This is a genomic window from Duganella callida, from assembly GCF_004614165.1.
Lineage (GTDB): Bacteria > Pseudomonadota > Gammaproteobacteria > Burkholderiales > Burkholderiaceae_D > Rugamonas > Rugamonas callida.
Genome location: NZ_SPVG01000174.1, coordinates 1 through 57,671 on the forward strand (window position 1 = coordinate 1; position 57,671 = coordinate 57,671).

The window sequence follows — 57,671 nt, forward strand, 5'->3', positions numbered from 1 at the left end:
GCGCGGGCGTCTCGCCAGCGGCGTCCGCCCTGGTCTTGCGCTTGGGCTTGGCGGCCGCTTCGGCGGCAGGCGCGTCGCCGGCAGCGGCGGCATCGGCCGCGATCTGGGCCTTGGTACGGCGTTTGGGCTTGGCGACAACATCGGCCGCGGCTGCGTCGTTGACAGTGTCTGGGGTGTTAGGCTTGTTCATTATTCGTTTCGTGGTTGTGCTCAGCGTCAACCGTTAAATCTGGCGCAGGGCCGTGAGTCGTTAGTGCTTCCTGGTCGGGTTCCGGGCTTGCCCCGGCCGCTGCTGCGGCCACTGGCGACTCGCCGTCCGTCCCTTCTTCCGTTTGCTGCTCGGCGCCGGGCGCCGCTTTTTCAAAGTTCTCCTGCAGCGCGGCCTCCAGCGCTTCGATGCTGCGGTCGCCGTTCTGCATGTCGCTGATTTGCTGCAACGGCGGCAGCTGGGACAGCGCGTTCAGGCCCAGATCGTCGAGAAACTGCTTGGTGGTGCCCAGCAAGGCCGGGCGGCCGACGACGTCGCGGTAACCGATCACATCCACCCAGCCGCGGTCTTCCAGCATCTTGATGGTTTGCGAATTCACGGCCACGCCGCGGATTTCCTCGATATCCCCCCGCGTCACCGGCTGCCGGTAAGCAATGATGGCCAGGGTTTCCAGCGTCGCCCGCGAATAGCGCGGCGGTTTTTCGGGATGCAGCCGTTCGAGATAGATCTTCATCTCGGGGCGGCTCTGAAAGCGCCAGCCGGACGACAGGCTGATCACCTCCACACCCTTGCCGGCCCAGTCGGACCGCAATTCTTCCAGCAATTCCTTGATCGTGTCGGCGCCCACGCCGGGGCCGCGCGGCCGGTCCTGCTCATCCAGTTCGACAAACAGCTTCTTCAGACTGTGGATCGACAATGGTTCACGTGCGCATAGCAAGGCGGTTTCGAGGACTCGTTTAGCCTCAACTGTATCCATAAGCAAAATCGAAAGAAATCAATCATTTCAGCGAGGCTGGCGGGAGGTCTCGCTGAAGCTGCTTTTCCGACGCCAAGGCCTATGCGCACCCGGCGGGAGAGAGGGACATGCCTGCAATGGCCGCAGCCATCGCCTTCTACGTGAAACGTGGGCAGGAAGCCAGACGTTTCATCCAACAACGCGAATTGTACCTGATAAAACCGTAAAAAGCGCAACCGCTGTCACTGAAATGTAATTCGGCTTACTCGACGGCAAGTCTTTCGGACAAAATTGCGGAAACGCCAACAAACGCCGGATATTCCGCCGTGATCACCCAGGTCGGCACCGCCGCCAGGTATTTGTTGAAGCGGCCCTTGGCTTCGAAGCGCGCGCGGAAGCCGGAACGGTCGAAGCGCTCGCCGAGCTTCGGCACGATGCCGCCACCGATATAGATCCCGCCCTGCGCGCCCAGGGTCACGGCGATATTGCCGGCGATGGTGCCCAGCATGCAGCAGAAGGTTTCGATCGCCTCGTCACACAGCGGACACTCGCCGGCCAGCGCGCGACGCGAAATATCGGCGGCGCTGAGCTTTTCGGCGGTCTGGCCCTGGTGATCGGCCAGGGCGCGGTAAATCAGCTCGATGCCGGCGCCGGACATCAGGCGTTCGGCCGACACGTGCTCGAATTCCTTCCAGGCGAACTGCAGAATCGCCACTTCGGTGGCATTGGCCGGCGAGAAGGTCACGTGACCGCCTTCGCTGAGCAGCGCGGTCCAGCCATCCTTGCCCGGAATCAGGCCCGAAACGCCGAGACCGGTGCCGGCGCCGATCAGGCCCAGCGGCGTGCCCGGCACGCCGACGCCGCCGCCGACCTGATGTTTTTGCATTGCCGACAATTGCGGCAGCGAGCTGGCCAGCGCGGTGAAGTCATTCACCACCACCAGGGTATCGAAATTGACTTCGCGGCGCAGCGCCTCGATCGAGAATGCCCAGTGGTGGTTGGTCATACGCACCATGTCGCCGGTGACCGGATTGGCGATCGCAATCGCGCCGTTGCGGATGCCGGTGACGCCCGCCTGGGCGACGGTCGGCGAGGCCAGATACGCGACCAGGGCGGCGGCCAGGGTCGGGTAAGCGGCGCACGCCAGCACCTCGATCGCCTCAATCCGGCCCGGGGCGGTTTCCAGTGCAAAGCGCGCATTGGTGCCGCCGATATCCGCCAGCAAACGAGGGCCACCAGGGAAAACGGTGGTCAGGGAGGGAGGCGTTTGTACGGACTGAGCTGTCATGATGGATCGAAATGAGTTGAGGCTTAAAGCTTAAGGTATTTATACCATTGCAGGCAAGGGCGAATTTGTAGTTTTAGTACAGCTACGACGAGTTTGCCACAGAACACTGCATTACGGAATAATCCTTGCGTAGTATGACTACTCCGGGGTCAGGTCTTTCATTGCGTCACGGGCTCTGCCGTCGCGGCCAACGGCAGAGCCCGTGACGCAATGAAAGACCTGACCCCGGATTTGGAAGCGCTTCCATTTTCGTCGGAAAAATACGCCGCACGGTGGCGGCGCAGGCGCATCACGCGGACGCGGCGTTGTCTTCCGGCACTGTCTCGCGCTGGTTGCCGAAGGCGGCGTTCCAGGCGTCCAGGCCGCCGTGCAGCGGACGGGCACGGTGATAGCCGTGACTGATCAGACCTTTCGCCACGTGCGCGGCGGTGACGTCGTTGGGACAGCTGCAGTACACGATGATGTGCCGCCCCTTGTCCAGCGCGATGATGTCCGGCGTCGGCTCGCCACCATTGAACAGCAGCGCCCCCGGCACCGCCGGGTCCAGCATCTGCGCGGTCACGCTGCGCGCGTCGATCAAGACCGGTTCGTTGCCCTGCTCCATCAGATCCTTGAAATCGTCGATGGTGATGCGCTCGATTTCCACCGATTGGTGAAAGCGCTTGCGCTCGACATATTTGAACGTCACGAACAGCGCCAGCAGCACCAGCAGCACGATCAGCGCGGTGGTGCCCATGGTGCTCAGGATGTCCAGCACCTGGTCGACGCTGGTGTGGAAAAAGGCGCCGATGGCGATGCCGGTGCCGGCCCACAGGCAACTGCCCATCATGGCAAAGCCGACAAAGGTGCGGCCGCGCGTGCCCATGGCGCCCGCCAGCGGCGGCGCGATGATGTTGAAGCCGGGGATGAACTTGGCGACGATCAGCACTTTCGCGCCCCAGCGCGTGAAGTTGTCCTCGGTCTGGCTGACGCAGTAGTCGGGCGACAGCGAAATCTTGCACAGCAGTTTGAGGATGCGCTTGCCGTAGTAGCGCCCGGCGCGGAACCAGAAGGTGTCGCTGATCAGGCAGGCCAGCATGGCCACCGCCAGGATGGCGTACCACGGCGTGTCACCATCGACCGACATGGCGCCGGCCACGATCAGCACCGGAAAGGCAGGAATAGGCATGCCGATCTGCTCGATCAGCACGATCGCAAACACGATCAGGACGCCATATTCTTGAAGCAGGAGGATTAAATTCGCCATGCGGCTATCTTAACTTAAAAACCGCTTAACCGTGGCGCGGCATCACGCCAGCAACCGGCGACACCACCCGGTCCGCCACCTGAAAATACCAATAGTCAAGCACAATATTATGTTGCAATGCAGCAAAATATTGCTTTACAGCACAGTCTCCGCCTCTCCCTCCCGCCTACATGCGTTACGCAACGCAACAAAACTTTACAACGATGCGTGATTTTTTTACAAAATTTGTTGTTTTTCCACGTCAAAACCCTTGATTTTGTTTGACAAGCAATGTCACGCGGTGGTTTCATGCGCCCCTTCCGAAAAAGCTTTATTTATGGATATTTCGGAAAAATAAAGACTGACCGGCGGTTCCCCCATTTCCGCGTGGCCAGCCTGATTCTGTTTTTCTTTGGAGTTTTTTGTAATGATGATGGAAACAGTTTTATCCCGCTCCGTACGCCTGATGTTCGCAGGCTCGGTAGCAGCAGCCCTGGCCCAGCCAGCCTTCGCGCAGAACGCCGACACCTCGGCCGCGATCCAGCGCGTGGAAATCACCGGTTCGAGCATCAAGCGCGCTTCCGCTGAAACCGCCTCCCCGGTCCAGATCATCACCGCCGACGAGCTGAACAAGTCCGGCAAGACCACCGTGGCCGAGTTCCTGCAATCGCTGACCGTGGACGGCGCCGGCTCGCTGCCGACCGGCTTCGGCAGCGGCTTCGCTGCCGGCTCGACCGCGATCTCGCTGCGCGGCCTGGGCGCGACCTCGACCCTGGTGCTGCTGAACGGCCGCCGCATGGCGCCGTTCGCGCGCGCCGACGACGGCCAGAAGAGCTTCACCGACCTGTCGACCATCCCGATGAACATCGTCGAACGCATCGAAGTGCTGAAGGATGGCGCCTCGTCGACCTACGGCGCCGACGCGATCGCCGGCGTGGTCAACATCATCCTGCGCAAGGACTTCGAAGGTCTGTCGATCAAGGCCGACACCGGCGCCTCGCGTTACAGCGACGCCAAACAGAACAACATCGCCGTCACCTACGGCAAGGGCAACCTGGACGACGACAAGTACAACGTGGTGTTCAACGTCGAGTACAAGAAGTCGGACGAACTGGCCGCCTCGGACCGCAAGGACCGCGGCTGGATCGGCCACGGCGACATCCGTCCATGGGGCTACAACCAGAACACCCAGTACGTCGGCGGCTACATCACCAGCAACCCGTCGGCCAGCCCGACCGGCACCCTGCGCGATCCGAAGACCGGCAACTGGGTCTCGCTGCCAGGCTGCGCGCAGTTCTCGCCGATCGTCAAGCAGGACGCCAACGGCGGCTGCCTGTGGTCGCAGGACCAGTTCCGCGATCTGCAGCCGAACGTGGAAGCGCTGAACCTGTACACCCGCGGCACCCTGCAGGTGAACTCCGACCTGCAGGTGTACACCGAACTGGGTTACTCGACCCGCAACACCTCGTTCATGCTGGCGCCGGTGTCGGCCACCCCGACCGTGACCTACCCTGGCCACATCAACGTCTGGGCCAACGACCTGCTGATGTCCGGCAAGCACCCGCAAAATCCGTTCGGCGCCGACACCCGTCTGCGTTACTCGGAATTCGACCTGGGCCCGAGCAACCACATCGCCAACAACGACTTCAGCCGCATCGTGCTGGGCGCCAAGGGCAGCCACTTCGGCTGGGACTGGGATGCCGGCTACACCCACTCCGAATCCAAGCTGTACCTGGAGTGGACCAACCAGCTGAACATGAAGGTGCTGAAGGCCGCCCTGGGCGACCCGACCAGCCAGTACTTCCCGTACTACATCGGTTCGCAGGCGTACAAGAACCCGGCCTCGCTGTACGCGGCGCTGCGCGTGAACGCCACCTCGGATTCGACCACCAAGCTGGACATCGTCGACTTCAAGGCCTCGCGTGAACTGTTCGCTCTGCCTGGCGGCAACCTGGGCCTGGCGATCGGCGGCGAACACCGTCGTGAAAAGCTGGACAACCCTTCGCTGACCGGTTCGGAAGACGGCAGCACCAACATCTCCTACGTGGCCGCCAAGGGCGAAACCCGCGTGTCGGCCGTGTACGCCGAGGTGCTGGCGCCCGTGACCAAGACCGTGGAAGTGACCGGCGCGCTGCGTTACGACCACTACGACAACTTCAATTCGACCACCCCGAAACTGGGCGTGAAGTGGACCCCGATCAAGAGCTTCGCGCTGCGCGGCACTTACACCGAGGGCTTCCGCGCACCGGGCGTGGCGGAATCGAACCTGTCGAGCCAGTCGACCGGCAACTCGTCGGTGCAGGATCCGGTCCGCTGCCCGGGCGGCAAGCCGGCCGCCGGTGGCGGCACCTCGACCGACTGCCAGATCACCATTGGCGCGATCAAGGTCGGCAATCCTAACCTGGCGCCGGAAAAGTCCAAGGGCTACACCCTGGGCATGGTCTGGGATCCGCTGAACGACACCAGCATGGCGCTGGACGCGTGGAAGATCCGCCGCACCAACGAGATCAACCCGCTGTCCTACGTCGAAGCGGCGACCCTGCCGACCGCGATCCGCCTGGACAACAACCTGATCGGTGCTGACGGCAAGCCGATTCCGAACACCGGCACCCTGCTGGTCACCACCGCGCCATACCAGAACTCCAGCTACACCGAAGTCAAGGGTATCGACCTGGACCTGAAACAGCGTCTGCGCCTGGGCAACTACGGCAAGGCCACCCTGAACCTGGTGTGGTCGCACGTGGCTTCGTGGGTCCGCGCCGACAAGAACCAGGTGTTCCAGTTCGCCGGCACCCACGGCAACTGCGATACCTCGGATTGCGCCGGTACGCCGAAGGACAAGATCAACCTGATCGGCAGCTGGGATCTGGGCAACTGGAACGTGGCCGGTACCGTCAACTACCGTTCGGACATGAAGAACATCCGTTACGAAGGCGCCATCTGCGCCGTGACCTTCGCCAACGGCCAACCGGCTCCGAACGGCGCCTGCCGTCTGCCATCGTTCACCACGCTGGATCTGTCGACCCGCTACAACTGGAGCAAGTCGCTGCAGCTGTACGCGTCGATGAACAACGTGCTGGACAAGATCGCGCCGCTCGACGCGCTGACCTACGGCGGCATGAGCTTCAACCCGATGGACGCTTCCGGCGCCACCGGCCGTTACGTGAAGCTGGGCCTGCAGTACAAGTTCAACTAAGCGCCTGACGCCTTGAACCAACCCGGACCCGCCGCCAGGCGGTCCGGGTTTTTTATTGCCTGTCGTATAAATGTAACGAAATATAACAACATGAACCAAGATTCATGAAAATTGGCCGTCACCGACTTGGTGCGGCGCGCCAGAGATACGCTTCTTTTTTGATAGCAAGCCAAATTTCCTGTCGTGCCAGCAGCAAACGCACCAAATTAGAGCGATTTTTGCCACAAAATCATGCTCTTTATTGACGCGCAGTAAAGGAAACCAGCTAAGGGTTTCCGCGATGACAGCAATTCGCCCTGAATGATTTGATGAATCACCGAAACGAACGCTCATGTTTTTTTCGGATAACAAAAAACTACACACCCGTTGTTCATCGTTTTCATTTGGGAGTTACACAATATGATGGTTGAAACCGTATTATCGCGGTCGGTCCGCCTGATCTGCGCCAGTGGCCTGGCGCTGGGCATGCAGTCCGCCGTGGCACAGAGCACGAACGAGGCGCCAGTACATCGCGTGGAAATCACCGGCTCCAGCATCAAGCGCATCAGCGCCGAGGGCGCGCTGCCGGTGCAGACCCTGTCCAAGCTGCAGATCGAGCAAAGCGGCGCCACCAATGTGGCCGACCTGATCGCCACCCTGCCCTCGATGCAAGGCTTCACCACCTCGTCGATGTCGGTCAACGGCGGCGGCGGCGGCCTGCAGACTGCGTCCATCCACGCCATCGGCGAGGGCTATACTCTGGTGCTGCTGAACGGCCGCCGCCTGGCGCCGTCCACCTCGGGGTCCACCGTCAACCTGGCCAGCATCCCGCTGGCCGCAGTCGAGCGCGTCGAGATCCTGACCGACGGCGCCAACACCCTGTACGGCTCGGATGCGATCGCCGGCGTCGTCAACTTCATCCTCAAGAAAAATCAGACTGACGCCATCGTCGAAGCCTCGTACAGCCAGCCGCGCAGCAGCGGCGGCACCACCTCGACCGCCGCGATTTCCAAAGGCTGGGGCGACCTCGACAAGGACGGCTACAACCTGCTGCTGTCGGCGTCGCACGACGAAAGCAAGGCGGCCTACGCACGCGACAGCGCATTCTCGCAAAGCGGCGTGATCCCGTTCTATGCCAACGGCAAGGCCTACAGCCTGTACCAGCTGAGCTCGAACTCGATCCCGGGCACCGCCACCGTCAAGTACACCAAGGCCGATGGCAGCACCAGCAGCGCCGCCTTCAGCCCCAACCTGTTCGCCACCGGCGCCTGCAACGGCGCCAACCTGTTCAAGGTCGGCAACCGCTGCCTGTACGACTACGCGGCCACGGTGGAAAACACCCCGGGCCTGAAGCGCGACAGCGGCTTCGCCTCGCTGAACGTCAAGCTCAACGAGAGCACCAACTTCTTCGCCGAAGGCTTGCTTTCGTCGTTCAGCAACACCGCGCAGTACGCGGCGCCGGCGCAACCGCTGGGCTTGCCGCTGAGCAGCCCGCTGTACGCCAAGTACATCCGTCCCTACCTGACACGGTTGGGCGTGCCGGCCGGCGCCACCGTCAACAGCGTGACCATGAATCTGCGCCTGGTCGATGCCGGCGGCCGCGCCGACGAGTACAAGACCATCGCCAGGCACCTGGCCTTCGGCTTCGAGGGCAGCTACCGCAATATCGACTGGCGCGGCGCTTACACCCACTCGGAAAACAAGCAGACCGACACCGCCGCCGGCGGCTACATGAGCCTGAACATGTTCGATGCGCTGGTCGCGGCCGGCAAGTTCGACCCGTTCGCGCCCCCCGGCAATTCGAAGGACGTGCTGGCCCCGGCCGTGCTGCACAACGAATTCAGCGTGACCAAGTCGAAGATCGACATGCTGCAGGCCGGCGCCTCGACCGAGGTGTTCAAGCTGCCGGCCGGCGTGGCCCAGCTGGCGGTCGGCGCCGACTTCACCCAGCAGAAATACGAGGAAGCACCGGACGCCTATTCGCAGGGCCAGAACAAGCAGCAGCCGACGTTTACCGACGCCATCGTCGGCGGCAGCGCCGGCGCGCTGCCGATCGACGCCAAGCGCAACAACTGGGGGGCCTACGGCGAGCTGCTGCTGCCGGTGCTGCGCAACATGGACCTGACCGTGTCCGGCCGTTATGACGACTTCAGCGCCGTCAGCAACAGCAAGAACTTCGACAGCGACGGCAACCTGATCGCGCCGGGCAAGCAGGGCGAGTCGGCCAGCAAGGCCACCTACAAGCTGGCGCTGCGCTGGAATCCGCTGGAGTCGGTACTGATCCGCGGCTCCTACGGCACCGGCTTCAAGGCGCCAACAATGAGCAACATCGTCAAGCCGCTGGTCAACGGTGGCTCGTCGCAGTTCCATGCCTGCCCGATCACCAGCGCCAGCGACCCGCGCTACAAGCTGTGCAACCCGGGCTCGTCGGAGTATGGCCTGCTGAAAGGCGGCAACGCCGCCATCGGCGCGGGCGCGCTGCGTCCCGAGCAGTCGAAACAGGCGACCCTGGGAGTGCGCTTCGAGCCGGTCAGCAGCGTCTCGCTGGGCTTCGACTGGTGGGACGTGAAGCTGCGCGACCAGATCCAGACCCTGTCGGAAGACCTGGTGTTCAACAATCCGGCCGTGTACGACAGCCTGCTGCGCACCTACTTCGACCCGATCCAGAAGCAGAATGTGCTGGTGGCGGCGCTGACCCCGTTCAACCTGGCCAGCTCGCATTACCAGGGCATCGACTGGGACCACAGCTACAAGAGCGGCACGCCGTGGGGCAAGTTCAACCTGCAGTGGACCGGCACCTTCATGACCAAGGCCGAACAGACCACGCCCGGCAGCGGCCTGGAGAAGAACATCGGCCGCTTCAACTCCTACTCGGAGGTGACCTTCCGCTGGATTTCCAAGCTGACCGCCTCGCTCAACACCGGCCGCTTCACGCACGCGCTGACCGCCAACTACCATTCGGGCTACACCGACCAGGTGTACAACGAGGATGACTCGGTGGTGCGAGAAGTGCTGGCCGACGGCTCGCTGGGCGACTACGTGCCGATCAAGCGCCAGGTGTCTTCGTACACCACGTTCGACTGGCAGACCAAGGCGCAGCTGAGCAAAAGCTTCACGCTCACGGCCGGCGTCAAGAACCTGGCCGACATCAACCCGCCGTTCACCATCCGCAACGCGGGCGGCGGCAACCAGTCGGGCTACGATGGCCGCTACACCGATCCGCTGGGCCGCCAGTTTTACCTGAATGGCGCGTTCAAATTCTGAGCGCGCAAAAAAAATTCCCGGCCGAGGCCGGGAATTTTTTGCACCGTCAGAACGTTCAGAACTTGTAGTTGCCGGTGATGTAGAACGAACGGCCGGCTGGATCGGCGTAACGGCCGTCGTAACCGATCTGGTTGCCGCCGCCGGCGTTCTGCAAGGTGAACGGCGGATTGCGGTCGAACAGGTTCTTGATGCCGGCAGTCAGGGCGAACTTGCCGAAGTCGTATTTGCCCTGCCAGTCGAAGGTGGTGTACGACGGCACCCACAGGCCGGCGAAGGCCACGGTGTCGCCCACGCTGCCATCCGGATTCACGGCGAACACGGCGGTATCCAGCGGGTACGACTGGTCATGGTAGCCCGACTTGTAGTGCGCGGTCAGCGTATTGCTCAGCTTGCCGGTGGTCAGGCTCAGGCTGATGTTGCTCTGGACGCGGAACACCACGTTGTTGTCCTGGCCGAACTGGCCCAGGTCCGAGTACACGGTGCCGCCGGCCGACACGGTGTAGTTCTGCTTGAGCATGTAGGTGCCGTTCCAGGTGGCGCGCACGTCGCCGACCGGGGTCTTGGTGCGGTAGCTGAAGTCCCAGTCGACGCCGCGGTAGTTGGCCACACCGCCGTTCACCGGCGCCAGCAGGTAGGCGATGGTGGTGTAACCGGCCGGATCAGGATACGGATTCACGAACAGGTTTTTGTACTGCTGTGGATTCTTGAAGCCTTCCTGTTCCGGCACACCGGCCGACAGCACCTGGTTGCGGATCTGCACGTTCCACAGGTCCAGGCCCAGCGACAGGCCGCGCAGCGGTTCAATCCGGCCGCCGAACAGCCATTGCTTGGATTTCTCCGGCTGCAGACCCTCCGCGCCGCTGCGGTTGTTAGGACCAATCAGCAGGTCGTACTGCGCCTGGCCGACCTGACAGCCTGGCGAGCCAGGGAATGGGCAAGCGTAGCTGCCGGCGGTGCTGCCGTTGAAGGTGTTGGCGCCGGCGACGTCGCTCAGGTTCGGCGCCTTGAAGCCGGTGGCATAGGACGCGCGCAGCAGCACGGTATCGACCGGGGTCCACTTGCCGCTGACCTTGTAGGTGCCGGCGCTGGAATCGTTGCCGATGTCGCCACTCGGCAGACGCGGGATCAGGCCGGAGGCATCCGGCAAGGTGGCGAAGTTATTATCGCTGTGCACTTTGTCATAGCTGTCATAACGGCCGGCCGCGGTCAGCTCCAGGGTCTTGGTGACCGGGAAGTTCATCTCGGTGAACACGCCCCAGTTGTCGCGCTTGGCGCTGAACGGCACCTGGCCGTAGCTGCCGCCGACCGGGTAGTCAGCCGACGCCGGCTGGGTGACGAAGCCCGAGTTGGACAGGATCAGCGGGCTGTAATCGGTCTGGTACTTGGTCTTCGAATAGTCCGCACCCAGCGCGATGATGGAGGTGCCGCCCGGCAGGTTGAACAGGTCGTGCTGCGCGCCGACGTGGGCCGTGTTCAAGGTCGACTTGGTGCGCGAGAACACGTAGTTGTTCAGCAGCGCGCCTTTCAGCAGGTCGGCGCCCTGGCCGGTGACCGGATCGTATTTGCCGGCCGCGACCAGCGCTTCCAGCTGGTCGTAGTCCGAATAGCCGCCGGCCGAGACGTCTTTCAGCTTGGTCTGCGACAGCACCAGCGAAGCATTGTACAGCCAGCCGAACGCCGCGCCGTCGATACCAGTCGAGAAGTGACGGGCATTGGTGTTGTACTCGTCGGCACGGCCGCCGATCAGCACCGAGCGGTATCCCAGGGTAGCGGTGCCGTCAGGATTTTCCAGGCCGTGCGCGGCCAGGTAAGGCACCACGTATTTGTTGTACAGCGAGGGGAAACGGGTGGTGGCGTTGACGCCCATCGGCTGGGCCGACGGCGCGTACTGCGCGGTCATCGCAAAGCTGGACAGTACCAGCTCGGCCCAGGCGGTGGTATCGTCATTGATCTTCAGCGTGCCTTTCAGCAGGCCGGAATCGCGGCGGTTGCCCGGTACGTCTTCCACCGTCGAGGCGTAGTTGAAGCGGCACTGGTCGCCCAGGGGGCCGGCCAGCGCGCTGCCGCAGTTGCCATTGGCGGCCAGGTAGGGGTTGATCGCGTAGCCGGTTGGATCGGCCTTCGAGCCGATGGGGCGCGCGTTGAACGTGATGTTGGCCGGCTCGGTGTTGCCGGTGCGCTGGTCGAAGTAGTACTGTTTGCCGCCACTATTGAATTTGAAGAAGGCGCCCTTGGCCGAGAAGTCGCGCTGCAGCGCGGTGATGCGCTGCAGTTCTTCGTGGCTGTACGAGGCCAGCACGTTCCAGCGGTCGGTTTCCAGGTCGCCCCAGCCTTTCGATACGCCGGCGCTGCTCCATTTGCCGCCGTTTTCCTTGGGCTGGCCGTAGGTCGCGTACGCTTCGCCCTTGGTCAGGTTTTTCTTCAGAATGAAGTTGACCACGCCGGCGATCGCGTCCGAGCCATAGGTGGCCGAAGCGCCGTCGGTCAGGATCTCGACGCGCTCCACCGCTTCCAGCGGAATGCTGGACAGGTTGACCGCATAGCCGCCGCCCTGGCCGTTGCCGATGGCGCTGGGCGCCACGCGCTGACCATCCAGCAGCACCAGCGTGTATTTCGACGGCAGCGAGTGCAGCGCCGCGGTGGTGACGCCGGCGCCGCCGCCGTTCACCGAGCTGGACGACGGCACGAAGCCCTGCATCTGTGGCAGCATCTGGATCAGATCGGTCGCGGAGGTGGCCCCGGTCTGCTTGATTTCGGCGGCGGTCAGCACCTGCACCGGCAGCGCGCCTTCCTGCTGGATGCGCTTGATCGACGAACCGGTGATCTCGACGCGCTGGATCGCCTGGCCTTCGGCCGGCGCGTCCTGCGCCATGGCCGGCAATGCCAGCAAGCCCAGGCCGGCAACGACGCCGCCCGAGAACATCAAACGCAGGGAACGGGACAGCACTCTTTCTTGAATCATGACTAACCTCCGATTTGGACTTTTTGTAAGATGCACAAAGCTGGTGCGCCTGAGGCTGGGTCAGCCCCGCCAGCGCAACAAACTGATACGGTTTTTGGAAAGACCGATTGGAAGGTGTTCAATGACACCAACCATTTAATATAAAAACATGCGCATGAAACCAGGTCAACTATACAACCGGCAAGTTTGGCGCTCTTACAACAGTCTTGAAAGCCAAGCGCAAAAAAAAACCGCCCGACTGGCGTCGGGCGGCTGGGAGTTGCCGGATTCGAAAATACAGCCCTGGTTTAGAAGGTGTAGTTCGCGCCCAGCGAGAAGAAGCGGCCGACCGCACCAGTTTGGTGCAGCGACGGGTTGTACGGCGCATTGGTGCCGGACGCGATCGAGGTGCCGCCGTAGGTCTGGGCATCGATCGGCGGTTGACGGTCGAACAGGTTGACGATCGAGCCGCGGATGGTCAGGTTCTTGTTGACCTTGTACGCCATGTTGAGGTTGGTGGACGTGAACGAGCTGACGCGGCAGTAGTGGGTCGGATAGTTGTTGCCGTTCGCGAAGTAGTTATTCGAGTTCTGCAGCGAATCCTCACAGGTATCGTTGGCGCCGCCGGTCGACGGGTCCAGCACGCTATAGCTGTCGATCCAGTTCACCGTGGCGGTGGCGTTGAACGGCCCCTTGTCGTAACCCAGGGTCAGCTGCGCGCGGTTCTTCGGATTGCCGGTGTCGCCGGAAATCACGGTCGGGCCGTGGGTGCCGGCCAGCTGGTAATCCTGGCCGTTGGCGGTCAGCGTGTAGCTGATCATGTGGGTCCAGTCCAACCCGACCTTCAGATTGCCGTACTCGCCCATCTTGAACCTGTAGCTCGAGTTGAGGTCGACACCGGTGGTCTTGGTGCTGTTGGCGTTGACGTAACCCGAGTTGGCATACAGGATGGGACCGACGCTCGGGGTTTCGGTGTGACCGTCAGCATAGGTCAGCGGGATCGGCGTGCCGCGCACGTACTGCGGATCGTAGCCCGGCAGCGAGGCTTCGGTCACGATCTGGTTGTCGATCTTGATCGAGTAGTAGTCGATGGTGGTGCTCCAGCCTTTCACCGGCTCCAGGATCATGCCGAACGAGCCCGATTTGGATTTCTCCGGCTGCAGATCCTTGGTGGTGACCTGAACGTAGGCCGGCGAGAACGAGCAGTACTGCGGCACGGTCTTGGCCGGATCGCCCTTCGGACCGTTGGCGCACAGCACCGGGTCGGCGATGGTGTTGTACGAGAAGGTCGAGCCGGCGGTGCCGTTCTCGGCCGCGTTTGGTGCGCGGAAGCCCTTGCCGTAGGTGCCGCGGAAGGTGACCATTTCCGATGGCGACCACTTGGCGCCGATCTTCGGCGTGCTCGAGCTGCCGTAGGTGTCGAAGTGGTCGTAACGGCCGGACAGGTCCAGCTCCAGGGTCTTCAGCACCGGCGCCACCAGTTCGAAGTAGGCCGCCGCGTTCTTTTCCTCGCCGATCACGAAGGCCGCGTTACCGTTGATCAGACCGCTCGACAGCTGGTCGGCCGCCGGCGCGTTGAGTTTTTTCTGGATGTAGGTGCCGCCGACCGAGATCGCCAGGTCGCCGCCCGGCAGCGCGGTCAGGGTACGGGTGCCGCGCAGGTCGACAAAGTCCAGCTCGTCGTTCTGCTTGCCGCTGAACACAGGGGCGATCTTCGCGTTCACATCGGCGCTGTTGCCGCCGGTGATCTTGTACGGGTTGGCCGGATCGTTGAGCGCGTTGTACAGCGCCTGGCGGTCGACATAGCCATGGTAGGTCTGCTCGGTCTCGACCTTGGTGTAGCCGGCGTAGGCCGCCACGTCCCAGGCGCCAATGTTGCCGGTCAGCTCGGCGACCAGGCGGTAGGATTTCGAATCGACGTCGTTGATACGCGCGCCGATGTCAGTCAGATAGCCGTACACGCGCGCCGGCGCGCCGGTGGTGTTGCCCGGATAGTTGGCCGGCACCAGGAACGACGAAATCACGCCGACCTGGTGCGGGATGATGCCGGGACCGATCGAGGTGTTACCCACGTAGCTGCCGGGCGGGTAGGCGACCGGGGTCGATTCCACCGAGTCCTTGCTCTCCAGCATGGACGCCTTGACGTTCAGCTGCCAGCCATCGCTGAGCTTCTTGGTGAAGCCGGCCAGCACGTTGATGTTTTCGGTCTTTGGCTGCAGCTGCGCCCATGGATCGACGAAGGTGCACTGGTTGGCCTGCAGCGCCGCGTAGTTGGCGCAGCCGCCCGAATAGAACGCATAGTTGGCCGCATTGCCGGCGCCGCCGGCGCCGGCCGGGTTGTACAGGTAAGGCTGGTAGGTGCGCGGCAGCGGCGTGATGGCGTTGACCGCGCCAGGGGTCAGGTCGATACCGCCTTCGCTGGTCCAGTTGGTCTTGGCCCAGTCCTTGCCGGCGCGCTGGGTCAACATGATCGGATCCTGCTTGCGGTATTCGATGGTGCCGAACACGTTGTAGCCGTCCGCCTCGACATCGCCGATGCCGTGGGTGGCGGTGACGTGCACGGTACGGCCGCCGCCAGCCTGGGTGCCGCCGCCTTCAGCCGACAGCGCGGTGCCCTTGTATTCCTTCTTCAGGATCACGTTGACCACGCCGGCGATCGCGTCCGAGCCGTAGGCGGCCGAGGCGCTGTCCTTGAGGATATCGATGCGCTCGATGGCGTCGAACGGGATGTTGGAAATGTCGACGAAGGAGCGCTGGCCGTCGTCCGACAGCGGATACGGCGCCATGCGGTGGCCGTCGATCAGCACCAGGGTGGCGCCCACGGTCAGGCCGCGCAGCGAGATGCCGCTGGCGCCGCCGGCGAAGGCGCGGTTGAAACTCTGGGAAATCGTGCCCTGGCCGTTGGCGGTAATGTCGCGCAAGGCTTCGGAGACCGAGGTGTAGCCGGTCTTCTTCAGATCGTCAGCGGTGAGCACCTGGACCGGGCTCGGGGTTTCCTTGTCCGCGCGCGAGATGTAGGAGCCGGTCACCACCACGCGCTGGACCTCGCCGCTGTCCGCGCCCTGACTTTGCTGGGCGCTGGCCGGAAACACCACCGCCGCCGACAATGCACCACTGGCCACCACTTGCAGGACTGCCAGGGGCATCGATTTCAATTTCAAATTCATCAAGAACTCCCTCGAGATGCTTCTGTTTAAGAATTTTCAGGATCAACAACCTGATCAATTCATCAAAACATGGCGCCTGAACGAGGGTCAACGCGGGCTCTGTAGCGTAATGTAAGCAAGTTTAAACCAGCAGACACAAACGGCCGGTTACATCCTTCAACTATGTTAAGTTCGAATATGGTTATTACGTATAAAACAGATGCTTAGCGACCGAACGATCTGCGTTACATCTTGCAACATTTAGTGGAATATTTGTGTTGTCTTTAAACCACCCGCGGTTTGCACGGCAGGCAACGGAAAATAAAAAAGCTCCGGTTTGGCCGGAGCTTGTTCATAAAACCTGAATGTCGCCGGTTTTTATTTGGCGGCCGCTTCGGCCGCGAGATTGGCCAGACGCCGCTGGCGCACCGCGCCGGCCAAGCCCTGCAGCACCTGCACGCTGCTGTCCCAGTCGATGCAGCCATCGGTGACGGATTGGCCATACGTCAATTCCTTGCCCGGCACCAGATCCTGGCGGCCCGCCACCAGGTGCGACTCCACCATCACGCCGACGATGCGGTTCTCGCCGCCCGCCACCTGGCTGGCGATGTCGGCGCAGACCGGGACCTGGTTTTCCGGCTTCTTCGAACTGTTGGCGTGCGAGGCGTCGATCATCAGGCGCGGCGCCAGCCCCTGCGCGGCAATCGCCTTGCAGGCCTCCTCGACGCTGGCGGCGTCGTAATTGGGCGTCTTGCCGCCGCGCAGGATGATGTGGCAATCCTCGTTGCCGTTGGTCGAGACGATGGCCGAGTGGCCGCCCTTGGTCACGGACAGGAAATGGTGCGGCTGCGAGGCAGCCTTGATCGCGTCCACCGCGATGCGCACATTGCCGTCGGTGCCATTCTTGAAGCCCACCGGGCACGACAGGCCGGAGGCCAGCTCGCGGTGCACCTGCGATTCGGTGGTGCGGGCGCCGATCGCGCCCCAGCTGATCAGGTCGGCGATGTACTGCGGGCTGATCACGTCGAGGAACTCGGTGCCGGCCGGCAGGCCGAGCTCGTTGATGTCGCGCAGCAGTTCGCGCGCCATGCGCAGGCCGTCGTTGATGCGGAAGCTGTTGTCCATGTAGGGATCGTTGATCAAGCCCTTCCAGCCGACCGTGGTGCGCGGCTTTTCGAAATACACGCGCATGACGATTTCCAGATCGGCGCTGAGCTCGCGGCGCAGCTGTACCAGGCGGCGCGCGTACTCCATCGCCGCCTTCGGATCGTGGATCGAGCACGGGCCGATCACCACCATCAGCCGGTCATCCTGGCCGTGCAGGATGCGGTGCAGGGCGTTGCGTGCGCCGGCCGCGGTCTGCTCCGCCGCGTCGGTGCAGGCAAACTCGCGGATCAAATGCGATGGTGGCGTCAGTTCCTTCATCTCGCGGATGCGCAAATCGTCGGTGCGGGGCATTGCTGTTCTCCAGTGGTCTAAAAATGTCGGGGTAAAAAAAAACCGCCTCGGGGGAGGCGGTTTTTTCGGGATTCTGCGGGACTCGTCTTGCTTCTACGTGCACCGGCCGCTACTCCACCGCCTTGAGGGTTGGATAGCTAAAGTAAAACCAGCCGGTAAAGAAGAATTTGCTCATGGATTGACTATAACGCCATCTTTCGCGCCTTGGCAAGCGATTTTTTTTCGGCCGGAAAGCCTCCCTACAAAACTTTACACCCTCCACAGCGCGGTTAACGTCTTATCCATTGTGACTGATTGTAATGGCGGCCGGGCGGCGGCATGCGGGCTGCGGCCGGCGCCGGAGCGATAGGCAAAATTCCGTCTTTACATGTGCGTTTGTTTGCTACTGTTGGATATCTGCATATTTATCTTTCGGTCATTGTTTGCCCCTCCCAATGAATGTTTTGATGAAGACCCCTTCCCCAAAACAAATCTCAGGAGTGACACACCCATGATGATAGAAAGAGCTCTGACCCGATCTCTGCGCCTGATGTTCGCCGGCAGCCTGGCCGTCGGCATGCACGCCGCCTTGGCCCAGACCGAAGACGGCGCCATCCAGCGCGTCGAAGTGACCGGTTCCAGCATCAAACGGCTGGCCAGCGAAACGGCGCTGCCGATCACCACCATCAAGGCATCCGACTTCGAAAAGCAGGGCCTGAGCACCGCCGCCGAGGTGATGAACACCATCTCCATGAACCAGAGCTCGACCGGCAGCAGCCAGTCGGTGGGCTCGGGCACCGGCGGCATCGCCACCGCTGACCTGCGCGGCCTGGGCAGCAACAAGACGCTGGTGCTGCTCAACGGCCGCCGCATCGCCAGCCACCCATTCAACGGCTCCTCGGTCGACCTCAACATCATTCCGGTATCGGCGCTGGAGCGGGTCGAAGTGCTGCGCGACGGCGCCTCGGCCATCTACGGCACCGACGCCATCGGCGGCGTGATCAATTTCATCACCAAGCGCTCGTTGACCGGCGCTACCGTCAGCGTCGAACGCTACCAGCCGCAGGCCAGCGGCGCCGGCGGCGAATCGCGCCTCAACCTGTCGGGCGGCTACGGCGATCTCGATAAAGATGGTTACAACCTGTTCGGCGTGGTCGATCTGCACAAGCAGACCGCGCTGGCCGCCGCCGACCGCGATTTCTCCAGCACCAGCGTGCGGCCGGACAAGGGCATCAACAACAGCAGCGGCACCTCGCAGCCGGGCAACTTCTATTCGGCCAACGGCATCACCGGCAACCCGTACTACGGCAGCGGCTGCGTCGGCAAGGGCCTGATCAAGAACGGCAACGGCACCTGCCGCACCGACACCACCGCCTACATCCAGGACATCCCCAAGACGCAGCAGGAATCCTTCCTCGGCAAGGCCACCTTCAAACTCAGCGATGAAAACGTCGCCACCGTCGAATACCTGCACAGCCGTTCGACCAACCAAAGCAGCATCGCGCCCTCGCCGCTGACCGGCATCACCATGACCTCGGCCAGCCCCTACTATCCGGGCGGCAGCGGCGGCGTGCCTGCCGTGGCCGGGCTGACCGGCGAAAACCTGACCATCAACTGGCGCACTGTGGCGGCCGGCAACCGCATGGGCTACGACACCTCGATCTCCGACCGGCTGGTGCTGGCGTCGGAAGGTCTGGTGGCCGGCTGGGATTACAACGTCGGCCTGACCTATGGCGTCAGCAAGGCATCCAGCGCCTTCATCGGCGGCTACACCAACGACTCGCTGATGAAGGCGGGCGTGCTGAGCGGCATCCTGAATCCGTTCGGCGAGCAGTCGGCCGAGGGCGCCGCCTACATCGACAACGCCCAGCTGCGCGGCGAATACCTGGCCGCGCGCATGACCAGCATCGGCCTCGACGGCAAGATCAGCCGCGAGATTTACCAGCTGCCCGCGGGCGGCGTCGGCTTCGCGATCGGCAGCGAATTCCGTCACGATAAAGCAACGTATGACGTGAACACCGCCCTCGCCTCGCAGGCGTCGAGCTCGGGCTACGCCGATGCGCAGGACCAGGCCGGCCAGCGCAACATCGCCGCGCTGTATTCGGAACTGAGCGTACCGCTGCTGAAGAACCTGGAACTGTCGGCGGCCGCGCGCTACGACCACTACAACGACGTCGGCGGCAGCTTCAATCCCAAGATCGGCCTGCGCTGGGAGGCCAGCAAGCAGCTGCTGTTCAGGACTTCCTACAACACCGGCTTCCGCGCGCCGACGCTGTACGACCTGCATGGCCCGGCCACCTCCACCTTCACCAGCAACGCCTACGACGATCCGGTGCTGTGTCCGGGCGGCGTGGCGGCGGCCGGCGCCAATCCGAACGTGGCCTGCAACCAGCAGCAGTACATCCGCAGCGGCGGCAACCCCAACCTGAAGCCGGAAAAATCCAAGACCTTCGCGCTGGGCGCCGTGTTCGAGCCGACCAACGCGGTCAGCGTCTCGCTGGACTATTTCAACATCAAGATCCGCGACAAGATCGGCACGGTGGCAGAGCAGACCATCTTCGACAACTACGAGAAATACCAGAGCTACTTCGTCTACTCGGCCGACGGCAAAACGCTGCAGTACGTGAACGCGGTGCTGGACAACCTGGGTGAAGTGAAGACTTCGGGCATCGACACCAGCCTGCGCTGGAAGCTGCCGCGCAGCGCCTACGGCAACTTCGTATTCCAGTTCGACGGCACCTGGGTGCACAGCTACAAGTACCAGAACGAGACGGGCGGCGAATTCGTGGAAAACGTCGGCGTGTATGGCGACAACGCGCCGGTGTTCCGCTGGAAGCACAACGCCACGCTGACCTGGAAGAAAGGAGTGTGGAGCGCGAGCCTGGCCAACAAATTCCTGAGCGGCTACGAGGACCAAAACGCGGTGGACGAAGCTTACTACCACCACGTGCGGGCTTACTCGACCTACTCGCTGTCGGGCAGCTACAGCGGTTTCAAGCACACCGACCTGACGGTCGGCATCAAGAACCTGTTTGACAGCAATCCGCCGTACACCAACCAGGGCACCACCTTCCAGAGCGGCTACGATCCACGCTACACCGATCCGCTGGGCCGCACCTTCTACGTGAAAGCGTCCTACAAGTTCTAAAATCCGGGGTCAGTTCTGCCAATCGCACACGAGCCCAGCCGTAGCGTCCGCTACGGCTGGGCTCGTGGGCGATTGGCAGAACTGACCCCGGATTATCAGGCGGTGCCGCCGACGGTGACGCCGTCGATGCGCAGCGTCGGCTGGCCAACGCCGACCGGCACGCTCTGGCCTTCCTTGCCGCACACGCCCACGCCCGGATCCAGCTTCATGTCGTTGCCGATCATGGAGATGCGGTTCATCGATTCCGGCCCGCTGCCGATCAGGGTCGCGCCCTTCACCGGGTAGGTGACCTTGCCGTTTTCGATCATGTACGCCTCGCTGGCAGAGAACACGAATTTGCCGTTGGTGATGTCGACCTGGCCGCCGCCAAAGTTCACCGCGTACAGGCCATTCTTGACCGAGGCCAGGATTTCTTCCGGATCCTTGTCGCCGGCCAGCATGTAGGTGTTGGTCATGCGCGGCATCGGCAGATGCGCAAACGATTCGCGCCGCGCGTTGCCGGTCACCGGCATCTTCATCAGCCGCGCGTTCATGGTGTCCTGGATGTAGCCTTTCAGGATGCCGTCTTCGATCAGCGTGGTGCACTGGGTCGGGTTGCCTTCGTCGTCGATGTTGAGCGAGCCGCGGCGGTCGGCCAGCGTGCCGTCGTCGACCACGGTGACGCCCTTGGCCGCCACGCGCTCGCCGATACGGCCGGAGAAGGTCGAGGAACCCTTGCGGTTGAAGTCGCCCTCGAGGCCGTGGCCCACCGCCTCGTGCAGCAGGATGCCGGGCCAGCCCGGCCCCAGCACGACGGTCATCGGACCGGCCGGCGCCGGCCGCGCGTCCAGGTTGACCAGCGCCGATTTCACCGCGTCGGCCGCGTACTGGTCCAGCAGCGCATCGCTGAAATAGCCGTAGTCGTAACGGCCGCCGCCGCCCGAGGAGCCGACCTCGCGGCGGCCGTTCTGTTCGACGATCACGGTCAGCGACACACGCACCAGCGGACGGATGTCGGCCGCCAGCACGCCGTCGCTGCGCACCACCAGCACCACGTCGTATTCGCCGGCCAGGCTGGCCATCACCTGCACCACGCGCGGGTCCTTGGCGCGCGCCATCTTTTCGATGCGCTCCAGCAGCTTGACCTTGGCGGTGGCGTCCAGCGACACCAGCGGATCGTGCGGCATGTACAGCGAACGGCCGCCGCTCGGCGTCATGGCGCCGGCCACCTTGATCTTGCCGGCGCCGGCGCGGGCGATGGTGCGGGTGGCGGCCGCCGCGTCCAGCAGCGCCGCCTCCGAGATTTCATCGGAGTACGAGAAGGCGGTCTTGTCGCCCGACACGGCGCGCACGCCGACGCCCTGGTCGATCGAGAAACTGCCGGTCTTGACGATGCCCTCTTCCAGGCTCCAGCCCTCGTTCTTGGTGAACTGGAAATACAGGTCGGCATAATCGACCTTGTGGGTGAACATGCTGCCCAGCGTTTTGAGCAGCTTGCCTTCGTCCAGCCCGAACGGCGTCAGCAGGATATCGCGCGCAACGGCCAGGGTGGACAGATTCGGTTCAAATGGCTTCATGGTGATGCTTTCTGTTAAAGGTTACCGCCATTGTAGTGGATATCACATGGTGCGGTGTTTCAGCGCCGGCAGGCTTTCGCGCACGCCTTCCATGAAGGCCGGGTCGATCTCGCCGCGCACTACGCCCTCTCCCTCGGCCAGCACCGCCTTGACCGTGCCCCAGGGGTCGATCAGCATGCTGTGGCCCCAGGTGCGGCGGCCGTTCGGGTGGATGCCGCCCTGCGCCGCCGCCAGCACATAGCACTGGTTTTCGATCGCGCGCGCGCGCAGCAGGATTTCCCAGTGCGCCATGCCGGTGGTGTAGGTGAAGGCGGCCGGCACCACAATCAAGGCCACCGGTCCCATGGCGCGGAACAGCTCCGGGAAGCGCAGGTCGTAGCAGACCGACATGCCGACCTTGCCGACCGGCCCGTCGAACACGCCGACATGCTTGCCCGGCACGATGGTTTTCGATTCGTTGTACGACTCCGTGCCCTTGGTGAAACCGAACAGATGGATCTTGTCGTAGCGGCTGACATGGGCGCCGTCCGGGCCGTAGACCAGGGTGGTGTTGATCACCTTGTCCGCCTGGTCCGAGGTTAGCGGCAGCGTGCCGCCGATCAGCCAGATCTTCAGTTCCTTCGCCAGGCCGGCCATGAATTCCTGAATGGGACCGCTGCCCGGCGGCTCCGCCACCTTGACCTTGTCGCTGTCGTGCAGGCCCATGATGGCCCAGTATTCGGGCAGCAGCACCAGCTGGGCGCCGCCGCGCGCGGCTTCGCTGACCAGGCGGCGGGCGGTGGCGATGTTCTCCTCCACCGTGGGCGAGGAAATCATCTGGATGGCGGCGACGGTGTGGTTCATGGCGCTCCCTTCGGAATGGCGGGTGTGTCGAGTTTGGCGGCGTCGAGCTTGGTGACGGCCGGCGCTTTCCACGGCCCGGTCACCTGCATATGATAAGTCAGCGCCTTCATCACCGGCGCGCTGAGGAACAGCTGCGCCAGGAAACTGCCGAGGCCGATCACCGGGTTGACCGCCAGCCCATACACCAGCGGCGCGGTGCCGAGGTTGACCTCCGGTATCACCACCACGTGCAGGTTGGTGGTTTCGTTGGCGATGTCGGCGCTGCCGTCCATCAGCACGGTGGCCGCGACGCCGTGCATTTTCAGGTTGTCGGTGCGGGCGATGCCGCGGTTGACGTTGACGTTGGCGGTGATGCCGTCGAACGCCAACCCTTCCGAGATGACGTCATGGAAGTCCAGCTTGAGCAGGCGCGGCAAGGCCTGCAGGCTGAGCACGCCCAGCAGCTTGGCCGCGCCCGGATCCTGCTTGAGGAACTGGCCTTTTTCCACATTCATGGCGATCTGGCCGGACAGACTGGGCAGGTCCAGCGAGTATGGCAGGCCCTTCCAGGCGAGGTCGCCCTTCAGCGTGCCCTTGCCGCCCTTCAGCGTGTCGACGTAGCCAAAGCGCTCCAGCAGCTTGCCGGCATCGACGATGTCGAGATTGAAGTTGAGCGTGGTCGTGTGCACGCCCTCCTTGCTGACCCACTTGCCGGTGCCGGACAGTTCGCCGTCGGCATTGCCCAGAGACAGCTTGTTGACGCGCCATTCGCGTGCGCCGCCGAGCTGGGCGTTGTTGGCCTGCAGCTCCAGCCGGCCGAGCGGCTTGTTGAACAGTTCGAATCGCTCGACCACCACGTCCAGCGCCGGGATGGTGGCGGCGGCGCTCTTGCCGTCCAGCAGTTCCTGCACGTCGCTGGAGCGCGATTCCGGGATCACCAGCGTCGACAGGCGCGCGCTCACCTTGCCCAGGCCGGCGCCGGTCGAGGGCTCGGCCCAGGTCAGGTAGCCGTTGGCCTGGGCCGAATCGATGCTGGCCTGCCAGGTGCCTTTCTGGTGCGTGACGCCGACCACCACGTTGTCGAGCTGGCGGTCGCCGATCGCCAGTTCGCTGGCGCGCGCGGCCACGGTATCGGGCAGCACGTACTGATTCATGTCGACCGCGTCGGCCGCGCCGGCGCCGCTGTCGGCCGCGCCGCCGCCGATCGCCGCGCCGAAGTCCAGCCACTGGTCGATGTTCAGCGTGCGCAGATTGATGTTGAACGCCAGGCCGCTGTCCGGCTCCGGCGCCGCCGTGTTGACGCCGATGCCGCCGCGCACCACTTTCCAGTGCTGTTTGGGCTGCTTCTGGCGCTGGTAACGCGCGGCAATGCCGTTGCCGAGGCCGATGCGGATATCGTCGTGCAGCAGGCCGGCCGCGTCCGGATTCAGGGCGCTGGTCAGCACGAAGCGCAGCGGCATCGCGTCCAGCGGCGATTTTTTCACCGGCGCCGGCAGGTCCAGTCCCAGCCCGGTCAGGCTGGAATCGACCGCCACCACCACCTGATGGTCGCGCACCGTCACCGTGCCGTTGTAGCGCGTGCCGCCGCTGAAGTGATCGGCCAGGCGCTGCATGGCCGGCATCTGGTAGGTCTGGCGGAAACCGTCCACCGTCATCTGCCCGCCCAGGCGCACGATGATGGCGCCATCGGCCTGGCTGCCGCCGGTGATCGCCACCGGGCCGCCAAGGAAGTTACCGGAAAGCTGGTTGAGGTTGACGCCCCGCTCGTTGAATTCGATCTTGCCCTGCGCACCCTTGACCACCGGCAGATCGTTCATCAGTACGATATCGTTGCCGCCCAGCGCCAGCGCGCCCTGCACCTTGGTGTCGATCGCGTGCGCCAGCGGAATGCGCAGGCTCAGCGCCAGTTTGGCGTTGCCGCTGGCCTGGGTTTCGTCGGTGAAGTGGGAAATCCATTCCAGCACCGGACTCAGCGTCACGTATTTGAGGAATTCCTGCATGGCGCCGGCGGCGTTGCCGTCGATCTCCAGCATGGAATCGTGCAGTGTCAGGTCCGGGATCACCGCCTTGACGCCGTTCAGCGCCACGCCGGCGGTGGTGGCGGTGTCGCCGCGGATTTCCATGCGCGCGCGCTCGAACACGAAGCTGCCGTTGATGTGCTCGGCCTGCGGCCACAGCGGCAGCGGCTTGCCGTCCTTGCCGAGTTCCTTGCCTTCTCGCAGATAATGTCCGGGCTCGTAGTTGAGCCTGGCGTCGACCAGCTTGCCGGCGACGCGGAATTCGCCATGCGCCTTGTCCTCGCCGTGGAAGGGGAAACGCGCCAGGTCGCCGCGCAGGCGCACGCTGACGTCGGTGGCGGTGCCGCCTTCCAGCGCGCCGGTCAGCCAGGCGTGCAGGTCGCGCGGGGTCTGCATCGGCAGATAGCGGCCGATGCGGTTGATCTGGAAGCCGCTCAGGGTACCGCTCAGGTCGGCCTTGCCCGGTCCCGTGCCGGCCAGCGGGATCAGGTGCGTGCCCTGCAGCGTGCCGCGCAAGCCTTCCTGCTCGAAGTCCAGGTCGTCGATCTGGAACAGCAGCTCGTTGTTGGCTTCGAACGACCAGCGCGCCTTGAGGTTCAGGTGGTCGAACGGCATCGACGGTTCGGCGAAATAGTCCGGCATCTGCAGCACCAGTTGCTGCGAATTCAGGTTGAAGCTGCCGCCTTGTTCGGTGGCGTCGATCGAGCCGCTGAGGTTGTCGAAGCCGGGGATGGCCGGCATGCCGGCAATGGCCGGGGTTTTGGCGGTCTTCGGCTGCGCCAGGCGCGGCGGTTGCGGCTTGAGGCCCATGCCGACCAGCTCGCCCTTGACGCGGTAGGTCTGCAGGGCCGGGAAGGTGCCCTGCCATTCGGCCGAGAAGTTTTGCAGCAGGCCGCTGGGGGCGTAGGCTTCCAGCATCTTGTGCTGGCGCTCGCTCAGCGGCAGGCGCGCGGCCAGGCCGGCCAGGGTCCGCAGATCGAGCTGCGGCGCGCGCAGTTCCACCTTTTCCGGCCTGGCGCCTGCCGCCGCCACGTAGCGCTCGGACAGCGAGGTCGGCGCCATGCTCAGGCCATCGCGCGTCACCAGGGTCAGCTTGCTCAGTTCCAGGCTGTGGCCCAGCGCGCCGAAGGCCGGCGCCGCCACCCCCTGGCGCGCGGCCGGTGGCCGGATATCCTCATGCACGGCGATGCGCCCGCTCAGCTGCCGCAGGTCCAGCAGCGGCAATTCCTTGCCCAGCACGCCGGTTACATTGCTGAGGCCGACATCGGCGGTGATGCCGGTCAGGCGCGACTGGTCGACGCCGACCCAGGCGCGCAGCGAGCCGCTGCCGCTGCTCAATTCGAACGGGTAATCGAGCCAGGTCTTCCAGGCCAGCAGATCGGTATTGCGGATGTCGGCGTACAGTTCGCCCTTCCACATCGAGAAATTCGACACGCGGGCGCCGAAGGCCGGGTGGCTGAATTCGGCGCGTACATCGAGCGGCGCCGCCAGCGCGGCCGGCGGCGTGGCGCGCAGCGCCAGCTGATGGCGCAGCCACTGGTTGCGCAGCACCACGGTGACGTTGTCCAGCGCCAGCGGCGGCGCCGCGCGCAGTTGGTCGGTCCACTGCAGCCGCCCCTCGCGGATCACGATCTCGCGCTGGGTCAGCAGCCAGTCCAGGCCCTTGCCGTCGCTCGGCTTGCTGAGGTCGACGTAAATGCCGGCCACGTACAGCTTGCCGTCCGCTTCGCGCCGGATCGCCAGCTCGGGGCGGTTCAGCTCCAGCGAACTGAAACGCACGGTGCCGGCGATGCTCCACCACGACATGGTGGCGGCCACGCTGGGCAGGGTCAGCGCCGGCCGGCCCTGGCGGTCGTGCAGCACCACCTCGCCCAGGAACAGGCTGGGGCGGAAGCCGTGCCAGGACGCGTACACGCGCGAGATCGTCACCTGGTTGCCGAGCGCGCGGCTGGCGGCCTGCTCGAGGTCGCCCTTGTAGTGGTCGATATTCGGCAGCACCACGTAGCGCAGCGTCAGGAACAGGATGGTGAAGGCAAAGTACACCAGCAGCGCCAGCTTCAGGGTGAAGCCCAGCACGTGGTGGGTGGCCAGATTGCAGATCCGATAGGCGGCACGGAGCCGGTGCCAGCGCGCGGCCAAGCGGCCCTCGCCTGTCACAGTCTCCTCTTCCGGTTTTTGCATTAATACGCTAATAAATCAGGCCACGCTTCAAATAAATCGCTACACTCGGTTTTTCAAGCTGTTAAGCCGGGGCTGCCATTCTACCCCATGGTGCCGCCCGTACAGCGCCCCAAAGGGTGGGTTTGCGCGGGTTTTACATGCTTGTGCCGATACCAACTTACCAAATTCACCATAGTGCCGATGAGTTCACCGTCCGTTTCGCGTTTTTACCAGCGTTGGCTGTCCGCCGCCCCCGACCGCGCCGCCAAGATCGATGAAGTAGCGCAATTATCGCTTGCCCGGATCGATCTGGCTGAATATTTAGCAAAGGAAGCCGCTGGCGGCCTGCCGCTGATACGCGCCATGCGCCGGTTGCGCAATTTGCTGGTGTGCGGACTGATACGGCGCGACCTCGAGGGCCAGGCCAACCTGGCCGAGGTGGTGGAGGCGATGACACGCTTTGCCGACTTTGCCGTTCAGCAACATCTGGCCGAACTGCATGCGGACATGGTGGCCGCGCACGGCGCGCCGATCGGCCGCGATTCCGGCCTGCCGCAGCAAATGATGGTGCTGGCCATGGGCAAGCATGGCGGCGGCGAGCTCAACGTCTCGTCCGACATCGACCTGATCTTCGTCTACCCCGAGGATGGCGACACCGCCGCCGGACCGGGCCAGCGCACGCTGTCCAACCATGAATTCTTCGTGCGGCTGGGGAAAAAGCTGATTGCCGCGCTGGCCGAGATCACCGAGGACGGCTACACCTTCCGGGTCGACATGGCGCTGCGGCCGAACGGCAATTCCGGGCCGCTGGCGGCCAGCCTGGCCATGGTCGAGCGCTACCTGATCGTCCAGGGCCGCGAGTGGGAGCGCTACGCCTGGGTCAAGGCGCGCGCGGTCACCGGGCGCGCCGAGGACATCGCCGCGCTGGACGCGATCGTGCGGCCGTTCTGTTTCCGCCGCTACCTGGACTTTGGCGTGATCGACGCGATCCGCAACATGCACGCGCAAATCCGCGCCGAGGTCAACCGCCAGGAACGGCTGCATCCGGACCGCAGCAACAACGTCAAGCTGGGCCGCGGCGGCATCCGCGAAATCGAATTCCTGTCGCAGGTGTTCCAGCTGATCCGCGGCGGCCGCGACGCCGCCCTGCGCGACCGCTCGACCCGCACCACCTTGCGCATCCTGGCCGAAAAAGGGCTGCTCAGCCACGCCATCGTCTACCAACTGCTGGCTTCTTACACCTTCTTGCGCAATCTCGAGCACCGTCTGCAATACCTGGACGATGCCCAGACCCACACCCTGCCCGCCAACGAAGCCGACCTGCAGACCGTGGCGCAAATGATGAACCTGGCTGACGGCGCCGCCCTGCTGGCCCAACTGGAGGCGCACCGCCAGTTCGTCGCCGGCCAGTTCGACGAAATGTTCTCGGACAAGAGCGGCAGCAGCGAGAATGACATCGAATTGCAATCGAGTAACGAATGCGCCGATCCCGACAACCGCGAGGTGATGGTCGGCCGCTTCACCGCGCTCGGCTTCGACGATCCGGAAGGCGCGGCGCGGCGCTTGATCGCCACCTGGCAGGCGCCGCGGCTGCAATCGCTGCCCGAAGCCAGCCGCAACAAGCTGCAGGGGCTGATCAACGCGGCGCTGCCGCTGATCGTCCAGACCGCCAGCGAATCGAGCGCCGGCAACCAGATGGCCACCCTGGGCCGGCTGCTGGATTTCTTGGAGGCAATCGCGCGCCGCTCGGCCTATCTGTCGCTGCTGACCGAGTACCCGCACACGCTGGCGCGGGTGATCCGCATGGTGCACGCCAGCGGCTGGGCGGCGCAATTCCTCAGCCAGCACCCGATCCTGCTGGACGAACTGCTGGACGACCGCGTGCACGACGCCGTGTTCGACCCGGCGGCGGTGGCGGCCGACATCGCGCGGCAGCTGGCGGCCGTGCCGGGCGACACCGAGCGCCAGATCGATATCCTGCGCGAAATTCACCACGCCCAGCTGTTCCACCTGCTGGCGCAGGACCTGGCCGGTGACCTGACGGTGGAAAAGCTGGCCGATTACCTGTCGGCGCTGGCCGACACCATCGTCGCCGCCACCATCCAGGCGGTGTGGCAGACCGTGGCCACGCGCCACCGCGAGGTGCCGCGGTTTGCCGTCATCGCCTACGGCAAGCTGGGGGGCAAGGAGCTGGGCTATGTATCCGACCTCGACGTGATTTTCCTATACGACGACGCCGACCAGGACGCGCCGGCCCAGTACGCCAAGCTGGCGCAGCGTTTCATCACCTGGATGACTTCGCACACTTCGGCCGGCATCCTGTTCGACATCGACACCGCGCTGCGGCCGGACGGCGCCAGCGGCATGCTGGTGTCGAGCGTGAACGCGTTCGAAAAATATGAAAACAACGCGGCCTGGGTGTGGGAACACCAGGCGCTGACCCGCGCCCGCTTCTGCGCCGGCGACGCCGCCATCGGCCTACGCTTCGAGCAAATCCGCGAGGCGGTGCTGCGCCAGGAACGGCCGGCCGACGGCCCGCTCAAACCGGAGGTGATCGCCATGCGCAAGCGCATGCACGACGCCAAGCCCAACACCTCGGCGCTGTTCGATCTGAAAAACGATCCGGGCGGCATGATCGACATCGAGTTCATCGTGCAGTTCCTGGTGCTGCGGCACGCCGCCGCCTGGCCGCAGCTGACCGCCAATTCCGGCAACATCGCCCTGCTCAAGTTGTGCGCGGAGCTGGGCTTGATCGATGCCGGGCTGGCCGCCAGCGTGGCCGACGCCTACCGCAAGTACCGCAAGCTGCAGCACCAGCTGCGCCTGCAGGGCCAGGATCTGGCGCGTATCGCGCCGGCCCAGGTGGGCGAGCATCCGGCCCAGGTCATGGCGTTGTGGCACGCCATCTTCGGTCCGGACGCCATCGCCTGAGGGATGCCATGAAGGCAATGATCGCAGCGGCGATGTTATCCCTGGGCTTGCTGCCGGCCAGCGCGCCGGCGGCCGCCGGCAAGGCCACACCGGCGGAAGCCGTTGCAATGGTGCAACGCGCAAAAGCGCTGATCCAATCCGCCGGAAGAGAGAGGGCGTTCGCCGCCATCGCTGATCCAGCCAACCGTGACTTCCACGATCGCGACCTCTATATATTCGTTTATAGCCTGAATGGCGTCGCTTTAACTCATGGCAATAACCCAAAAATGGTGGGACGCCAGCTGATAACCATGAAAGATAATGAGGGAAAACTCATTATAAAAGAAATGACGGCCATCGCCAAAAATCATGGCAGAGGTTGGCTGGATTATAAATGGCCCAACCCCGTCACCAAGGAAGTTGAATCCAAGGCCGCTTACGTCGAAAAGCTGGACGATATGCTGATCGGCTCCGGCATCTACCGATAACGGCTTCCCGCCTCTCACAGCGCACCTTTCCCCCGTTTGTCCACTGCCCATCCTTGGTGCATTTTTCGTGAAACTCATGCAACTTTCTGGCATGAGGATGCCAAAAATTGGCATCTTTCCCACAATTATGATTGTTTAATCCGGCACACCCACGTATTCCCCTACGCGTTTTTCGTAGACATTATTCCAACCTCCCCACCTGCTTCATCATTATAAAAAATAATAATCTCGCCGTGGTTTGAAATGAATCGGCCGATATCTCCATTTCATTTTCTTCGGCCATGACTATTTTCTTCGGCGATAAAATAGCAATCCATTTTCTACTGTTGATTTAACTCAACTTGTTACCACCAGTGCACTGTTGCTTTTCTGCGAATGATGCTTTTTTTGCGTGGCTTTACGTTTACAAGATGACCACTGAGTAGGTACAGTTGACTGGTTAAACTAAAAAATTTAACAAAAATATAACGGAGAGTTGTTTCAATACACCCTAAGGAGTTCCCCAATGATGAAGGAAACAGTGTTGTCCCGTTCCGTACGCATGATCTGCGTAGCCGGCATGGCGATGAGCGCACATGCAGCATTTGCCCAGGATGCTGCGCCAGCTGATACCGTACAGAAAGTTCAGATTACCGGTTCGCGCCTGATGTCCCCAAGCGCCGAATCGCCAACGCCGCTGCAGATCCTGACCTCGGCCGACATCGCCGCGTCGGGCGTCGTGAACCTGCAGGACCTGCTGCAGAAGAACCCGACCCTGGGTACCCCGACCCTGAGCCGTACCAACTCCAACTTCCTGACCTCGGGCGGCGGTGTGTCCACCGTCAACCTGCGTAACCTGGGCGACTCGCGTACCCTGGTACTGGTCAACGGCCGCCGCTTCGTGTCCGGCGTGCCGGGCGACACTGCGGTCGACCTGAACACCATTCCGGTCGATTTCATCGAACGCGTGGAACTGCTGACCGGCGGCGCTTCGGCGACCTACGGCTCGGACGCGGTGGCTGGTGTGGTCAACATCATCCTGAAGAAAAATTTTGAAGGCGTCACCGTCGACGGTTCGGTCGGCAAGAGCGACCGCGGCGACGACTACAAGAAAAAACTGGCCATCACCTTCGGCACCACCAGCGCCGACGGCGGCAGCAACATCATGGGTCACTTCGGCTATTCGAAGCAGGGCTCGGTGATGTCGAAAGACCGTCCTAACCTGGGCGCGGCCGTCGACCAGTATTCGCTGTCCGAAGCCGTCACCGGCGACGTGCGCGACATTTTCAAAACCACTGCGCCGTTCTACTCCAGCTTTGCGCCGCAAGGCCGCTTCTTCTACGGCTCGGGCAAGACCGCCGGCAACTTCACCTACGACAAGAACGGCAACGTCATTCCGTTCGACACCAACGGCGCCAACGGCGCGGCGACCGGTTTCAACCGTTCGGAATACCGCACCATCGCCGTGCCAACCGAACGCTACCTGTTTGCCACCAACGGCAACCTGAAGCTGAACGAGAAACACAGCGCCTTCTTCGAGGGCACCTATGCCTCGACCAAGGTCGACACCAACATCGAGCCGTTCCCGCTCGATTCGGCCAATGTGTACCAGGGTACCGGCGGCGTGCTGCCGGGCGAAACCCTGGTCAACGGCGTCAAGGTCCGCAATCCGCTGATCCCGGATTACCTGTGGAACCGCATGACCGACACCGACGAGGACGGTCTGAAGGATTACCACTTCACCCGCCGCCTGTCGGAGTTCGGCCCGCGCCACTCGACCGTCAACCGCGGCACGCTGCGTCTGGCCACCGGTCTGAAAGGCACCCTGCCGTTCACCGAAGACTGGAACTATGAAGCCTTCATGAGCTACGGCCGCACCACCGAGTCGCAAAGCTCGACCGGCCAGGTCAACGTGATGAGCATGCGCAATGCGCTGGCCGCCATTCCCAACCCGGACGGCGGCGTGATGTGCGCGGACGCCCAGGCGCGTGCCGAGGGTTGCGTACCGATCAACATCTTCGGCTTGAACACCATCAGCCCCGAAGCGCTGAAATACGTCACCGCGCCAGGTTCGCTGGAAACCGCGATCACCCAGAAGATCGCCGGCGCCACCATCAGCGGCGAACTGCCGTGGGGTCTGCCTGCCGGCAACATCGGCGTGGCTGGCGGCTTCGAATGGCGCAGCGAGGATTCGAGCTCGGTGGCCGACCCGCTGACCCAGGCTGGTCTGAACGCCGGCAACGCGATCCCGCCGACCTACGGCAGCTTCATCGTGCGTGAAGAATTCGTGGAAACCCAGGTACCGCTGCTGAAAGACCAGAAGTTCGCCAAGAACCTGGACTTCCGCGCCTCGTTCCGTCATGGCGACTACTCGACCGTGGGCATCACCAAGAGCTGGAACTACGGCTTTGAATGGGCGCCGATCTCGGACATCAAGTTCCGCGGCACCAAGGCGGTCTCGACCCGCGCGCCGAACATCAACGAACTGTACTCGCCGCCGACCCAGGACTTCCCGTCGGGCATCGTCGACCCATGCGAGGGTGTGACCGCCACCAGCAACGACCCGCGCAGCATCGCCTGCCGCGCGGCGCCGGGCGTGAACGCCAACATCGCTGCCAACGGCGGCGTGTTCACCCTGACCCAGGCCGACATCCAGGGCATCAGCGGCTACAACCGCGGCAACCCGGACCTGAAGGCCGAACGCGGCAAGTCGGGCACCGTGGGCGTGGTGATCACCCCGACCTCGATCCCGATGCTGAGCAAGTTCACCTTCACGGCTGACTACTTCAACATCCGCATCGAAGACGCGATCGTCAGCACCCCGCGCCAGTTCACCCTGCAACAGTGCTACGGCGGCGGCAATCCGGTGTACTGCCAGTTCATCACCCGTCGTCCGACGGCCGAAGGTTCGGCCAGCGCCGGTTCGATCAAGTATTCCGACACCGGCGTGTCGAACAGCGGTGGCCTGGGCACCCGCGGCGTCGACCTGACCGCCTCGTGGGCGGACAAAGTCGGTCCTGGCCGCCTGAGCGCCAAGCTGTCGTACACCTACCTGAAGACGCTGTGGAACGTGCCGCTGCCGGGCGAAGCGGCGGATGAATCGGCGGGTGAAGTCGAGTCGCCACGCAACAAGGCCGTGCTGAACCTGGCCTACAAGTGGGGCGCCTTCGGCATCAACACCACCACCAGCTACACCGGCCGCGTCAAGCTGGACGACCAGTTCCTGAACACCTACGACAATCCGGAACTGGCGCCGAAAATCGGTGCGTACGTCTCCACCGACTTCCAGCTGACCTACGACGTGAAGAAGAACTACCAGTTCTACTTCGGCATGGACAACGCCTTCGACAAGAAAGCGCCGCCTATCGTCAGCGGTCTGCCAGGCAACACCACCGGTACCGAGACCGACGCTTCGGCTTACGATCCGATCGGCCGCCGCTACTACCTGGGCCTGCGCGTGTCGCTGTAATCTGTCCCGGCCTGCCCCGCGGGGCAGGCTGCAAGACAAAAAAAAACCCTCGCGGCGCAAGCCGCGAGGGTTTTTTACTGGCTGCGCCGGGATTATTACTTGGCGTTCATCAGCGCTACGGTGGTGTCCAGCATGCGGTTGGAGAAGCCCCACTCGTTGTCGTACCACGACGAGACTTTCACCAGGCGGCCCGAGACCTTGGTCAGGGTGGCGTCGAAGTTCGACGAGGCCGGGTTGTGGTTGAAGTCCACCGATACCAGCGGCTCGGTCTGGTAGGTCAGCACGCCGGCCAGCGGGCCTTCGGCCGCCGCCTTCATGATGGCGTTGACTTCGTCCACGGTGGTGTCGCGCTTGGCGATGAACGACAGGTCGACGATCGAGACGTTGATGGTCGGTACGCGGATGGCGTAGCCGTCCAGCTTGCCGTTCAGCTCAGGCAGCACCAGGCCGACCGCGGCGGCCGCGCCGGTCTTGGTCGGGATCATCGAATGGGTGGCCGAACGCGCGCGGCGCAGGTCTTCGTGCATGACGTCGGTCAGCACCTGGTCGTTGGTGTAGGCGTGCACGGTGGTCATCAGGCCGTTTTCCAGGCCGATGGCGTCGTTCAGCGGCTTGACCAGCGGCGCCAGGCAGTTGGTGGTGCACGAGGCGTTCGAGATCACGGTGTCCGAGGCCTTCAGCACGCCGTGGTTGACGCCGTACACGATGGTCGCGTCCACGTCCTTGCCGCCCGGGGCCGAGATGATGACTTTCTTGGCGCCGCCCTTCAGGTGGGCCGATGCCTTTTCCTTGGTGGTGAAGAAGCCGGTGCACTCCAGCACCACGTCCACGCCCAGCTCGCCCCACGGGATTTCTGCCGGGTTGCGCTGCGCGAACACGCGGATCTTGTCGCCGTTCACGATCATGTTGTCGCCGTCGACTTCCACAGTGCCGGGGAACTTGCCGTGCGCGGTGTCGTAGCGGGTCAGGTGGGCATTGGCCTTGGCGTCGCCCAGGTCGTTGATGGCCACGATCTGGATGTCTTGCTTCTTGCCGCCTTCGTAGAAGGCGCGCAGCACGTTACGGCCGATACGGCCATAGCCATTGATTGCAACTTTGATCGTCATACGTTTGCTCCTTGAATAATATTAGTACCGCAATCAGCGATTATAGATTAAGCAATGACAGATTTGACTTTGGCCACCACGTTTTCCACGGTAAAGCCGAAATGCTTGAACAGCACGCCTGCCGGAGCGGATTCACCGAAGCTATCGATGCCGACAACAGCGCCTTCCAGACCGACGTACTTGTACCAGAAATCGGTGACGCCGGCTTCGATTGCCACGCGGGGCACGCCCTTGGTCAGCACGGCCGCCTTGTAAGCGGCGTCCTGACGGTCAAATACATCGGTCGACGGCATCGACACCACGCGCGCGACGATGCCTTCCGCCGCCAGCGCCGAGGCGGCCGCCTGCGCCAGTTCGATTTCCGAACCGGTGGCGATCAGCGTCACCTGCGCGTCGGCCGCTTCGCGCAGCACGTAGCCGCCGCGCGCGATGTCGGCGATCTGCGCCGCGCTGCGCTCCTGGTACGGCAGGTTCTGGCGCGAGAAGATCAGCGTCGACGGGCCATCCCTGCGCTGCACCGCCGCGCCCCAGGCCACCATCGATTCGGTGGTGTCGCACGGACGCCAGTTGTCCAGGTTGGGGATCAGGCGCAGCGACGAGACGTGCTCGACCGACTGGTGGGTCGGGCCGTCCTCGCCCAGGCCGATCGAATCGTGGGTGAACACGAAGATCGAACGTTGCTTCATCAGCGCGGCCATGCGCAGCGCGTTGCGGCTGTAGTCGGCGAAGGTCAGGAAGGTGGCGCCGAACGGGATGTAGCCGCCGTGCAGGGCGACGCCGTTCATGATCGCCGACATGCCGAACTCGCGCACGCCGTAGTTGATGTGGTTGCCCGGCTGGCCGGAACGCACCGGGGTGATTTCCTTCCAGTTGGTCAGGTTGGAGCCGGTCAGGTCGGCCGAGCCGCCGAGGAATTCCGGCAGCACCGGCGCCAGCGCCTGGATGGCGTTCTGGCTGGCCTTGCGGGTGGCGATGTTTTCCTTCTTCTCGACGGTCGAGGCGATGCCGGCCGCCAGGGTGGCCGCGAAGTTGTCCGGCAGATCGCCGGCCATGCGGCGGCTCAGCTCGGCCGCTTCGGCCGGGTATTTGGCGCTGTACTCGGTGAACTTGGCGGTCCAGTCGGCCTCGTGTTTGGCGCCGGCCGATTTGAAGTCCCAGGCCGCGTAGACGTCGCCCGGGATCTCGAACGGCGCCGCGCTCCAGCCGATGTATTCACGGACGGCCGCCACTTCCTTCTCGCCCAGCGCGGCGCCGTGCACCTTGTCGCCGCCCTGCAGATTCGGCGAACCCTTGCCGATCACGGTCTTGCAGCAGATCAGGGTCGGCTTGTCGGCCTGCTTGGCGGCGGCGATGGCGGCCGAGACGGCGGCCACGTCGTGGCCGTCGACCGCGCGGATCACGTTCCAGCCATAGGCTTCAAAGCGGGCCGGGGTGTCGTCGGTGAACCAGCCTTCGACCTTGCCGTCGATGGAGATGCCGTTGTCGTCGTACAGCGCGATCAGTTTTTTCAGGCCCAGGGTGCCGGCCAGCGCGCAGGCTTCGTGCGAGATGCCTTCCATCAGGCAGCCGTCGCCGACGAAGGCGTAGGTGTAATGGTCGACCACGTCCAGGCCCGGCTTGTTGAACTCGCTCGCCAGCAGCCATTCGGCCAGCGCCATGCCGACCGCGTTGGCGATGCCCTGGCCCAGCGGACCGGTGGTGGTTTCCACGCCCGGGGTGTAGCCGACTTCCGGGTGGCCCGGGGTCTTCGAGTGCAGCTGGCGGAACGACTTGATGTCATCCATGGTCACCGCGTAGCCGCTCAGGTGCAGCAGCGCGTAGTGCAGCATCGAGCCGTGGCCGTTGGACAGCAGGAAGCGGTCGCGGTTCACCCATTTCGGATTGGCCGGGTTGTGGCTGTAATGGCCGGACCACAGAGCCACGGCGATTTCGGCCATGCCCATCGGCATGCCTGGGTGGCCGGAATTGGCCTTCTGGACGGCGTCCATTGCCAGCGCGCGGATCGCATTGGCCATTTGGGTGTGGGGGAGCGTAGAAGTCATCGTCGATATCACGAAAGTATGGAAACTGGATGCAATTGCAACTGAACGGGGGCGTGCCGGCTTGCTTAACCTCTTATTTTACCAGACCCCGGTGGGCATAAAAAAAAACCGCCGTGCGAACACGGCGGTTTCCTGCATGCCGGCCGGGGCCGGCATGGGCTGCGCTTAGAAGCGGTGGTTGTATTCCACCGTGAACTTGGCGGCGCGTGGCGGCGTGTAGCTGATCACGCGGCCGTAGGTCGAGGCGACCGTGGTGCCGTCCAGGTTGTAGGTCTCGTCGATGGTCTGCGCGGTCTGCTTGTTGAAGACGTTGAAGACATCGACTTTGACCGACAGGCCCTTGATCATTGCCGGACGGTAGGTCAGGTTGGCATCCAGGCGGATATCCCATGGCAGACGGCCCAGCGAGCCACGTGGGGTTTCCTTGTCGCAGTAGAAGTACACCGAACCGTAGTCGTCGATGCCTTCCGGGATGTCCGGACGGTTGCCGAAGCAGCTGCGCGGACGGCCCGAGGCGGCCAGGAAGTTACCGCCGACGATCCATTCCTTGGTGACTTCGTAGAAGCCGAAGGCCTTGACCTGGTGCTCGCGGTCGTTCGGCAGCAGGCCGTTGGCGCCGACCATCAGCGGCCAGTTATCCCAGGTCGAGGTCGCGGCGACGTCGGTCTGGGCATTGTCGGAACGGGTCTGGCCTTCGGTGTTGCCCTTGCTGCGCGACCAGGTGTAGTTCACGCGACCGTACCAGCCGTTGCGCATCGGGTGTTCCAGGAACAGGTCCAGCGCGGTGTAGGTCCGCTTGGCCTTGTCGAACTGCAGGTCGGCCTTGGTCAGGTGCACCGTCGAGTAGTTGCTGCCGGTGCCGGCGAAGTCCACCAGGAAGGTGTTGTCCTCGCCCGGGTTGAACGAGGCGCAGTTGAAGCCGCCGTAGTGCGAGGCGTCGACGTTGTTGCGCTTGGCCCAGGCCAGGATAGGCGATGGATCGCAGAAGTCGTCAATGGTGGCCTTGAGGTCGCGGTAGGTCACTTTGGCGCCGAAGTTCAGCTCTGGCGACCAGGCTTTTTCGAAGCCCAGGGTGATCTCGTCCTGGTACGACGGGTCGATGCCCAGCGCGGTCAGGGTCTTCGGATCCTTGGCCTGGCCCACTTCGTTATTGGTCGAGAACACGCCGGTCAGCGGCACCAGGCCGGTCGGCTGGCCCTGCGCATCGGTGCCGGTATAGGTGAAGACCTGACGCACGTTCAGCGAACGGCTGGCGCCGCGCACTGCCAGGTGGGTCGGGATCTGCAGCGCGTAACGGCCGGCGCTGCCGAACACTTTCAGCGAGGCGTCGCCGTTGGCATCCCATACCGCCGCCACGCGCGGGGTGACGAAGTTCTTCACTTCCAGGAAGGTGACACCGTCGCCGTTCTTGTTCTTGAAGTTTTCGTTACGCAAGCCGACGGTGACCAGCAGATCTTTGGTGGCTTGCCACTGGTCTTCCAGGTACTGCGCCGACTGGTCGGAACCGGCCGAGGTGGTATCGTCGAAGATACGCTTGGTCACGTAGTAACCCTGGGTGCCCAGGCCGCCGCCGCTGGCAGGCGCTACCAGTTTGCCGTCGCCGAAGCTGATCGGAGTGGTCGGCGAATTGACGTGGCCGTAGGTCCAGGAACCGCCGCCGCCGATCACCTGACCGGCGCCTTCGGAGCTCAGCTTGTTGTCATCCAGACCGGCACGGAACTTGTGCTCGGTCCACTTGTATTCCACGTCCAGACGCTTGGACTTGATCTTGCTCGAGGCGTCGTTGGCCGACACGTTGCCGCTCAGGGTCTGGGTGGTGGTGTAGTTCAGGCCCGGATAACGCGCGGCCACCGGGGCGTTCACCTGGAACAGGTCGCCGGTGGTCGGCGTGCCGATCACATCGTAGCGCGACTCGTTCTTGGTTTTGCTCTGACCATACAGCGCGGTCACGGTCAGATTGTCGGTGATGTTACCGATGTAGCGCAGGATCTGGGTTTCCGCGCCAACCGACGGGTTGTAGGTGGAGTCGTTCTTGTAGTGCTGCGACGCCGTGGCCGTGTTACCGTGGGTGAAGGTGTTGTAGTCGTAGCTGTACAGCTGACGATCGGTCTTCGGCGTATCGCCGAGGAAGGTCGCTTCCAGGCGGTGATTGTCGGTGATGTTCCAGTCGAACTTGCCCATGTAGCGCTGGATCTTGTCCTGTTTCTCTTCCCAGCCGGTGGTGGCGTTGGAGGTCGAGGTGCGCGTGCCCAGCGTGTTCAGGGTGGCGTTGGTGCCGGCTTCTTCCGACTTGCGCTCCTCCACCGACACGAACATGAACAGTTTGTCCTGGATGATCGGACCGCCGACGTAGGCGCCGTAGATTTTCTCGGTGCGGGTATTGTCCTGGTTGCGACGGAACAGGGTGCCGTCAGTGCTCTTGTTTTCCGACTTGCCGGTCACGGCATAGTAGCTGTCCTTGTAGGCGGCACGGGTCGAGTTGGGCTCGATGCTGAAGCTGGCGCCGGCTTCCCAGGTGTTGGTGCCGCTCTTGGTGGTGATGTTGACCACACCGCCGACCGAACGGCCGAACTCGGCGCCGAAGCCGCCGGTCAGGATCTGCGCCTGGGCGATCGCGCCGAACGGCAGTTCCGAGGCGCCCAGCTGGGTCAGCGGGTTGGTGACCGGGAAACCGTTGATGTAGTAGGCGTTTTCGGACGCGCCGCCGCCGCCGAACGAAGCACCGGCCGCGTAACGCGAGTCGGCACGGGTGGTGTTCGGGGCCAGCTGGATGATCGCATCGACGCTCTGGGCGATCGGCAGTGCGGCCAGTTCCTTGGCGGTGAAGGTGGCGCCGTTGTTCGAGTTGGAAATGTCGATGCGGCTGCGGCGGCCGGTCACCTGCACGGCTTGCACCGAGGACAGGAACGAGGCATCCACGCCCTGGCCGATCAGCACGTCGATCTCCTGGGTCTTGGCGACCGCGCCATTGCGCATCAGTTCAACCTTGTAGTGGCCAGCGGCCATCGCGGTCGCCGTGTAGCGGCCGGAGGCATCAGGGGTGACCACACGGCGCGCGCCCGTATCGGTGTTGGACAGGACCACGCTGGTGCCGGCCGGCGACTCGATGTTACCAAAAATCGTACCGGAAGCATTCGATTGCGCAGTTGCCACAGGAACCACCGCAGCGCTCAGCGCGGCAGCACTGAACGCCACCTGCAACGCGCGGACGAGAACAGTTTTTTTTAACATTAATTTTCCCTGAATATACTAAAAATAACAGCCCGGATAAGGCTGTGTCGCATCAATGCTTGCAGCCGCCTAAAGCTGACGGACGGCGCTCACAATTCTCTCATCTGATGGGATTCGACTGGAGGAAATTATAAATTCCCGCATCGTCCATTTCGACAGGTTATTTATAAGACCATGCGGGCCGTGCCACTGTCAATAAAGTCAACCTTGCTGGTGCAGACATACAACACTAATTTTTTTCCCAGCAAAATCAGTAACATAGGCACACATCACCAAAATGGTGCGGACGCAAACACGCCTGCCCCATTTCAGGACAATATCAGCGCGAGCATGCACTGAAAAAATCAGTCTGGTTAATGAGACCAGGTTTACGTTATATGGGAACTAAGGGCTTTTTCTCGAACGGAGAATATCCTGACGCATTTTAAAATCAAGATCATTCTCACGATTTATAACATCGTAAGTCAGCTTGTTTTTCGCCGCCTGATCTTCCACCGCCTTATTGTTTTCGCCCGCGAATTTTTCCGTGGCGGTTTTCCAGGCCTGATTTTCCGCCATGATGGTATCGGCCAGCTGGCGCGGTTCGACTGTCAGCTGGCGGCCGGTGCGCTCGATCAGGGCGGCCGCGCGCTGATACTCTTCGTTACTCATAAGCTTGAGCACGTCGGGCGGGATGGTTTTGGTGGCCGGCAGACTGTTATTGATTCCCAGCACGAAGCGGCCATAGCATTCAGTCCAGGCGACCACGCCAGCGTTGACGGTGTGGATTTCCTGATTGGTCTTGGACACGGCGGGAATGGTCGGCCGCACGCAGTGATAGTTTTCGTAGCGCAGCGCGGCGCCGTCGTAACTGGTGACGTAATACGCGATATCGGCCTGGCGCCGGCTGCGCTCCCGCACCAGCGCCAGCGATTCGGCGGCGTCGGGGCTGCCGGCCGCCTGGGCGCGTTGCAGCCAGTACACGGCCTTTTCCGTATCCTGCGGCGTGCCCTCGCCAAAACCGTACATCTCGCCCAGCTGCAGCTGAGCGGCGGGATTGCCGCGCTCGGCCAGCACGCCGAACTGCTTGAACGCCTGCTTGAAGTCCTTGTTTTCCCACAAGCGCTGCGCGTCACTCAATTCATCGGCACGCAGGGTGCCACAGGCGGCCATCAATATGGTCGCCGCCAAGATGCCTTCTTTCAATCCTACCCCCGTGGTTTTTATACTTGGAGTTACTTTATTGATGCTACTCCCGAATAAAATATTGAGCAAATACCAATTACTTTTGGCCATACCTGTTTTTGTAATAAGTCGCAACTTCCGTCAACGGACGGCATCCTGTCGCCATCTTCACGGCATTATGAAAGGCAAGTGTATTAAAATAGACACACCTCCGCCCCTTCATTTGACCCATGCCACGATTTTTCTACCCTGCCCCGATCTCCGTAGGAGAAGCAATATCCCTGCCAGCCGAGCTGTCTCATCATATTCATGTGTTGCGCCTGGCGCCCGGCGCGCTGATCACGCTGTTCAATGGCGACGGCGGCGAGTACACCGCCGTGCTCACCGACCTGGCGCGCCGCAGCGCCAGCGCGGAAATCAAGGCCCACACGCCGCGTGAGGTGGAACTGCCGTTTGCGGTCACGCTGGCGCAGGCTCTACCGGAAGGCAACAAAATGGACTGGATCATCGAGAAAGCCGTCGAGCTGGGCGCGTCCGGTTTTCAGCCGCTGGCCGCGCAGCGCAGCGTGGTCCGGCTGTCGGCCGAACGGGCCGAGAAAAAACTCGAGCACTGGCGCGGCGTGGTGGTGGCCGCCGCCGAGCAAAGCGGCCGCAACCGCCTGCCGCCGGTGGCGCCGCCGCTGGACTACAAACAATGGATCAGCCAGCAGGACTTGCACCGGCGCATCGTACTGAGCCCGCGCGCCGGGCAGTCGCTGGCGGACTGGGCCCGCCACCAGCCGGCGCAGGCGGTGACGTTGGTGGTCGGCCCCGAAGGCGGCTTCAGCAATGATGAAGAAGACCTGGCGCTGCGCCATGGCGCGCTGCCGCTGTCGGTCGGACCGCGCGTGCTGCGGACCGAGACGGCCGCGTTGGCGGCCATCGCCATCCTCAGCGCAGCCTGGGGCGGCATGTAGGCCAGCGCGCCGCCCCAATAAAAAAAACCGCGTCGCTTCGCAGCGACGCGGTTTTTTTATTGCAGCGCTGAAGCTTAGAACTTCAGGTTGGCGCCCACGGTCACCATACGGCCGATGGCATCGTAGGTTTGCGGGAAGGTGTTGCCGCTGTCCATCGTGGTGGTGGCAATGGTGCCGCCGACGATAGGTGGTTTCTTGTCAAACGCGTTGTTCACGCTGATGTTGAAACGCAGGTTCTTCGAGTAGTTGTACACGCCCGACAGGTCGAAGTAGCTGAACGCCTTGATGTGCGAGTAAGCAGGCAGGAAGGTGCCGGCCAGCGGCTCGACGTCGACCGCGCTGGTGTAACGCCAGTTGTAGCCCACGGCGAAGTCACCGACGTTCCAGGTGGTGCGCTGGTTAAACTTGCGCTTGAACACCGGTGCGTTCGAGACGTTGCCGCAAGCGACCGAGTAGTAGCCCAGGCAATCGCGGTTGATCGACACCGAGCTGCCCTGGAACTCGAAGCGCTGCACCTGGGTGTAGTTCAGGCCCAGATCCAGGTTGCCGTATTTCGGATCCACGTTCAGCTGCTTGAGCTGCAGCTTGTACGCCACGCCCAGGTCGAAGCCGCTGGTGTTCTGCTTGCCGGAGTTCGACAGCGGGGTCTGCACGCCCTTGGCGTCGACACCGTTGAACGAGCCGTTGGCCGGGTTACGACCCACCATGCCGCAGTATGCGTTCAGGGTGTAGCTCGGGTTCTTGTTGTAGCAACCGTCCAGCACGTCGGTGGTGCTCAGGCTCGAGATCGCGTCGGTGATCTTGATCTGGTACCAGTCCAGCGACACGGCCAGACGCGGCAGCGGCTCCCAGACGAAACCGATGGTCTTGGTCTTGGCTTTTTCAGGCGCCAGGTTCGGGTTACCACCGGTCAGGTTGTTGATCTGGCCAGCCGATGGGGCTGCCAGCGAACCGACTTCGGTCAGCGGCACACCGGTCAGGCGGCACAGGTTCGACAGGGTGCCGGCGGTATTGGCCTGCGCCTGGTTGATCGAGGCGCCCTGGCAAGGATCCTTGGCCAGATTGGACAGGCCGGTCACCTGCGGCGCGAACAGTTCGTTCACGTTAGGTGCGCGGGTGGCCTTCTGCAGCATGGCGCGGAAACGCACCGACTTGACTGGCTCCCACTCGCCGCCGACTTTCCAGCTGCTGTAGCTCTGGTCGTCGGTGTTACCCGATTTGAACTGGGTTTCGCGGTAGCCGAGGTCCGCGTTCAGGCTGCGGACGAATGGCTTGTCCTTGATCAGCGGCACTTGCGATTCGATCGCCAGTTCGCGCAGACGGAAGGTACCGGTGCGGTCCGGGGTCGGCGAACCGGTGCCCAGCACTTCGCCGTTGATCTGCGAGGCGGCGTCGGACTGGGTGCCGGCGGTGGCCTTGCGTTCTTCGGCGGTGATCGCCATCGCGATCGGCTGGTTGGCCCATGGGCTGACCACTTTGCTGCCCAGGTCGCCCTGTGCCGAAATCGACGCCACGTCCTGCTGCACGGTTTGCAGCAGAATCGCGCTGGCGTTGATGAAGGCCAGCTGATCCGGCGTGATCGAACCGGCGGCGCCGAACACGTTCAGCGGTACGCAGTTGTTGGCGGTGTTGACGCAAGCGGTCTTGCTGACGGCGTTCAGCGCCTGCGCGACCTTGGACAGCGAGCCCCAGTTCAGACGGGTCTGGGTCTGGTCGGCACGGCCACGGGTCCACGACGCATCGTAGGTCCAGTCGTAGGCGATGTCGCCCTTCATGCCGATGGTGTACTGCAGGGTCTTGTTGTCGAAGTTGTTGTAACGCGGACCCAGCTCGGTGAAGCGGCGGCCGATGGTCATCGGCACCAGGGTGGTGTTGCCGACCACGCAGTTGGCCGGGGTGATGCCGCGGCGCTCGCAAATCTGCTGACGCGCCGCATCCGGGATGTACGGGTTACCGATAGGCACCTGGAACACGTTCAGGAAGGTACCCGATTCGGCCAGCGTCGAGGCGACTTTGGCGTTGGTGTAGAACGCGTTGGCGTACACTTCGGCGTAGTCGTTGATCTTGTAGTTGGCCAGCGAGGTCAACTGAGTACGGTCCAGACCGGTCTGATAGTAGTTCAGCGGGTTGGTGTTGTAGTTGACCGCAGGCTGGATCAGCTTGCCGGTGCTCGGATCGATCTGCCAGGTGCCGGACAGCGCGGTGCTGCCACCGCTGCCCTGGCCAATCTGGAAGGTCGACGGGATGGCGGTGCCCGAACCGCTCGGTTTGCCGTCGGTCGAACCCAGGCTGGTCACGCCGTAAGGACGCGAACCCTGGGTCACCGGATCGGCGGTGGTCTTGCCGATGCTCAGCACCACGTTGCCCTTGCCGTCATCCAGATTGGCGCCCATGGTCAGGTCGGTGCGCTTGCGCTTGGCGTCGTGGTATTCGCTGGTTTCACCGTAGGAGGTGCCGACTTCGATACCGCTGAAGTTCTTCTTCAGCTTGAAGTCGACCACGCCGGCCACGGCGTCGGCGCCGTAGGCCACCGATGCGCCACCGGTCAGCACGTCCACGCGGCTCAGCAGGGCGATCGGGATCGAGTTGGTATCGACGGTGCCGTTCAGGTTGAACGGTACCATGCGGCGGCCGTCGATCAGCACCAGGGTGCGGTTCGCGCCCAGACCGCGCAGGTCGACGGTGGCGGCGCCGGCGGTGCCGTTATTGGTGCCCGGGCCGATCGATGGCACGGCGGCTGGCAGGCCTTTGACGAATTCTTCAACAGCGACAGGCTGGGACGACTTGATCTCTTCCGCGGTGATCGACGAAATCGGGCTGGTCGAGGTCGTGCCTGGTGCGGTAATGCGGGTACCAGTCACCTGCACCGATTCGATTTTCTGCGGTGCGGCTTCTTGTGCGACGGCGTTGTGCATCATTGCGCTCATGCCGACCAGCATCGAGCCGGCGAACACGGTGCGCAAGGTACGCGACATCATCTTCTCTTGAATCATTGTAAAACTCCCATTATTGAACCCTCCGATGAGGAGAGAAACCCAACCGCCGTAAGGGACTCCCGTATTTACAAGGAGTCAACTATCTTTGGCCAGCCTGATGGATTCTTAGAACCGCTGTTTAACTATGCACCGCGGCGGGTTTAAAACTGTGCCGCGATTATCAGGGTGCCGAATCTCGTTATTAACACCTGGCAAAATCGTTATTTGCAGGCGCATTGCATGAAACCATTTGCTTGCCAAAACTGTCAACCGCGAACACGGAATGTTTCATGAAAACAACGAAAGGCAAGGCCGCCAACAATGCAAGTAGTTTTACATCTACTTCTTTGCTGCATCGCAATAAATTTCGTTATTCTTATACCAAGACCGTAATTTTCAATGACTTTCTTCGATATAAATCGTCGCCAAACAAATTAAGTTACGAAGATATGGCTTTCATCCAGCAATTATCTTGCCATGGCAGATTTGACTACAGGCCCATATTTTTGCAGTGCAGCATGGCAAGTGTGTCATTCAGGTTACAAACGCACCATTTTGGACGATACCGCCAGGCAAATGAGCTGTGCAACATTAGTTTCCAAAATACAATGTTGTTGTATCCTCGCAACGCACGGATTTAGTGCGTTGCCGCTCAATTTGGTGCATATGCTTATGCGGTTTTCATTTTATAAACCGATTTAAATTTTTATTTAAATCCCATTTAAATGGCGATTAAATGCCACAAGCACTTAATTAATCTCCCGGTATTTAAAAACGGGCGATTCGACCGCCCTCGCCACACGCGGTAAAATAGCGCCTGCGGCCGCCCGCACAGCGGCGGCCGTCCCGCTCTCCGTTAGCCACGGAGCCCTGTAATCTGCTGGAACCACACCATGTTGAGACTCAACGAACTCAAGCTTCCGCTCGACCACAAGGAAGAGGAACTGCCGGCCGCCATCGTCGCGCGCCTGGGCATCGCCACCGCCGACCTGCTCGGCTATACCATCTACAAGCGCAGTTACGATGCGCGCAAGAAAAGCGCCATCGTGCTGATCTATTCGCTCGATATCGCAGTGAATAACGAGGCCGCCGTGCTGCAGCGCCATCATCATGACGCCCACATCATGCCGTCGCCGGACACCAGCTATCAATTTGTCGCCGACGGCCAGGCCATCGCCGCCCGACCGGACTTCCAGCGGCCGATCGTGATCGGCATCGGCCCGTGCGGGCTGCTGGCGGCGCTGATCCTGGCGCAGATGGGCCTGCGCCCGATCATCGTCGAGCGCGGCAAGATCGTGCGCGAGCGCACGGTCGACACCTTCGGCTTCTGGCGCCAGCGCAAGCTGAATCCGGAATCCAACGTGCAGTTTGGCGAAGGCGGCGCCGGCACCTTCTCCGACGGCAAGCTGTACAGCCAGATCAAGGATCCCAAGCATTACGGCCGCAAGGTGCTGACCGAGTTCGTCAAGGCCGGCGCGCCGGAAGAGATCATTTATGTGAGCAAGCCCCACATCGGCACCTTCCGCCTGGTCAAGATGGTGGAATCGATACGCGAAACCATCGAGGCGCTGGGCGGCGAATACCGCTTCGAGAGCAAGGTCACCGACATCGAGATCGAGGAAACTGCCGCTGGCCGCCAGGTCCGCGGCATCACCCTGGACAGCGGTGAAAAGCTGCTCAGCGACCACGTGATCCTGGCGATCGGCCACAGCGCGCGCGACACCTTCGAGATGCTGTACCAGCGCGGCGTCTATATAGAAGCCAAGCCGTTCTCGATCGGTTTCCGCGTCGAGCATCCGCAATCGCTGATCGACACCTGCCGCTTCGGCCCCAACGCCGGCCACCCCATCCTCGGCGCGGCCGACTACAAGCTGGTGCACCATGCCTCCAACGGCCGCGCGGTGTACAGCTTTTGCATGTGCCCGGGCGGCACCGTGGTGGCGGCCGCCTCGGAACCGGGCCGCGTGGTGACCAACGGCATGAGCCAGTACTCGCGCAATGAGCGCAACGCCAACAGCGCCATCGTGGTCAGCATCTCGCCGGAAGTCGATTATCCGGGCCACCCGCTGGCCGGCGTGGCGTTCCAGCGCGACCTCGAAGAAAAGGCGTTTCACCTGGGCGGCGGCAGCTACAACGCGCCGGGCCAGCTGATGGGCGACTTCGTGGCCGGCCGCGCCTCGACCGAGTTCGGCGCCGTGGTGCCCTCGTACAAGCCGGGCATCACCCTGACCGACCTGGCGCAGATCCTGCCGGAGTTTGCCGTGACCGCGCTGCGCGAAGCCTTCCCCGCGTTCGACAAGCAGATCAAGGGCTACTTCAAGCACGACGCCGTGCTGACCGGGCTGGAGACGCGCACCTCGTCGCCGATCCGCATCAAGCGCGACGACCAGACGCTGCAGAGCCTGAACACCAAGGGCCTGTTCCCGGCCGGCGAAGGTGCGGGCTACGCCGGCGGCATCCTCTCGGCCGGCGTCGACGGCATCAAGGTCGCCGAAGCGGTCGCCCTGTCCATGGCCAGATAACATCCGGGGTCAGTTCTGCCAATCGCACACGGCCCCAGCCGTAGGCGAGCCTACGGCTGGGGCCGTGTGCGATTGGCAGAACTGACCCCGGATTTGATCGGCAGCCGCAGCTTCAGGCGGCAGCCGGCGCCGGCCTCGCCCGCCACCGCGACCTGGCCGCCCATCTGGTGCACGATGGTGTAGACGATGTGCATGCCCAGCCCCGAACCGCCCTGCCCGCGCTTGGTGGTGAAGAACGGTTCAAACAGGCGCTCGCGCGCTTCCGCCGTCAGGCCGACGCCGTCGTCGGCAAACTCCGCCAGCAGCCACGCGCCTTCACTCTCCGGCGCCAGCCGCATCGCCAGCGTCACCCGGCCCGGGCCGCCATCGGGATAGCCGTGCTTGGCGGCGTTCATCAGCAGATTCGACAGTACCTGCGACCAGCGCCCCGCATCCAGCCAGAGCCGCAGTTCGGGCGCGATGTCGATATCGACCACCAAGCCCACCTTGCGCAATTCCGGACCGTGCGCCGACACCACGCTCTGCGCATGCTCGCGCAGCGCCACTTCCGACACGTGGGCGCTGCCCTGATCCACCGCCAGCTGCTTGAAGTTGCCGATCAGGTCGGCCGCGCGCGCAAGGTTGCGCTCGATCAGCTGGGCGCCTTCGCGCAAGCGCTGGGCGGTGGCCACCAGCTCGGACCGGCTGACGCGCTCGCCGCCGACGCATTGCAGCAACTGCTCGGCATAGCTGACCATGGTCGAGGCAGCCGTCACGGCGACGCCGATCGGCGTGTTCACTTCATGCGCCACGCCGGCCACCAGCGTGCCCAGCGCCACCATTTTTTCCTGCTCGACCAGGGTGGCCTGGGCCGCCAGCAGCGCGTCGGTGCGGCGCCGGACCTTGGCTTCCAGCTGTTGCTCGCGGTCCTGGTGCTGCAGCTCGGCGGCACCGCGCGCGGCAAAGATCGACAGCAGCGACAGCGCCAGCAGCCGCTTGTCCTCGGACATCGGCCTGGTGTCGATGGCCGCCAGGATGCCCAGGGTCTGCCCCTCGGTGTCGATCATCGGCATGCCGATGTAGCTTTCGGCGCCCATCTCGACCAGCAGGGTGTCCTGCGGATAGTCGCCCTGGATGCCGCGGGCGTGAAAGCACATGCTCTGCCGGGTCACGTCCTGGCATGGCGTGTGACGCAAGCTGTATTCGAGGTTGGCGCCGTAGTCGCCGCCGGCCCATACCGCCAGCGTGCGGATGCCTTCGCCGTCGTCCATGCCGATCACGCGGCCGGCGATCACGTAGGTGACGTCCAGCGCCTGCGCCAGATCGCGCACCAGCAGCCGCAGGAAAGCGTCGCCGCGCACGCGCGCGGTGGACGCCGTGATCGACCGCAGGGCCGCTTCGGCCAGCACCCGGCCGTCGGCCGCATCGAACAGCCGGGCGGCTGCCTTGTCGTTGCTGTCCTCGCTCATCACCTGGCTCCGGTCGCTTAGTCCAGGTCCATTGTAGCGCTAATTTCCGGCTGAACGTGGTTGAATGATTGACAGTCGCCTACCACGTTTACGCCATAATTTGACGAAAACTTTGTGTATTTGTGTAAAAAGCTCGATATTTTTTGAAAAAACCGCAGAAAGTGTTGTTTATTTCAAAGTTGTTACAGAGAATGAATTGACCCGCAATGGTGCAAGTGGTCTGATGAGCACCCTTGAATAATTCATCTTTAAATTATTCATAGTGTAAATTTGAATAACAAAAGTAGCCTGTAGCACCCAAGGAGTTGATTAATGATGATGGAAAAAGTTTTGTCGCGTTCGCTGCGCGTGATGTTCGCCAGCGGCGCCGCAATCATGCTGGCCCAACCGGCAATGGCCCAGGACGCGCCGATGCAGCGCGTGGAAATTACCGGCTCGGCAATCAAGCGTATCGACGCTGAGACCGCCGTACCGGTGACCGTGGTGAAGATGGACGACCTCAAGAAGGAAGGCATCACCACCATCGAGCAAGTGATGGCCAACCTGAGCGTGGCCCAGTCCTCGCAGGGCACCAGCCAGTCGGTCGGTTCCAGCACCGGCGGCGCCTCGTTCGCCGACCTGCGCGGTATCGGCGCCAACAAGACCCTGGTCCTGCTGAACGGCCGTCGCCTGGCCAACAACGCCTTCGACAGCTCGGCGCCCGACCTGAACATGATCCCGTTCGCGGCGCTGGAACGCGTGGAAGTGCTGCGTGACGGCGCCTCGGCGCTGTACGGCTCCGACGCGGTGGGCGGCGTGATCAACTTCATCACCAAGAAAGACTACCAGGGCGGCACCATCACCGTCGGCGCGGACAATCCGCAGCACGACGGCGGCTTCGCCAACAACTTCAACGCCGGCTACGGCTGGGGCGACCTGAACCAGCAGGGCTTCAACATCTTCGCGATGGTGGACCACCAGGAACAGCACCGCATCGGCGGCACCCAGCGCGACTTCAACACCCGCTACGCCGGCGGCCTGTCGTCGTCGACCTTCCCGGCCAACTGGTCGCAAGGCGACCTGGCCGGCAACCCGGCCGGTCCGAACTGCACCACCGGCAGCCACCTGGTGCAAGCCTCGGGCGGCCAGTGCGCGATGACCACCTCGTCCTTCGTCGACTATGTGCCGAAGAGCGAGCGCACCACCGGCCTGATCAAGGGCACCTTCAAGATCAACGAAAACCACGAACTGGGCGTGGAACTGCTGTCGACCGAGAGCAAGGTCCAGACCGCGATCGCGCCGGTGCCATACGGCGGCCTGTACATCAACCGCCTGCGTCCGGACGGCACGGCCAACCCGTACTACCCGCAAGTGGCCGGCCTCGACCCGAACTACATGGACGCCTACGGCGAAGCCACCCCTGGCGTCAAGCCGGGCTTCGTGGCGGCGCGCTGGCGCGACCTGCCGAACGGCGCGCGTCAGGATGAGAACATCAACAAGCAGAACCGTCTGGTGGTGTCGATGACCGGCACCATCGCCGGCTGGGATTACTCGGGCGCGGTCAGCTACAACGAGAACAAGGTCAAGCAGAACCTGTACGGCTACAGCGATGGCGGCATCATCACCAAGGGCGTGCTGGATGGCGTGATCAATACCTTCGGCGAGCAGGACGCCGCCGGCACCGCGCTGATCAACAGCGCCGCCCTGAACGGCAACCTGATGAACGCCAAGGGCACCAACCAAGGCGCCGACCTGAAACTGAGCCGCGAAGTGGGCGACTGGTTCAACACCGGCCACCAGGCTGGCCTGGCCGTGGGCGCGCAGTACGAGCACCAGAAGTTCGAATCCATCGCCAACACCGCGTTCGCGGAAAAAGTGGTGGCCTCGACCGGTACCGACCCGAACACCTACAACGTCGGTTCGCGCAGCGTCTCGGCGCTCTATTCGGAACTGAACGTACCGGTGCTGAAGACCCTGGACCTGACCGCCGCCATCCGCGCCGACCGCTACAGCGACTTCGGCCACACCTACAATCCGAAGGTCGGCTTCCGCTTCCAGCCGACCAAGGAAGTGCTGTTCCGCGGTTCGTACTCGAAGGGCTTCCGCGCGCCGTCGCTGTATGACATCTACGCCTCGAAGTCGTACACCAACTCGGCCAGCACCCTGAACGATCCGCTGAACTGCCCGGCCGGCAATCCGGTGCCCGGCAAGTCGGCCTCGGCCAACTGCGAACAGCAGTTCCAGGTGCTGAAGGGCGGCACCCAGGGCCTGAGCCCAGAGCGTTCGAAGAACGGCACCATCGGCGTGGTGTGGGAACCGATCAACAACCTGTCGCTGAGCGCCGACTGGTGGACCATCCGCCTGACCAACCAGATCGACAGCCTGCAGGACTTCGACGTGCTGGCGCACCCTGACCAGTTCGCATCGCACATCATCCGCAACGCCTCGGGCGACCTGGCGATCGACGGTTCGCAGTGCCCTAACCCGGCCACCTGCGGCTACCTCGACCTGCGCACCCAGAACCTGGGCGACATGAACACCAACGGCGTCGACCTGTCGGCCAACTACCGTCTGCGCACCAAGGACTACGGCAACTTCACCTTCAACTACAACGGCACCTGGGTGCACAAGTACGAGTACCAGAACTACGTCGGCGACCAGATGCACAACAAGGTCGGCGTGTTCTCCGGTGACGGTCCGATCTTCCGCTGGCAGAACACCGTCAACGTGAACTGGAACAAGGGCAAGTTCGGCGGCGGCATCGTGGCGCACTACAAGTCGGGTTACCTGGACCAGGAAGATGAAGATCATCCAGGCCACCGCGTGGCGTCGTACACCACCTTCGACGGTTACGGCACCTGGCAGGTCATGCCTAGCCTGAGCCTGACCGCCGGCGTGCGCAACCTGTTCGACCGTGAACCGCCGCTGTCGTACCAGAGCAATAACTTCCAGGCTGGCTACGATCCGCGCTACACCGATCCAACCGGCCGCACCCTGTACGTGCGCGGCACCTACAACTTCTAAGCGGTTGTCATGAAAAATCCCCGGCGCGCCGGGGATTTTTTTATCTACAGCCAGCCGGCCTTCTTGAAGCGCCGGTGCAGGTACAGGCAGACGCCGACCATCACCGCGATCGCCATCGGATAGCCGTACTTCCATTCCAGCTCCGGCATGAACTTGAAATTCATGCCCCACAGGCCGGCAAACGCGGTGACGATGGCGAAGATCGCCGCCCACGCCGCCAGCCGCTTGTTCACCTCGCTCTCATCGATGGCCACCATCGACAGATTGACCTGGATCGCCGTGGCGATGGTGTCGCGGATGCCGTCCAGCGAGGCCATGATGCGGTACAGATGGTCGTGCACGTCGCGGAAATACTCCTGTGTCTCCAGGCACATCGCCGGCACGCGGCCGCCGTGCAGCCGTCCCACTGCCTCGGTCAGCGGGCCGACCACGTGGCGCACCGCCGTGACCTTGCTTTTCAGCTCGTACAAGCGCTGGATGTTGTCGCGCTGGCGGCCCTGGGTGAAGATCATCTCCTCGATCTTTTCCAGTTCGGATTCGAGCACGTCCAGCACCGGGAAATAGCGGTCCACCACCGCATCCATCAGCGCATACAGCACGAAGGCCGGGCCGAGGCGCAGCATGTGCGGCTCCTTCTCGGCGCGCGCGCGCACGCCGAGGAAACCCTGCTGGCTGTTGCCGTCGCGCGAGGACAGCACATAATTCTGGCCGACGAAAATATCCACCTCGCCGATCTGGATTTCGCCGCCATGGCATTCGATGGTCTTGACCACCACGAACAGCGAATCGCCATACTCCTCGATCTTGGGGCGCTGATGGCCGCGGCTGGCGTCCTCCACGGCCAGTTCGTGCAGGCTGAATTCGGCCTGCATCTCGTTCAACTCCTCCTGGCTGGCGTCGCGCAGCGCCACCCAGACAAAGGTTTCCGGTTTCTCGACATATTCGCTGATATCTTCAACCGGGATGTCGGCCAGTTTCTTACCGTCCTGATAGGCCACACAATTAATCAGCATACTGTTTCCATAAAAAAGAAAAGCTCCAGTCTCACGAAACCAGAGCTTACCTCAAACCAACTCGGGGGTCAGGTCCGGCAACTGGACCTGACCCCCGGCATTGGCGTACTGCGTCGGCGACATGCCGACGTGGCGGCTGAACGCCACGCTGAAGGCGCTGGCCGAGCCATAGCCGACGCTGGCCGCCACCGCGGCCACGCTGCCCTGCTGGCGCAGCAACAACTTGGCGCGCGCCATGCGCCAGCGCAGCAGATATTCCATCGGCGCCAGCCCCACGGCGCGGCTGAAGCGCTCGAAGAACGCCGAGCGCGACAGCGCCGCCCGCTGCGCCAGCTGCGCCACGGTCCAGGGCCGGGTCATGTCCTCATGCAGGCAGCGCAGCGCCGCCGCCAGCCGCTCGTCGGCCAGCCCGCGCAGCAGGCCTGGGGAAGCGCCACCTGCGGCGCTGAAGCGCAGCGCTTCGATCAGCAGCACTTCCAGCAGATGCGCCAGCACCACCTCGCGCCCCGGCCGCTGCGCGCGCGACTCGCCGCTGACCAGCTGCACGATGGTCGACAGGCGCGGTTCGCCGCGCACGTGGATCAATTGCGGCAGCAGCGACAGCAGCAACGCCGCGTCGGGCGCATCGAAGGCGCAGTGGCCAACCAGCAGCAGCGTCTCGGCCGGGCCATCGACGGCGCCGAGGCGGAACGCGCCATTGGGCAATGCCATCGGCGGCGGGTCGATGGCATGCGGGGGCGGCGGCTGCAGACTGGTCATGGTGAAATCATGCGATGCCGGAATCAGCACGAAGTCGCCCTGGCGCAGCGGTAGCGCCTGGCCGTCGGTGGTCAGCAGACTGGCGCCCTCCAGCACCACGCAATAAAACGGCTCGCCCTGGTGCGCGCGGCGCACGCGCCAGGCACCGGCGCCGCCGACGACTTTCGAAAACCGCGCGCGTGGGCGCAGCAGGGTCACGACTTCCGCCAATGGATCAATCATATCCGGACTGACGCTAATGAAATATGGACTGGCAATTGTAGCAAGTCCGGCCGGGCGCGACTACAGTGGGGGCCTGTCCATTTTTTACCGGAGTCCTCATGAAAACCATCCTCATCACCGGCTGCTCGTCCGGTTTCGGCCTCGACATCGCCAGGCATTTTCTCGCGCGCGAGTGGCGCGTGATCGCCACCATGCGCACGCCGGATGCCAGCCTGCTGCCGTCATCCGGGCATCTGCGTCTGCTCGCGCTGGACGTCACCGACGCCGGCAGCATCCGTCAGGCCATCGCCGAGGCCGGTCCGATCGATGTGCTGGTCAACAACGCCGGCATCGGCATGCTGGGCGCGGTGGAAGGCACGCCGCTGGACCTCGCGCGCCAGGTGTTTGAAACCAACACGCTGGGCACCATCGCCATGACGCAGGCAGTGTTGCCGCAAATGCGGGAACGGCGCGACGGCGTGATCATCAACGTCACCTCCAGCGTAACGCTGAAGCCGCTGCCGCTGCTGGCGATTTACACGGGTAGCAAGGCGGCGGTGAACGCCTACACCGAATCGCTGGCGCTGGAACTGGCCGCCTTCGACATCCGCGCCCACCTGGTGCTGCCGGGTCGCGCGCCGAGCACCCGTTTCGGCGCCAATGCGCAGCAACGCATCCGGATTCCGCAAGCCTACGCGGCACTGGCTGAAAAAGTATTTGCGGACTGGTCGCAGCAGACCGCGGTGACGCTGCCGCAAGATGTGGTGACGGCGGTCTGGCGCGCAGCAACCGACGCCGCCACGCCCCTGCGCCTCGCCGCCGGCGCCGACACCGAGGCGCTAACAAGCTAATCCGGGGTCAGGTCTTCCATTGCATCACGGCCTCTGCCGTAGCGGACGCTACGGCAGAGGCCGTGATGCAATGGAAGACCTGACCCCGGAGTTCAGTCGTCCTTGGCGCCGTCGATGCCGAGCTCGGCGATCTTGCGCGTGATGGTGTTGCGGCCGATGCCCAGCCGTACCGCGGCGTCGTTCTTGCGACCGTGGGTGTGCTTGAGCGCGGTGCGGATCAGCGCCGATTCGAACTGCCGCCCCAGCACCGCCATCACTTCCTGCTGTCCGCTGCTGAGCATGCTCGCGGCTTGCGCTTCGAGCAGACCCAGCCAGGCTTCCGGCAGCGGCGCGGCGCTGGACGCCGCCTCCGCCACGGCGTTCACCGTGCCGTGATGCTGGACGCTGTAGGTGTCCGGCGCCTGCGCCGCCGACGCCGTCATGCCGCCGGAGGAACCGCTGTTCTTTTCCTGCGTCAGTTCCAGCGGCAGGTCCTTCACCTCCACCGTCTGCCCCGGCGCCATCACGGTGATCCAGTTGCACAGGTTTTCCAGCTGGCGCACATTGCCCGGCAACTCCAGGCTGCACAGGAACTGCAGCGCGGCATCGCTCATGCGCTTGGCTTCGACGCCCAGCTGTTTCGCGCTCTGCACCAGGAAGTGACGCACCAAAATAGGGATGTCTTCGCGCCGCTCCCTCAAACTGGGCAGACGCAGACGGATCACGTTCAGACGGTGGTACAAGTCTTCGCGGAACAAGCCTTCGCGCACGCGCTGTTCGAGGTTCTGGTGCGTCGCCGTGATCACGCGCACGTTGGCCTTCAGCGGCTGGTGGCCGCCGACGCGGTAGAAATGACCATCCGACAGCACCCGCAGCAGCCGCGTCTGCAGGTCGAACGGCATGTCGCCGATTTCATCGAGGAACAGCGTGCCGTTCTCGGCCTGTTCGAAGCGGCCGCGGCGCGTGGTCTGGGCGCCGGTGAAGGCGCCGCGCTCGTGGCCGAACAGTTCCGATTCCAGCAGGTCTTTCGGGATCGCCGCCGTGTTCAGCGCGATGAACGGTTGCGCCGCGCGCGGCGAGTGCTTGTGCAGCGCGCGCGCCACCAGCTCCTTGCCGGAGCCCGATTCGCCGGTAATCAGTACCGTCACGTTCGATTGCGACAAGCGGCCGATGGCGCGGAAGACCTCCTGCATCGCCGGCGCCTGGCCGAGGATTTCCGGCGTCTCGGCCGGCCCGGTCTCGACATTGGTTTCGCGCAGGCTCTCGTCCAGCGCGCGGCGTATCAGTTCGACCGCCTTGTCGATGTCGAACGGTTTGGCCAGGTATTCGAAGGCGCCGCCCTGGAACGCCGCCACGGCGGAATCGAGGTCGGAAAACGCCGTGATGATGATGACCGGCAGGCCGGGGAAGCGCGACTTCACCAGTTGCAGCAGGTCGAGGCCGGAATCACCCGGCATGCGGATGTCGGACACCAGCACCTGCGGCGTCTCGAATTCCAGCGCGGCGATGGCGTCGCGCGCGTTGGCAAAACTCTTGGTGGCCAGATTCTCCCTGGCCAATGCTTTTTCCAGTACCCAGCGGATCGATTCGTCGTCGTCTACTATCCAGATTGGCTTCATGTGTTATGTGGTTTCCGCGATGGATCGTCAATCAAGGGACTCGGACTTGTCCGGCCGGGCGCGGCTTATGGCAGCGGCAGCAGGATACGGAAGTCCGTACATCCCGGCCGGCTCTCGCACTCGATCACACCCATGTGCTGTTGCACGAAGGTCTGCGCGAGGGTCAACCCCAGACCGCTGCCGCCTTCCCTGCCCGATACCAGCGGGTAGAAGATGCGGTCGCGGATCTGCGGCGCGATGCCCGGTCCGTTATCGATGATATGCAAGTCTAATGCCAGCCCGTAGCGGACCTTGGCCAGCGTCACCTGGCGCGCCACCCGCGTCTTGAAAACGATCTGCGCCTGGCCCGCCTCGATCTGCGCCGACAGCGCCTGCGCGGCGTTGTGCGCGATGTTGAGCACGGTCTGGATCAGCTGCTCCTTGTCGCCGCGGAATTCGGGAATCGAGGCATCGTAATCGCGCAGGATGGTCAGGCCGCTGGGGAATTCGGCCATGATCAGGCTGCGCACGCGCTCCAGCACTTCGTGGATGTTGACGTCGCCGACGATGTGCGGCCGCCGGTGCGGCGCCAGCAGCCGGTCCACCAGCGTCTGCAGCCGGTCGGCTTCCTTGATGATGACCTGGGTGTATTCGCGCAGCTGCACCGCGTGCGCGCCCGGCAGCTCCATCTCCAGCAGCTGGGCGGCGCCGCGGATGCCGCCCAGCGGGTTCTTGATCTCGTGCGCCAGGTTGCGGATCAGCTCCTTGTTGACCTGGCTCTGGTCGAGGATGCGCTCCTCGCGGTCCAGCTTGATGTGCTGCAGGTGCTCGCGCAGTTCGATCAGCACGTGGC

The 57,671-nt window shown here is 63.3% G+C and carries 31 protein-coding genes (1 of these 31 running past the window's edge); 10 read left to right on the forward strand and 21 right to left on the reverse strand.

Going from position 1 to position 57,671, the window contains the following annotated elements; translation table 11 throughout:
- The 4 genes from E4L98_RS16805 to E4L98_RS16820 all read right to left on the reverse strand — a co-directional run.
- Positions 1-190, reverse strand: a 190-nt coding sequence (locus E4L98_RS16805) for a hypothetical protein (RefSeq protein WP_135202699.1), incomplete at its 3' end; no start/stop codon positions are given.
- The gene (gene scpB / locus E4L98_RS16810) at positions 177-965 is read right to left on the reverse strand and encodes an SMC-Scp complex subunit ScpB (protein ID WP_135202700.1); all 789 of its coding nucleotides are present in this window, start codon (positions 963-965) and stop codon (positions 177-179) included. The genes scpB and E4L98_RS16805, both read right to left, overlap by 14 nt.
- A gap of 241 nt (positions 966-1,206) precedes the next feature.
- On the reverse strand, positions 1,207-2,232 hold the full coding sequence (locus tag E4L98_RS16815) for a glucokinase (RefSeq protein ID WP_135202701.1): 1,026 nt from the start codon (positions 2,230-2,232) through the stop codon (positions 1,207-1,209).
- 289 nt (positions 2,233-2,521) lie between these two features.
- A complete protein-coding gene (locus tag E4L98_RS16820) occupies positions 2,522-3,478 on the reverse strand; it encodes a VTT domain-containing protein (RefSeq protein ID WP_135202702.1) in 957 nt (318 codons plus the stop codon).
- Between the two features lie 406 nt (positions 3,479-3,884).
- Between E4L98_RS16820 and E4L98_RS16825 the strand changes: the two genes are divergently transcribed.
- Positions 3,885-6,653 carry a TonB-dependent receptor gene (locus E4L98_RS16825; protein WP_229257426.1) on the forward strand — a complete coding sequence of 923 codons (2,769 nt, stop codon included), beginning with the start codon at positions 3,885-3,887 and terminating at the stop codon, positions 6,651-6,653.
- 102 nt (positions 6,654-6,755) lie between these two features.
- Here E4L98_RS16825 and E4L98_RS16830 read toward each other — a convergent pair whose 3' ends face one another.
- Positions 6,756-6,986, reverse strand: a complete 231-nt coding sequence (locus tag E4L98_RS16830) for a hypothetical protein (protein ID WP_135202703.1) — start codon at positions 6,984-6,986, stop codon at positions 6,756-6,758.
- A 66-nt stretch (positions 6,987-7,052) separates the two neighbouring features.
- Between E4L98_RS16830 and E4L98_RS16835 the strand changes: the two genes are divergently transcribed.
- Entirely contained in the window at positions 7,053-9,896 is a 2,844-nt protein-coding gene (locus E4L98_RS16835) for a TonB-dependent receptor domain-containing protein (RefSeq protein WP_135202704.1), read from the forward strand.
- Positions 9,897-9,951: 55 nt separating this feature from the next.
- Here the strand turns inward: E4L98_RS16835 and E4L98_RS16840 are convergent, their stop codons facing one another.
- From E4L98_RS16840 to aroG, 3 genes are all read right to left on the reverse strand, one after another.
- Positions 9,952-12,858, reverse strand: a complete 2,907-nt coding sequence (locus tag E4L98_RS16840) for a TonB-dependent receptor domain-containing protein (protein ID WP_135202705.1) — start codon at positions 12,856-12,858, stop codon at positions 9,952-9,954.
- A gap of 287 nt (positions 12,859-13,145) precedes the next feature.
- Positions 13,146-16,004, reverse strand: coding sequence for a TonB-dependent receptor (locus E4L98_RS16845; protein WP_135202706.1), 2,859 nt, complete (start codon positions 16,002-16,004; stop codon positions 13,146-13,148).
- Between the two features lie 357 nt (positions 16,005-16,361).
- The gene (gene aroG, locus E4L98_RS16850; protein ID WP_135202707.1) at positions 16,362-17,441 is read right to left on the reverse strand and encodes a 3-deoxy-7-phosphoheptulonate synthase AroG; all 1,080 of its coding nucleotides are present in this window, start codon (positions 17,439-17,441) and stop codon (positions 16,362-16,364) included.
- Positions 17,442-17,931: 490 nt separating this feature from the next.
- Between aroG and E4L98_RS16855 the strand changes: the two genes are divergently transcribed.
- Complete coding sequence (locus tag E4L98_RS16855) at positions 17,932-20,568, forward strand: TonB-dependent receptor (RefSeq protein ID WP_167761356.1); 2,637 nt, start codon at positions 17,932-17,934, stop codon at positions 20,566-20,568.
- A 95-nt stretch (positions 20,569-20,663) separates the two neighbouring features.
- Here E4L98_RS16855 and tldD read toward each other — a convergent pair whose 3' ends face one another.
- Genes tldD through E4L98_RS16870 form a run of 3 tightly spaced genes read right to left on the reverse strand, consistent with a single transcriptional unit; the run spans position 20,664 to position 27,145 of the window.
- Positions 20,664-22,124, reverse strand: a complete 1,461-nt coding sequence (gene tldD / locus E4L98_RS16860; RefSeq protein ID WP_135202708.1) for a metalloprotease TldD — start codon at positions 22,122-22,124, stop codon at positions 20,664-20,666.
- A 42-nt stretch (positions 22,125-22,166) separates the two neighbouring features.
- Positions 22,167-22,967, reverse strand: coding sequence for a carbon-nitrogen hydrolase family protein (locus E4L98_RS16865; protein ID WP_135202709.1), 801 nt, complete (start codon positions 22,965-22,967; stop codon positions 22,167-22,169).
- Positions 22,964-27,145 (reverse strand): YhdP family protein, encoded by a 4,182-nt coding sequence (locus E4L98_RS16870; RefSeq protein ID WP_135202710.1) that lies wholly within the window; start codon positions 27,143-27,145, stop codon positions 22,964-22,966. Before E4L98_RS16870 ends, E4L98_RS16865 begins: the two co-directional genes overlap by 4 nt.
- A gap of 180 nt (positions 27,146-27,325) precedes the next feature.
- On the opposite strand from E4L98_RS16870, the gene glnE reads away from it, so the two are divergent.
- The 3 genes from glnE (at position 27,326) to E4L98_RS16885 (ending at position 33,970) form a co-directional block, all read left to right on the forward strand.
- A complete protein-coding gene (gene glnE / locus E4L98_RS16875; RefSeq protein WP_135202711.1) occupies positions 27,326-30,055 on the forward strand; it encodes a bifunctional [glutamate--ammonia ligase]-adenylyl-L-tyrosine phosphorylase/[glutamate--ammonia-ligase] adenylyltransferase in 2,730 nt (909 codons plus the stop codon).
- A gap of 8 nt (positions 30,056-30,063) precedes the next feature.
- Entirely contained in the window at positions 30,064-30,522 is a 459-nt protein-coding gene (locus E4L98_RS16880) for a cache domain-containing protein (RefSeq protein WP_135202712.1), read from the forward strand.
- 505 nt (positions 30,523-31,027) lie between these two features.
- Positions 31,028-33,970, forward strand: coding sequence for a TonB-dependent receptor domain-containing protein (locus E4L98_RS16885; RefSeq protein WP_135202713.1), 2,943 nt, complete (start codon positions 31,028-31,030; stop codon positions 33,968-33,970).
- Between the two features lie 95 nt (positions 33,971-34,065).
- On the opposite strand, the gene gap is transcribed toward E4L98_RS16885, so the two are convergent.
- From gap to E4L98_RS16905, 4 genes are all read right to left on the reverse strand, one after another.
- Positions 34,066-35,076, reverse strand: coding sequence for a type I glyceraldehyde-3-phosphate dehydrogenase (gene gap / locus E4L98_RS16890; protein ID WP_135202714.1), 1,011 nt, complete (start codon positions 35,074-35,076; stop codon positions 34,066-34,068).
- A gap of 47 nt (positions 35,077-35,123) precedes the next feature.
- The gene (gene tkt, locus E4L98_RS16895; protein ID WP_135202715.1) at positions 35,124-37,118 is read right to left on the reverse strand and encodes a transketolase; all 1,995 of its coding nucleotides are present in this window, start codon (positions 37,116-37,118) and stop codon (positions 35,124-35,126) included.
- A 165-nt stretch (positions 37,119-37,283) separates the two neighbouring features.
- Entirely contained in the window at positions 37,284-40,349 is a 3,066-nt protein-coding gene (locus E4L98_RS16900; protein ID WP_135202716.1) for a TonB-dependent receptor, read from the reverse strand.
- Between the two features lie 384 nt (positions 40,350-40,733).
- Positions 40,734-41,624, reverse strand: a complete 891-nt coding sequence (locus E4L98_RS16905) for a tetratricopeptide repeat protein (protein WP_135202717.1) — start codon at positions 41,622-41,624, stop codon at positions 40,734-40,736.
- A 119-nt stretch (positions 41,625-41,743) separates the two neighbouring features.
- Here E4L98_RS16905 and E4L98_RS16910 point away from each other — a divergent pair, with 119 nt between their 5' ends.
- Positions 41,744-42,469 (forward strand): 16S rRNA (uracil(1498)-N(3))-methyltransferase, encoded by a 726-nt coding sequence (locus E4L98_RS16910; protein WP_135202718.1) that lies wholly within the window; start codon positions 41,744-41,746, stop codon positions 42,467-42,469.
- 74 nt (positions 42,470-42,543) lie between these two features.
- Here E4L98_RS16910 and E4L98_RS16915 read toward each other — a convergent pair whose 3' ends face one another.
- Complete coding sequence (locus E4L98_RS16915; RefSeq protein WP_135202719.1) at positions 42,544-45,462, reverse strand: TonB-dependent receptor domain-containing protein; 2,919 nt, start codon at positions 45,460-45,462, stop codon at positions 42,544-42,546.
- A gap of 875 nt (positions 45,463-46,337) precedes the next feature.
- On the opposite strand from E4L98_RS16915, the gene E4L98_RS16920 reads away from it, so the two are divergent.
- Positions 46,338-47,966, forward strand: a complete 1,629-nt coding sequence (locus E4L98_RS16920) for an NAD(P)/FAD-dependent oxidoreductase (RefSeq protein WP_135202720.1) — start codon at positions 46,338-46,340, stop codon at positions 47,964-47,966.
- Positions 47,967-48,016: 50 nt separating this feature from the next.
- Here E4L98_RS16920 and E4L98_RS16925 read toward each other — a convergent pair whose 3' ends face one another.
- Positions 48,017-49,414: a sensor histidine kinase gene (locus E4L98_RS16925; RefSeq protein ID WP_135202721.1), complete on the reverse strand. Its 1,398-nt coding sequence runs from the start codon at positions 49,412-49,414 to the stop codon at positions 48,017-48,019.
- A gap of 312 nt (positions 49,415-49,726) precedes the next feature.
- On the opposite strand from E4L98_RS16925, the gene E4L98_RS16930 reads away from it, so the two are divergent.
- Complete coding sequence (locus E4L98_RS16930; protein WP_135202722.1) at positions 49,727-52,417, forward strand: TonB-dependent receptor; 2,691 nt, start codon at positions 49,727-49,729, stop codon at positions 52,415-52,417.
- 44 nt (positions 52,418-52,461) lie between these two features.
- On the opposite strand, the gene corA is transcribed toward E4L98_RS16930, so the two are convergent.
- On the reverse strand, positions 52,462-53,430 hold the full coding sequence (gene corA, locus E4L98_RS16935; protein WP_135202723.1) for a magnesium/cobalt transporter CorA: 969 nt from the start codon (positions 53,428-53,430) through the stop codon (positions 52,462-52,464).
- 51 nt (positions 53,431-53,481) lie between these two features.
- Positions 53,482-54,411 carry an AraC family transcriptional regulator gene (locus tag E4L98_RS16940; protein WP_135202724.1) on the reverse strand — a complete coding sequence of 310 codons (930 nt, stop codon included), beginning with the start codon at positions 54,409-54,411 and terminating at the stop codon, positions 53,482-53,484.
- A 98-nt stretch (positions 54,412-54,509) separates the two neighbouring features.
- Between E4L98_RS16940 and E4L98_RS16945 the strand changes: the two genes are divergently transcribed.
- Positions 54,510-55,241 (forward strand): SDR family oxidoreductase, encoded by a 732-nt coding sequence (locus E4L98_RS16945; RefSeq protein ID WP_135202725.1) that lies wholly within the window; start codon positions 54,510-54,512, stop codon positions 55,239-55,241.
- Positions 55,242-55,333: 92 nt separating this feature from the next.
- Here the strand turns inward: E4L98_RS16945 and ntrC are convergent, their stop codons facing one another.
- Together ntrC and glnL are read right to left on the reverse strand one after the other, a co-directional pair.
- Complete coding sequence (gene ntrC / locus E4L98_RS16950) at positions 55,334-56,839, reverse strand: nitrogen regulation protein NR(I) (protein ID WP_135202726.1); 1,506 nt, start codon at positions 56,837-56,839, stop codon at positions 55,334-55,336.
- Between the two features lie 65 nt (positions 56,840-56,904).
- On the reverse strand, positions 56,905-57,671 hold the 3' portion of the coding sequence (gene glnL, locus E4L98_RS16955; protein ID WP_135202727.1) for a nitrogen regulation protein NR(II). The gene runs 346 nt beyond the window's last position; the window shows 767 of its 1,113 coding nt (coding positions 347-1,113); its start codon lies off the right edge, out of view; its stop codon occupies positions 56,905-56,907.

What these genes read in the sequence shown, in the direction of transcription:
- E4L98_RS16815 (WP_135202701.1), bottom strand. Translation starts at nt 2,232, where the DNA reads ATGACAGCTCAGTCCGTACAAACGCCTCCCTCCCTGACCACCGTTTTC.
- E4L98_RS16880 (WP_135202712.1), top strand. Translation starts at nt 30,064, where the DNA reads ATGAAGGCAATGATCGCAGCGGCGATGTTATCCCTGGGCTTGCTGCCG.
- tldD (WP_135202708.1), bottom strand. Translation starts at nt 22,124, where the DNA reads ATGAAGCCATTTGAACCGAATCTGTCCACCCTGGCCGTTGCGCGCGAT.
- E4L98_RS16905 (WP_135202717.1), bottom strand. Translation starts at nt 41,624, where the DNA reads ATGGCCAAAAGTAATTGGTATTTGCTCAATATTTTATTCGGGAGTAGC.
- E4L98_RS16885 (WP_135202713.1), top strand. Translation starts at nt 31,028, where the DNA reads ATGATGAAGGAAACAGTGTTGTCCCGTTCCGTACGCATGATCTGCGTA.
- E4L98_RS16830 (WP_135202703.1), bottom strand. Translation starts at nt 6,986, where the DNA reads ATGAGCGTTCGTTTCGGTGATTCATCAAATCATTCAGGGCGAATTGCT.
- E4L98_RS16940 (WP_135202724.1), bottom strand. Translation starts at nt 54,411, where the DNA reads ATGATTGATCCATTGGCGGAAGTCGTGACCCTGCTGCGCCCACGCGCG.
- ntrC (WP_135202726.1), bottom strand. Translation starts at nt 56,839, where the DNA reads ATGAAGCCAATCTGGATAGTAGACGACGACGAATCGATCCGCTGGGTA.
- E4L98_RS16840 (WP_135202705.1), bottom strand. Translation starts at nt 12,858, where the DNA reads ATGATTCAAGAAAGAGTGCTGTCCCGTTCCCTGCGTTTGATGTTCTCG.
- E4L98_RS16910 (WP_135202718.1), top strand. Translation starts at nt 41,744, where the DNA reads ATGCCACGATTTTTCTACCCTGCCCCGATCTCCGTAGGAGAAGCAATA.
- glnE (WP_135202711.1), top strand. Translation starts at nt 27,326, where the DNA reads ATGAGTTCACCGTCCGTTTCGCGTTTTTACCAGCGTTGGCTGTCCGCC.
- E4L98_RS16855 (WP_167761356.1), top strand. Translation starts at nt 17,932, where the DNA reads ATGATGATAGAAAGAGCTCTGACCCGATCTCTGCGCCTGATGTTCGCC.
- corA (WP_135202723.1), bottom strand. Translation starts at nt 53,430, where the DNA reads ATGCTGATTAATTGTGTGGCCTATCAGGACGGTAAGAAACTGGCCGAC.
- E4L98_RS16915 (WP_135202719.1), bottom strand. Translation starts at nt 45,462, where the DNA reads ATGATTCAAGAGAAGATGATGTCGCGTACCTTGCGCACCGTGTTCGCC.
- E4L98_RS16835 (WP_135202704.1), top strand. Translation starts at nt 7,053, where the DNA reads ATGATGGTTGAAACCGTATTATCGCGGTCGGTCCGCCTGATCTGCGCC.
- E4L98_RS16845 (WP_135202706.1), bottom strand. Translation starts at nt 16,004, where the DNA reads ATGAATTTGAAATTGAAATCGATGCCCCTGGCAGTCCTGCAAGTGGTG.
- aroG (WP_135202707.1), bottom strand. Translation starts at nt 17,441, where the DNA reads ATGCCCCGCACCGACGATTTGCGCATCCGCGAGATGAAGGAACTGACG.
- E4L98_RS16930 (WP_135202722.1), top strand. Translation starts at nt 49,727, where the DNA reads ATGATGATGGAAAAAGTTTTGTCGCGTTCGCTGCGCGTGATGTTCGCC.
- E4L98_RS16920 (WP_135202720.1), top strand. Translation starts at nt 46,338, where the DNA reads ATGTTGAGACTCAACGAACTCAAGCTTCCGCTCGACCACAAGGAAGAG.
- E4L98_RS16945 (WP_135202725.1), top strand. Translation starts at nt 54,510, where the DNA reads ATGAAAACCATCCTCATCACCGGCTGCTCGTCCGGTTTCGGCCTCGAC.
- E4L98_RS16825 (WP_229257426.1), top strand. Translation starts at nt 3,885, where the DNA reads ATGATGATGGAAACAGTTTTATCCCGCTCCGTACGCCTGATGTTCGCA.
- E4L98_RS16865 (WP_135202709.1), bottom strand. Translation starts at nt 22,967, where the DNA reads ATGAACCACACCGTCGCCGCCATCCAGATGATTTCCTCGCCCACGGTG.
- gap (WP_135202714.1), bottom strand. Translation starts at nt 35,076, where the DNA reads ATGACGATCAAAGTTGCAATCAATGGCTATGGCCGTATCGGCCGTAAC.
- scpB (WP_135202700.1), bottom strand. Translation starts at nt 965, where the DNA reads ATGGATACAGTTGAGGCTAAACGAGTCCTCGAAACCGCCTTGCTATGC.
- E4L98_RS16820 (WP_135202702.1), bottom strand. Translation starts at nt 3,478, where the DNA reads ATGGCGAATTTAATCCTCCTGCTTCAAGAATATGGCGTCCTGATCGTG.
- E4L98_RS16925 (WP_135202721.1), bottom strand. Translation starts at nt 49,414, where the DNA reads ATGAGCGAGGACAGCAACGACAAGGCAGCCGCCCGGCTGTTCGATGCG.
- tkt (WP_135202715.1), bottom strand. Translation starts at nt 37,118, where the DNA reads ATGACTTCTACGCTCCCCCACACCCAAATGGCCAATGCGATCCGCGCG.
- E4L98_RS16870 (WP_135202710.1), bottom strand. Translation starts at nt 27,145, where the DNA reads ATGCAAAAACCGGAAGAGGAGACTGTGACAGGCGAGGGCCGCTTGGCC.
- E4L98_RS16900 (WP_135202716.1), bottom strand. Translation starts at nt 40,349, where the DNA reads ATGTTAAAAAAAACTGTTCTCGTCCGCGCGTTGCAGGTGGCGTTCAGT.